The organism is Streptosporangium sp. NPDC000396 (assembly GCF_042898655.1).
GTDB lineage: Bacteria > Actinomycetota > Actinomycetes > Streptosporangiales > Streptosporangiaceae > Streptosporangium.
Genome location: NZ_JBIAZA010000010.1, coordinates 169,785 through 226,419, shown reverse-complemented (window position 1 = coordinate 226,419; position 56,635 = coordinate 169,785). Strand labels below are relative to the sequence as shown.

Sequence of the window (56,635 nt, the reverse complement as noted above, 5' to 3'; positions counted from 1 at the left end):
GCCGGCCGGGCGCTCCATAACATCGCTACCACAACGACACGGAGGAGAAAGATCATGGCGAACGCCGGCGACATCACGACCGCGACGGCGCACCTCGGCGACGCCCGCACCCAGGAGGCCTTCACCACGGTGAAGAAGTGCATCCTGCTCTTCGGTGCCGTCAGCGCCATCGTCCTCGGGGTGGTCGCCGTGATGGCGTTCACCGGCCACGAGGCGACCTCGTTCATGTGGATCCGGGGAGCCATCCTGCTCGCGGTCACCCCGCTGATCTACCGGATGACCGTCCGCGCTTCGGAGGGGTCGTACAAGGCTTTCGACCGCGTGCGCACCCTGTCCACCATCATGCCGATCGCGATCATCGGCGTCGACCTGATCCCCGGCCTCTGCCCAGCGTGGTACGCCGTGCTTCAGGGCCTGTCCGCGCTGGCCCTGATCGGCGTCGCCTTCATTACCCGCGGTTCCGCGCTGAGCGCCGCCTTCCCCGGGAAGAAGTGAAGTCCTGAGGAAGGTCACCGCGTTCAGGGAGCGGAGGAGCCGCGTTCAGCGGAAGGCTGCGGCGTTGCGTTGTGCCCAGACGGCGTAGGCGCGGGGTGCGCGGCCGAGGACGCGCTCGACATCGGGGCTGATGTGTTGTTCGGCGGGGGTGGGCGCGCCGAGGACGGCGAGGGTGGTCTCGGCCACGGGCTCGGGCATGAACTGCAGCATCTGCGCGCGGGCTTGGTCGCGGGTCAGCTCGACGAACCGGATGGGTTCGCCGAGGGCGTCGCCGATCGCTTCGGCCTGTTGCCTGGGCGTGATGAGGGCGGGGCCGGTCAGCTCGTAGATCTGCCCGGCGTGGCCGTCTTCGCGCAGTGTCACTGCGGCGACTTCGGCGATGTCGGCCGGGTCGATGGTCGGCAGGCCGACATCGCCGAAGGGCGCGGCGACGGCCCGCGCCGTACGGACCTGTTCGGCCCAGGCGTAGGTGTTGGAATCGAAGCCGCCGGGCCGCAAGATCGTCCATTCCATGCCCGACTGCCGGACGGCGTCCTCGATGGACCGCATGAGGATCCCGTGAGAGGCCGACTGCGGCCGGGTCACCACCCCCAGAGAGGACAGCAACACCACTCGCTGGACGCCCCCGGCCTTGGCGACGTCGAGGATGTCCTGCGGGTTGAGCGAGTGCGCGCTGGCGCCGCTTTGCAGGAACAGCGCGTCGGCGCCGTCGAAAACGTGCCGCAGGCTCTCGACGTCGGCCAGGTCCGCCTGCCCGTGCCCGACGCCCTCCGGCACGTCCGCCGGCGAGATGTTCCGGGAGGTCGCCATCACCTGCTCGCCGGTCGCCGCGAGTATCTGCACGAGTGAGCGGCCGACGTTGCCGGTTGCTCCAGTCACCACGATCATTTCGTTCTCCATGAGTTAGTTAGTTGGCTGACTGAGAAAGACGGTAGCACAATCCGATGGCTGTCTGTCTATAGTTAGTAAGGTGACCAACTCAGTGAGAGTGTCGGCGCGGGGGGCTGGCAAGCGGCAGCGACTGATGGCCGCAGCCGCCCAGGTTCTGCATCACCAGGGCGTGGAGCGCACCACCATCGCCGACATCGCCGCCGCCGCCGACGTTCCCGTCGGGAACGTGTACTACTACTTCAAGACCAAGGACGAGCTGGTCCAGGCCGCCCTCGCCGAGCATGCCGGGCACCTCGCCGAACTCACCGGCGCGCTCGACAAGCTCCCCGACCCGCTCCAGCGCCTCAAGACCATGGTCGATGCGTGGGTCGGTCAGCGCGACCTCGCGGCCCGCTATGGCTGCCCCGCCGGCACCCTGGCCGTCGAACTCGACAAACGCGCCGAAGGAGGTCTCGATCTGGAAGCGGGCAAGGTCATCCGGCTGCTTCTGGACTGGGCGGAGCAGCAGTTCCGCGAACTGGGCCTGCCTGCCCCCGACGACCTCGCACTCACGTTCGTCGGCGCCTACCAGGGCATGTCACTCCTGGCCAACGCCCTACGCGACCCAGAGATCATGACCCGCCAAGGGGCCTGTCTGACCTGCTGGCTCGACTCCCTCGCCGACCGCGGCGGCAACACCCACGCCGCCATCTGAGCGGCGGCAACACACGCCGCCATCTGGGACGAACCGGGCGTGCCCGCCACAGGCTTCGACCCAGGCCGACTCGGCCGAGACACGTCTCGGCCAAGCGGCAGGTTTCATCAGGCGCCGGACGTTTCGGAGGGTGCCATGGCGGTGGGCGACATACTGCCGGTCGGTCCGTCGTGGTCTCGGCTCTGCCCTTCGGGAAAGCCCTTCGCGATGAGCAGCGCTCCCAGGGCGACCTCGAAGAGGCCGCCCGGGACTGACAGGGCCACGCCGACGCCGTAGCCGAGGACTTCGAGAATCGCCCCGACCAGAAAGACGGCATAGCCGACCAGCCCCCACGCCGCCATGAAGCGGGGCACCAGCCGTGCGCGCAACAGCACACGGCAGAACAACACGCCGACGGCCCCCACCGAGATCATCGCGATCTGGTAGCAGTAGTGGTTCCCTTCCTTCGCGATCCGCCCCAACGCCGGTAGGACCGAGGCGCCGTTGGCGCCGGCGTCGACATACTCCTGAGCGAGCGGTCCCAGAAGCAGCAGGAAGACGATCCCGACGGTCAGCATCACCGCCTCGATCGTCCTGCCGGCCAGGTACGCGTGGGCGGAGATCTCGCCGTGCGGCTTCAGCGCGGGGAACGCCAGCACTCCGATGCCGAGGACGGCGGCGGAGTTGACCAGCATCAGCAGTGCCCCCGCCGACACCCGCATCCGGTTGTCCGCCACGTCGGACAGCATGTTCGTGGTGCCTGACCCGGAGTCGATCAGGGCGCCGCCTGCGATGTACACGACGAACGCCAGCAGGAACAGGGCTCCCACGATTCGTCCGGCAGTTCTCGTCGACATGGCTTCCTTCCATCACGGGCGACGACGGCCGTCGTCGTACTTAGTACGACGACGGTATCGTACAAAGTACGAACGTGTCATCGCCCGGAGGCCAGATGTCGAAGCCGGTCAGCGGCAACCCTCAGGATCGTGTTCCACTCAGCCGGGAACGGGTGTTGCGCGCCGCCGTCGCGGTCGCCGACGCGGGTGGGCTCGGATCGCTGACGATCCGCTCGCTCGCCCATGAGCTCGGCGTCAAGCCCATGTCGGTCTACTACTACGTCTCCAACAAGGACGAGATCTTCGACGGCATCGTCGATCTCGTCTTCAGCGAGATCGAGCTGCCGTCGCCCGACGGCGAGTGGCGCGCGGAGATGCGGCGGCGGGCGGCCTCGATCCGTCGCGTGCTGAGGCGTCACCCCTGGGCGCTCGGGCTCCTGGAGTCACGAACCACCCCCGGCCCCGCGACGCTACGGCACCACGACGCGACCATCGGCACCCTGCGCAGGGCGGGCTTCTCGGTGGAGATGACCGCCCACGCCTACGCCCTGCTCGACAGCTACGTGTACGGATTCGCGCTTCAGGAGGCCGCGCTGCCCTTCCACGGCCCCGACGCCGCCGCCGAAGTCGCCGAGCCGATAATGCGGCAGTTCGCCTCCGGTGAATATCCCCACCTCGTCGAGATGGCGACCGAACACATCCTCCGGCCCGGCTACGACTTCGGCGACGAGTTCGAATTCGGGCTCAACGTGATCCTCGACACCCTCACGACGTGGATCCCCGGCAACGACCGCCGACCCCCGTCCTGACCGCCGGCCGAAGGGGAGCCGACCTGGCCGCCGGCACCACCGCGGCGGTCGAGGCGGGGCGCTCACGGTCGCACCGGCCAGACGGGGAAGGGCCGGTGCCCGCCGGCATCCGGCCCTCCGTCTTCTTCCGGTCTTCCGTCTTTCAGTCTTCGCCGTGATAGGCGCGCAGCTCACGGCGTGCCTGGTGACGGCTGCGGCGGCGCTCTTCCCGTAGGAAGTGGTACCACTCCCGATTCCCGCCCCTGGTGCCGCAACCGAACACGTAGAAGGTGGGGGCACCCCAGTGGCAGCCGCCCTTGCGGTAGCCCAGGGACGCGCTCTCGGCGGTGATCTCGTCCGGCAGCGTGCACGGCCCGAACCGATGATCATGCACGGGCAGGCAGGTCGCCATCGGCGCGTCGGCCATACGCACCCACCAGGGCCGGGTCTTGTCGGTCTTGCTCATACGGTCACCTTTCGGCTCCGTGACACCCCGGGCTGGGGCTGTCATGGGACCGGATGCACCGTGATCACCTCCGACTTCGCACACGATATATCGGGGCCTGAAGCGACGCTGTCACTCAGAAAAACTGATTCCGACATTAGCGCGAGCCACAGGAGCACGCGTTACGCACAACTGATTTGCGGCTGGTGGCACGGACCGAGTGGAGAACCTCATGGTCTGCTTCACAGGGCGTGCAGGTCGACGGCGTCGGCCATCGCCTGGTAGCCCGCGGGGTTGGGGTGCAGGTGGTCACCGCTGTCGAAGGCCGGCCGGATCCGGTCAGGGTCGGCGGAGTCGGCGACGGCGCGCTCGAAATCGACGACCGCGTCGAACTCGCCGCTGGTCCGGATCCATGCGTTGACCGCGTCGCGGATGGCCTCGGGCTCGTCGGTGAAATTGGCGGGCAGGAGGGTGCCGCCGATGATCCGGACGCCTCGCGCGTGGGCGTCGCGGATGAGCTGCCGGTAGCCGGCGATCAGGTCGTTGGCGCTGACCTTGGTCGCGGGCGTGGTGCAGGGCGTGGGCTCCTGCATACCCAGCAGGATGTCGTTGATGCCCTCCAGCACGATCACGGTCTTGACGCGAGGCTGGCCGAGCACGTCCCAGCGGAACCGTGTCAGTCCCCGCTCACCCAGGCATGCCGAGTCGTTGAGCAGCCGGTTGCCGCCGATGCCGAGGTTGAGCACCGGCCGCCGCCCGGCCAGCCTGCGGGCCAGCGCGTCCGGGTAGCGGTTGTCGGCGTCCTGGGTGGCGGCGTATCCGTCGGTCATGGAGTCGCCGAAGGTCGCCACCGCGGCGCCGTCGTCGTGCACGTCCACGCCGGACAGGTAGAACCAGGAGGTGTTGGTCTCGGCGAAGGCGCCCGCGCCGGGGTCGCGGGTGTGATCGCCGGTGGCCCGGTAGGAGGTGGCCAGCGCGAGGTTGTGGTAAGTGGCCGGGCCGGTGGTGCCCTGGAAGTACAGCGTCACCGTCAGCCGGTCGCCTGGCTTGACCGCCAGCCGTACGGGATCGCTGGCGGTCTGCCCGCCAGTGGGGATGTCGACGGAGGCGGAGTGTGCGAAGGCCAGCGGCCGGAGCGTCCCCGCCTGCACGGCGGCGCCCGTGCCGGCCTTGCCCACGCTGGCACCGGTCAGGTGGAGCGGGGTGGTGCCGTAGGCGTTGGACAGCCGGATCCGGATCGTCGAGCCGCCGGCAGTGACGCGGACCGCCTGCCGTACCGAGTGATTGACGAAACCCTTCTCCGCCCAGGTGGGGTACCAGACGTCGGCCGACGGCTGCTGGACAGCGGTCGCCCACATCGCGGTCCAGCAGTCGGCGGACGCCGGTGTCGCCGTCAGGGCGGCGACCAGGGCGGCGGCGGTCGCGATTTTCAACACGTGAGTACGCCTTTCAGTCCAGGACCGGGAAGTTGGCGCGGAACACGCCATAGGGGTCGCGCCGGCGCTTGATCTCGCGCAGCCGGGCCAGCGTGTCGGCGGGGAAGGCTTGGGCGGCGTTGTCCGCCGGCGCGAGGAAGGTGTACGGCTTGCGCCCGCTGACCGCCTGGCCGAGAGCTTCAACGAGGGCGACCTGTTTGGCCTGCACCGCATCGGTCAGGTGGGGCAGCCGCAGGCCGAGAAGATAGAGCATGTACGGCTCGGCCAAGGCGCCACCCGCGCCGCCGACGGGATCGGCCTCGGCCAGCACCCCGCCCAGATGCCGGACCTGTAGGTTCAGCAGTGGCGCGAGGTCGGCACCGGCGAGCGTCTCCAGCGTTGCATCGTCCAGGCCGGTCAGCAGTTCGGTGCGGGCCAGCATCGGGCTGGGCTCGACCGGCTCTGCCGCGATCGTGCCCAGGTCGGCGATCTCCATCAGGCCGCGGCTGTCGGAGAGGCTGCCGCCGATGTCGTCGAAGGCGGCCAGCAGCGCCTTGGCCTCGGCATCGCCGCCGAGGTACGTCACGTCCACGGAGACCATCGGCGGTGCGGGCGGCGGCGGGGCCATGCGGTTGATCCACACCGACAGCTCACGTGGCGCGTTCGCGGTGATCTGGCGGAAGGCGTCGAACACCGCGCCGGCGCGGGCTGCGGGCCATACGATCCGCCCGCCGTACAGGCTGGGCGCCGGATACAGCGCCAGCTCGATCGAGGTGATCAGTGCGTAGTCGCCGCCGCCACCGCGCAGCGCCCAGAACAGCTCACCGTCGGATTCGCCGGTGACCCGAACCTGCTTGCCCTCTGCGTCGACGATCTCGAAGGCGCGCACCGAGTCGGCTGCCCAGCCGTACGTGCGGCCGAACCATGAGATGCCGCCGCCGGCGACGAACCCGGCGACCGTCACGGCCGGGCTGCTGCCGGCCGGCCCGGTGAGGCCGTGCTTGCCGGTCTCGGCCAGCACCCGGCCCCACTGCGCTCCGGCGCCTACCCGGGCGGTGCGCGCCTCCGCGTCGACCTCCACCCGGTCCAGGCGGCCGGTGCGCAGCAGGATCACGCCCTGCACGTCGCCTGAGGCACCATGGCCCGACGGCTGGGCGGTGACCGTCAGCCCGGCTTCGCGGGCGTACCGCACCAGCGCCGCCACATCCGCGGCGTCCTCGGCCTCCACCACGGCGGACACCGGCTGGTGGACACCCACCGCCCACGGGCGGGCCGCCTCGTCGAACCCATCCTCGCCGGGAAGCAGTACACGCCCCCGGACGGTATGACGCAGATCCATAGCTGTTGTCTCCTTCGGGGATTACCAGGGAAGAGGGCCTTCGTGCTGGACGAGGGTGGCGGTGGGGCCGTCGGCGTCCAGGAGGGCCATGGCAACGATCGGCGCGGCGCCCTCTTCGGGGGTCTTGATGCCCGTGCCGTGGTTGATGTCGGTCTTGACCCAGCCCGGGTCGACCGCGTTGACCTTGATCGGGGTGTCCCACAGCTCCTTGGCGTAGGACACGGTGATCATGTTCAGGGCGGCCTTGGAGGAGCAGTAGACCAGGTTGAGCATCGGCCACAGCGGATGGTCCTGGTCCAGGGCGCGCCCGATCGAGCCGCGTTCGCTGGAGACGTTGACGATGCGTCCCGCGGGTGATCGGCGCAGCAACGGCAGCATCGCGTTGGTGACCTCGATGACGCCGAACACGTTCGTCTCGTAGACCTGGCGGGCCTCCGCGGTCGTGCTCTGGCTGGGCAGCCCGTCATCGAAGGTGATCCCGGCATTGTTGACCAGGATGTCGAGCTTGCCGTACTCCTGTTCGATCCATGTCGCCGCGGCTCGGATGCTTGCCGCGTCGGTGACATCGAGCCGCACGTACGGCTGGCCGAGCCGCTCGGCCGCGGCGCGCCCTCGCTCCTCGTCACGGGCGCCGATGACCGCGGTGATGCCCGAGTCACGGAGCAGGCGTGCGATCTCGAAGCCGATGCCCTTGTTCGCGCCCGTGACGAGCGCGACCGCTACCATGCCGCACCCGCGATCTGCCGGGTGGTGGCGTTCAGCCGGTTCCACAGGTTGACGGTGGAGACCGTCATGATCAAAGCGGCGAGCTCGGCCTCGGAGTAGTGGTCGGCGGCCTCGTCCCACACCTCGTCGCTCACCTGGCCGCCGTCGGCGAGCCGGGTGACCGCCTCGGCCAGTGCCAGCGCGGCGCGTTCCGCGTCGGTGAAGTACGGGGCCTCGCGCCAGGCGGCCACGGCGAAGATCCGTTCGTCGCTCTCGCTCTGCTTGCGCAGGTCCTTGGCGTGCATGTCGACGCAGACACTGCACCCGTTGATCTGGCTGGCCCGCAGCAGCACCAGGTCAGACGTGATCTTGGGCAGCCCAGCCTGGTCGGTGGCCTTCTGGAGGTTCATGAGCGCCTGCATGGCGCCGGGGAGGACCATGGCGGGGTTCTTCATGCGTGCCTGCATGGGAATGTCTCCTCATGGGTGGTGATCGCCTGATGTGATCAGCATGGGGAGGGCCGTTAATGCGATCGCGATGCGATGTCTATGCATCGCCGATGGCTCTGTTGTGCCTCCCGCTGGCAAAGGGGCAAATGTAGGATTCGCGGGTGGATGTGGGGTTTGCGATCCTGGGCCCAGTCGAGGTGTCAGCCGGTGACCGATCGCTTCCCGCCCTGGCACCGCGTCACCGCGCGTTCCTGGGCTACCTGCTGCTGCATGCCGGCCTCGTGCTGAGCGCCGAGCGGCTCAGCGACGCGATGTGGGGGCCGACGCCGCCGGACACCGCCCGGGCACAGGTGCACGCCGCGTTGACCGCGATCCGGCGCACGCTGCGCGCCGCGGATGCGGCCCGCCTGGTGCAGACCCGACCGGCAGGTTATGTGATCACCCCGGCGCCCGGGCAGCTGGACCTGAGGGAGTTCACCGCCCTGGTGACCGCTGCCCACGCGGAGGCCGATCCAGAGCTGGCCCGCGGGCATCTGCGCGCCGCTCTGGCGTTGTGGCGCGGACCGGCCTTGGCCGACATTCAGGCCGACTACGCGGAAAGCGCCCGGGCCCGGCTGGAGGATCAGCGGCTGATCGTGATCGAGCGACTGGCGGAGCTCGAACTCGCTGCCGGAAGGCACGCGGAGCTCATCGATCAGCTGACCGCCGAGCTGACCGCGCATCCCTTACGAGAACGGCTGGCCTGGCAGCTGATGCTGGCCCTGCACCGCGCCGGGCGCCAGGCCGATGCGCTGGCCGTCGGCCGTGACTACCGCCGCAGACTGGCCGATGAGCAGGGGCTGGATCCAGGACAGGCCTTCCATGCCGTGGAGACGGCCATCCTGCGCGGTGAGCCACCCACGGCTGCCACGATCCGGCCCGCGGAGGCCGACCTGCCCACCACCGCCAGGCCCGTGGCGGCCTTCCTGCCCTACGACGTCGCCGACTTCGCCGGCCGTTCCGTCCAGGTGGAGGAGCTGTGCGAGCCCGCCTCCCAGGTGGTGACCATCGCAGCGATCGACGGCATGGCCGGCATCGGCAAGACGGCGCTGGCCGTCCATGTCGCGCACCGGCTTGCCGAACGTTACCCCGACGGTCAGCTCTTCATCGACCTGCACGCCCACACGACGGGCCATCGGCCGCTCGAACCCGCGGAAGCGCTGGAGGTGCTGCTGCGGCAGTTCGGCGTACCGACCGAGCGCATCCCCGCGTCCATGGCGGAAAGGGCCGCCCTGTGGCGAGCCGAGCTGGCCGGCCGCAGCGTACTGCTGGTCCTGGACAACGCGACCGACGCCGCCCAGGTCCGGCCCCTCCTGCCAGGCACTTCGAACAGCCTGGTGCTCATCACCAGCCGCCAGCGGCTCACCGACCTGGACGGCGCGCGGGCCCTGTCCATGGACGTGCTGCCCCTGACCGACGCCGTCGCGCTCTTCACCGGCATCGTCGGCGAGCGCGCGGCCACCGAGCCCGAGGCGGTCGCGGAGGTCCTGCTGCTGTGTGGGTTCCTGCCGCTGGCCGTACGCATCGCCGCCACCCGCCTGCGGCACCGCCCCCGCTGGAGCGCGGCCCATCTCGCCGAACGCCTGCGTGACGAGCGCCGCAGGCTCACCGAGCTGGCCAGGTCGGAACGCGGTGTGGCGGCCGCGTTCACCCTGTCGTACAGCCAGCTCACCGCCGACCAGCAGCAGCTCTTCCGCCTGCTCGGGCTGCATCCCGGCCGCGACATCGAATCGTACGCGGCCGCCGCGCTCGCCGATCTCCCCGTAGAGCGCACCGAGGACCTGCTGGAGGACCTGCTGGACGCGCACATGCTCCAGCAGCGCGCCTTCGGCCGCTACGTCTTCCACGACCTGCTCCGCCAGTACGCCGCGCAGCTCGCGGCAGAACAGGAGCCGCCGCACGTGGGACACGCGGCGCTGACCCGGCTGCTCGACCACCAGCTGACCACGGCGTCGGCCGCCATGGACGTGCTCTACCCCGACAGCGCCCACCGGCGACCGCGCATCGAGCGATCCGCGCCGCCGCCGGTCCCCCTCCATGACGCCGCGCAGGCGCTGGCCTGGTTGGACGCCGAACGAGCCAACCTCGTCCTGGCCGCCGATCGCGACCTGGCGCACACCTGCTTGCTGGCCACCACGCTGTACCGCTATCTCTACGACCACGCACACCACGACGATGCTCTGGCTCTGTACGGCAAAGCCCTGCGGGCCGCCCGCTGCCGCCAGGATCCGGCCGGTGAAGGGCGGGCGCTGACCGATCTCGGCTGGGTACATCAGGTGCAGGGAAGCCATGACGTCGCCCGCGAGCACTTCGATCGGGCTCTGACCGCCTGCCGTACCTCTGGAGACCTGCGAGGTCAGGCGCGGGCGCTGGTCGGCTTGGGCAGGGTGGGTACGGACGACGGCGACCACGAGCGGGCCAGGGAGGCGAACCTGCGCGCCCTTGAACTGTTCCGCGAGATCGGCGACCGGTTCGGCGAGGCCGTGACGTTGGACTACCTCGGCATCGTCCATGAACGCCTGGGCCAGTACGCGCAAGCGGCCGACCTGCATCGCCAAGCGCTGGAGCTGTCCAGGGAAGTCGGCAGCCGAGGTGGTGAGGCCGACGCTCTGGACAACCTCGGGGTGGTCTGCACCCGGCTGGGCCGGCTCGAAGAGGCCCGCGACCATCACGAGCAGGCGCTGGAGCTGTATCGACGCTTCGGCTACCGGCGAGGCGAGGCCAAAGCGCTCAACAGTCTGGCGGAGATCGCGGCGACCATGGGCGACCCCGGCCAGGCCGTACACCTGCACAATGCCGCTCTCGATCTGGCCGTGGAACTGAACAACCCGGGCGAGGAGAAGCGCGCCCGTGAGGCCATCGCCCAGTTCCTGTCCGCATCGGAGACCTCCCGCCGAAGGTGATCGGCCTTTGGGAACTCCGGTGCCGTCATCTGCCGGATGAAACCATCGAGGTGGTGGATTTCGGGGTGCAGGTTCGAGGGAACCACGTGGAGATTTCTGGCGAAAGAGGCGAGAGTCGGGTTCCGCCGGGGCCGCAGGTAAAGGGTGGCGAGCGGTTCTGCCTGGTTTGGGTTCCGAAGACGGGAACGAAAGGTGCAGCGGATCTTCGTATAAGCCGAAGATATCTTCGGTTATATCGAATATCAACTCTCTGCTGTGGGTGGTATACGCGAAGAAGGCCTGGTCAAGGGCATGGGCAGGAAGAAGCCCTCCGGGCGGATGGCCGGAGGGCTTCTCGGGTGAACGTGGGTGTCGTGGGGTCAGCCGAGGTCGCCGGTTTTTACGGCGTTCATGAAGGCGGTCCACTCTTCGGAGGTGAAGATGAGGGCGGGGTCGTTGGGGTCTTTGCTGTCGCGTACGGCGCGGCGTCCGCCGGTCAGGTTGGCCACTTCGACGCAATTGCTTCCATCATCACCGGAGAGGGAGGATTTGCGCCATTGGGCATTGGTGAGTTCCTGGGTCACGTCGTCCATCTCTGCACTGTCTCCTTGATCATGCTGAGCGACTCACGCCGGGACAGGGCGTCCACCCGGATCACGTTGTATCTGAATGCTATTAAGGCTCGGTTAGGTGGGGACGGGCCCAGCGTGTCATGTGGTGGCTTTCTCTGATCGTGTGTGGATGTCGGCGGTCAAGTCGACCACAGAGCTGACTCGATCTGCCGGATAAGGGCGTCGGCTTCTGTGTCTCAGCGGCGCATGGAGGCGAGGACGAGGTGACGGGCGTATCGATGCGTTCCTGAGCACAATCCGCGGCGGCGTAGAGGGCCACCCAGTCGACCTTGCCGATGTTCGGCACCAGCGAGATTATCTTCTCGGCGGCCTCGCGGTCGGACGCGGAGTTGTCCTTGCCTTCGAGGTAGTAGTCGTACATTCGCGCCACGCTGGGGACGGGCGGGTTGGTACCCGCTGGCGCGTTCTCATGCTCAGCCATGTCTTCGCCCTCCACTTGAGGGAGACCCTATGGTGAACAACATTGTGGATCACTACGCCTTGTCGTGATGGCAACCAGTCAGCGTGGGAAAGCGCATCGAGGGAGAAGGACAGCCAGAGCCCTGCTTGCCGCTGTATCGACCCGGCGCGGCTGGCTTGCTGTCCTCGTTGGCAGAGGCCAGGCCGCGCAGTTCAGCGGTTTGATCGGGGCGGTGGAGTTAGGGGAATGCCAGGTGTCAGCAGGGTCCGCGCCGTGTTGCTGATCAAACTCTGGCGCCAATCGACATGGTTGCATTTTCGGATCGCCCCTATGTCGAATTAGGGGTTGCTGAAATAATCAAATCAAGTACAGGAGATAGCGATTGCTGTTAAGGTGGCTTAACGAGCTATTTGATCATCGCTTTCCTATGCGTTAACTTTGTCTGGAAAGCGAGAAGGCTGCTGATTTCTCAGTGGTTGAGCACTACCGCGAGGCCCGACGAAGAGGCGCAAAGCGGGCTTTTGTTGGAAAAAGCTTGCCCCGGGTCGCGTGCAGAGCAGTGGCGATACCCGGGGCATACGTGAGCCATCATAACTCACTCCCGGTCACAGCGGGAGGTGTGCGGTGGATCGCAACGAGGCCAAGCGGATCGCGGACCTGATTTCCCAACCCCGCTTGGGGCCTTACCTTGCCGCGTCAGGTGGAGACCTGGAAGCCGGGCTCCGGCTCTACGCGTGGAACCTGGAAGCGAGCTGCGCCTTCGCGGGGGCGCTGCAGTTTCTGGAGGTCGTGCTGCGCAACGCCATGGACAGTCGGCTTGCCACATACTACGGACGACGTGACTGGTGGAACACACCCCACCTCACTCTGGCCGATTACGCGCGTCGTGCTCTTGGCAAGGCTGAAGATGCGACACGGCGCCGCGCGAGGTCCGCGGCGGATGACATCGTGGCGGAGCTTCCATTCGGTTTCTGGGTGTCGCTGCTGTCCCGCCGGAGCGACTACTACACGCAGCTGTGGTGGCCGGCATTGAGACACGAGTTCTCCGGCTACTCCAACCATAGGCCCGCCGTCCTACACAACGACCTCGATCACCTATGTCGGCTGCGTAACCGTGTGGCGCACTGTGAACCCATTCACCATCGGCGTCTGCTGAAGGACTTCGAGACTCTGTTGGGGGTGCTGAACTTCATCTCGCCGGAGGCCTCTCAGTGTCTGAAGAAGTTCAGCCGGATCCCAGAGGTCCTGGACCGTAAGGCGGGGGTCTTGAACGGCAGCTTGCTTCCACGGATCTGAGGAGGCAGAAGCTCAGTATGGCGGTGAAACTCACGATGGGCGACATAGCCGAACTCGCCGGGGTCAAACGACCGGCGGTGAGCAACTGGCGGCGCCGCCATGCCGACTTCCCACAACCCGTAAAAGACGACGGTCGCCGATCGCTGTTCGACTCAGACCAGGTAGGCGAGTGGCTCGAGTCCCGTGAGCTGCCCTTGGGGCAAATCACACTGGACGGACCAGAGACCTACGGTGAGCGGTTCCGAGAACGGCTACGACTCCGCGCGATCTCGGAACTGCGAGGCGTCCTTCCCGGAGACGAGGTCGTGGCACGAGGGGTGGCACTGGCCGCGGTGACTACTGTGTTGGGGGAGACGTTCGGCGTGAATCCCTATCGTCAGATCAATCAGCGGCGCCCCGACCTGGCCCCCTTGTTTAAACCGTTGCTTGACGGGCTGAACGCGGGAACGGACAGGTTGTCCAGGATTGTGATGGAGATGCTGCAGGGTGCCTCTCCTCTTGATGTGGTCGACAGGCTGATTGAGCAGGCGGACCGGGTCGACTCAACCATCCGCGCCACCACCACGCCGGGACAGGTCGGCGAGCTCGTCGCAGCCATCGCGATACGGAGACCATGGGGCTCGGTCTACGACCCGGCCGCCGGCATTGGGACCTTGCTGCGGCGGGTGCTGAAAGACCGCCCTATCGAAACCTTGGACGTTTTCGCGGCCGATATCGATGATTCCGCACTGAGGCTGCTGAAACTCAGCTTCCTGGCAGGCTGCTACGAGCTCACGACGTATCACCAGGACTCCTTTCGGCCACACTGTGACGTCAGGGTGGATTTGGTCGTCATGGATCCCCCGTTCGTTCCCAGTGACCCTGGTAAAAGGAAAAGGTCGAAGAAACCGGATCCGTTCAAGTGGGTGCAGCTGGCACACCGGCATTTGAAGCCGGGAGGCCGTGGTCTCGTTGTGCTACCCGCCTGGGCGTTGAAACAGGCCGGGCTCCACGACCCGACCGCTCGCCTGCGCGCGGAACTGGCCCGGTCAGGGCTGATTCATTCCGTGGTACGGCTCCCGCCACGGTCGCACTCGTTTCGTGTGGGGGCGGAGCTGGCGCTTGTCGTGGTCGATCAGGCGCCCGATCCGGAGCGGTGGGTGCTGCTAGTGGAAGCGGGCGCACTGGAACGTGCGCATGGCGGGCGCTGGATCGACGAGGTCGTGTCCATCCTGCACGGCCGACCGGCGGAGCCCCGAGAGGGTTTTGACAGGGTACGGGCCGCCGACTGCGACGACCGGAGGTCGCTTCTTCCCGAGCCGGGCACGGCGAAGCCTCCTCTGGAGGATGCGGCGGCGAATGACCTGCTCGACGCACAGCGTCGGCTGGCACAGCTGTTCCCCGACGACCCCGAGCTTCTGACGGTGCCGGTCGTCGCCGACCGGACCGGAAGGAGATGCCGTGAGCTCGGGGCGTATCGCAGGTCCAAGCAGCTCGTCTTCCTCCCAGGCCACCGAATCGATCCCATCGACCTGGGACAGGGGGACGTGCCGCTGGTCGGTGCCGAGGAGTTACGGGATGGGCGAGTCGTCGGCAGCCGAACTGTCGACGATCTCAGCCTCGCGGTCGATCTCGGAGACTATGAGGCGGTCCGGCGGACCATGCCGGGTGATGTGGTCGTGTTGTCGACCGGACGGGTTCATGCCTGTGTCGACACCAAGGGCGGAAAGGTGGTGGAGGCACCCGCACAGGTGATCCGGATTGCCCAGGACAAAACCCAGGAGGGCAGGACTCCTTGGATGACCCCTCGGGTCCTCGCCGCGCTCTTGGTGGCGGCGGGTGTTCCGGAACGAGCCTCAGGCCCTCTGGTCAGACGCGTTAACCTTACGAAGCTGGAGCTGCCAGAGCTGACCCCCGAGGAGGTGGCGACGCTGGACGACGTGCTCAGACAGGTCGAGGAGCGTGAGGCCGGGCTCCAGCGCAGGCTTTCGGCGCTGCGGGGTTTCGGCGCCGCTCTCATGGCCGGGATCGCGGGCCGCTCTTTGCGGGTGATGGGAGAGCTGGCGGATGACAGGTGAAAGGGAACACGTGGCACCACCACGCAGGAGCGGTTCGGCCGCTCCCGCCGATATCAAGGACGTCCTCTGGAAGGCTGCAGACAAGCTGCGCGGCAGCATGGATGCCGCCGAATACAAGCACTTCGTGCTCGGGCTGGTCTTCCTGAAATATGTCTCGGACGCGTTCGCTGAGCGCCGTGACGAGATCGCCGCGGAGCTGGCGGCCGACGGCATCGAGGGCAGCGCGGCAGAGCGACTGCTTGATGACCCTGACAGCTACATGAGCGAGGGCGTCTTCTACGTTCCCGAACCTTCCCGCTACGACAAGGTGGCGGCCCGGGCCAAGACGTCGCCGGGCGGCATGACGGTCGGCGAGGTCATCGACAACGCAATGGTCGCGATCGAAAAGAAGAATCCGGATCTCGAAGGCGTCCTTCCGAAGATCTTTAACCGGACCGAGGTGGACCAGCGGCGTCTGGGCGAGCTAATCGACCTCATCGGCCGGATCGGCTTCCGTGAGCAGGCGAAGAAAGCCCGTGACCTGCTCGGTGAGACCTACGAATACTTCCTGGAGAGGTTCGCCAAGGCCGAAGGCAAACGCGGCGGTGAGTTCTACACCCCTGCCAGCGTGGTGAAGCTTCTAGTGGCGGTTCTGGAGCCGCGGCCCGGCGAGCGTGTGTACGACCCCGCCTGCGGCTCCGGCGGCATGTTCGTCCAAGCTGAGAAGTTCATCGAGTCCCATGGCGGGCGAGCTTTCGACATCTCCGTCTTCGGTCAGGAGCTCAACCAGAACACCTGGCGCCTGGCCAAGATGAACCTCGCCATCCACGGCATCGGCGCCAACCTGGGCTCCGAATGGGGCGACACCTTCCACGACGACCGCCACCCTGACCTGAGGGCCGACGTGGTCCTGGCCAACCCGCCGTTCAACATCTCCGACTGGGGCGGCGAACTCCTCGGTATGGACCCCCGGTGGAAGTACGGCGTGCCGCCGGTCGGCAATGCCAACTTCGCCTGGCTACAGCACATGGCATCCAAGCTCTCTCCGCGCGGCCGGGCCGGGATCGTCCTGGCCAACGGGTCGATGTCGTCCAAGCAGTCGGGTGAGGGTGACATCCGCCGTTCCATGGTCGAGGCCGACCTGGTCTCCTGCATGATCGCCCTGCCTCCGCAACTGTTCCGCAGCACGCAGATCCCGGCCTGCCTGTGGTTCCTCGCCCGGGACAAGGGACCGGCGCGCGGTCAGGTGCTGTTCATCGATGCGCGCGACATGGGCGTGATGGAGAACCGCACCGAGCGGATGTTGACCGACGAGGAGATCGCCGAGATCGCCGGGACCTACCATGCCTGGCGGGGTACGTCGAAGGATCTCTACGTCGACGACGCGGGCTTCTGCTATTCGGCAGATCTCGACGACATCAAGCAGAACGACTACATCCTCACCCCGGGCCGCTATGTCGGGGCCGCTGCTTCGGAAGAAGACTCGGAACCTACCGCTCATAAAATTGTCCGCCTCACTCAGGACCTTTTGAGCTATTTTGAAGAGTCGGCAAATTTGGAGGCCATTGTGCGTGAGCAAACGAGGATGGTCAGAGGTGGGTAATCGGCTAATTCTAGAAGATTTGTGTGTGCTTATTGTTGACTGCAAGAATCGAACGCCACCTCAAGTGGAAGGTAGCGATAAGTTCGCACACGTTGTTGGTACGCCAGATATTTTGGATGGACGTATTATTCTCCATTCAACAAAAATGGTAAATCAGGAAACGTTTAATATTTGGACGACTCGCGCAGTTCCTCGGGAAAATGACATCATTCTTACTCGTGAAGCACCCGTTGGGAGAGTCGGTAGAGTTGAATCTAATATGAAAATATGTTTGGGGCAGCGAACAATGCTGCTTCGCCCAGACCCTGATGTTGTGGACTCCCGCTTCCTTCACTACTTTCTATTGGGGCCTCAGGTTCAGGGTGTGTTGCATGCTCGTGCCTCTGGATCGACAGTTCCCCACCTGCGTGTGGCCCAGGTGCGCGAGCTTCCCATTCCTGCGATTCCTTCTCTTTCTGAACAGCGGAAAATAGGTAAGATGCTTGGAGCGTTAGATGACAAGATTGCGCTCAACGGGCGCATCATGCTGACATCTCGGGAACTTGCGCTCGCGTACTGGCAAAGAGCGGGCGAGAGTGGTGATCTTCAGGCGGTTTCCCTAGGCGAGGCTGCCAAGTGGCTGTCAGGGGGAACGCCGAGAACCAGCGAGGAAGCATATTGGAATGGTGAGATCCCATGGATTTCTGCCGCTAGCTTGAAATCTCCCTGGATCGACGACTCCGAGCGAAAGGTGACAGTGCTCGGAGCTGAAAACGGGACCAGGATGGTCCCCGCTAATACAGTGATCTTCGTGGTCCGTGGTATGAGTCTGAAGACTGAGTTCCGCATCGGAATCACTCAGCAGGAGGTCGCCTTCGGGCAGGACTGCAAGGCGCTGATCGCGCGAAATGATATTGACCCGATGCTGCTCTTCTTCGCCATCATTGATCGAACCGATGAGATCCTAGGCATGGTCGATGAGGCTGGTCACGGGACGGGACGGCTAGCGACGGACAGGCTCTCGCGTTTAGAGATTCATTTTCCTGTTGGACGGGCTCGTGAAGAGTTGTCCAAGAAATTGAATGCGCTTGCATCGCTTGCCGCTGCCCGGCAGCGGGAAAATCGAACCCTGGCGGAGCTCCGTAATACTCTGTTGCCGAAGCTGATCTCCGGAGAGATTCATATCAAGGATGCGGAGAAGGAAGTGGAGAACGTCGTCTGACGGCGGGAGCCGTACAGGAAATGTCGGTGTAGGAATATACATTGATCAAAGGGGATATCGGGGGCCGGTAGCGTAGGGAATGAGGGTGCGATGGGGAAGCCAGGCTGGGCTCCGATGGAGGAGGACTGGGAGGCTTACGCTCTCGAATGGCTGGCCGAGTGGGGATGGGAGCCGCTCAGGGGCACCCAGATCGCGCCAGAGACAGGGCAGCGGCCGAGTTGGGATGAGCTGGTCATTGTGCCCCGGCTTCGAGATGCCATCGAGCGCATCAACCCCGACCTTCCCCAGAAGGCCGTGGATGACGCGGTCAACCAGGTGCTCCGCAGGGAGACGCAGCGGGCGTTCAGCGCGAACAAGGCCGTGCACGAGAAACTGACCCGTGGCGTGACCGTCTCCTATCGCGACGAACGTGGCCAGGAGCAGAACCGGACCGCATGGCTGCTGGACTTCGAGAACGTCAACACCAACGAGTTCATCGCGGTCAACCAGGTCACGCTCAAACACGACCGGCGTGAGCGGCGCTTCGACATCGTCTGCTACGTCAATGGCCTGCCGCTGGCAATCTTCGAGCTGAAGCGAGCTGATGACCCTTACGGCACCACCGAAACCGCCTATAACCAGCTCCAGACCTACGTGCGCGAGTTCGGCCCGGTGGGCTTCACCGTACCGGCGATCGTTGTGGCGAGCGACGGGATCTCCGCCCGGTACGGTACGCCGTTTACGCCATGGGAGCACATGGCGCCCTGGAATGTGGACGATCAGGGGGAGCCGGTCCGGATCGCGCACGGGACCGCGCTGGAGGTGCTGATCTCGGGACTGTTCGACCCGCCGCGCTTCATCGATATCCTGGCGAGCTTCATCTCGTTCTCCCGGAAGAACCACGGGATCAAGCGGCTGGCGAAGGCCCACCAGTTCCACGCGGTCAACACGGCGGTGGCCAAGACCCTGGTCGCCGCGGCCAGGGACGGTCGCGCTGGGGTGGTCTGGCACACCCAGGGGTCAGGCAAGAGCCTGGAGATGGAGTTCTATGCCGCGAAGATCCTCCAGCAGCCCGCTCTGGGCAATCCCACGATCGTCGTCCTCACTGACAGGACGGACCTGGACAACCAACTCTTTGAGGAGTTCGCCGCGAGCGAGCTGCTGGGCGAGGCTCCGATCCAGGTGAGCTCGCGTGAGGCGCTGCGAGAGCAGTTGCGGACCCGGCCCACCGGCGGCATCGTTTTCTCCACGTTGCAGAAGTTCAGCCTCACCAAGGATGAGCGTGAGGCGAAGATAAAGGATCACCCGCTTCTCTCGGACCGGCGCAACGTCGTCGTGATCGTCGATGAGGCACATCGGAGCCATTACGAGTTGGTCGGCGAGAACGGTCTCGCCAGGAACCTTCGGCAGGCGCTGCCACACGCCACCTTCATCGCGTTCACCGGAACCCCGATCGCCACGGCAGATGCCAACACCTACGCGGTCTTCGGCGATGTCATCGATGTCTACGATCTGACCAGAGCCGTCGAGGACGGCGCGACGGTGAAGGTGTTCTACGAGAACCGTCACATTCCAGTCCGCTGGCGGACCGAGGTCGACCCTGCCGACCTCGACGAGCGTGTGGACGATCTCACCGCCGATCTGGACGACGACGAGCGTCTCAGGGCACGCCATGCTTTCAGCATCTACGAGGAGATGATCCAGGCCGACGGGCGCCTCGCCAAGGTCGCCGCCGACATCGTCACTCACTGGAAGGACCGCAGTGCCGCGATGCGCAAGACGACGGAGTTCGCGGGCAAGGGGATGATCGTTGGTTTTTCTCGACGTGTCTGTGCGGCCCTCTACGAGGAGATCATCAAGCTTGAGGGCAGCTGGCACCACGATGACGACAACGAGGGAAAGATCAAGGTCGTCTACACCTCCCACCCTTCGGACAAGTGGCCCGTGTCACGCCACGGCCGCAACCCGGGGCAGCTCAAGGAGATCCAGCGCCGGATGGTTGACGAGAAGGATGGACTAGAGCTGGTCATCGTCCGGGACATGTGGCTGACCGGGTTCGACTCGCCGCCGCTCCACACGCTCTACGTGGACAAGCCGATGCGCGGTGCGGCGCTCATGCAGGCCATCGCCCGGGTGAATCGCCGTTTCAAGGAGAAAGACGCCGGGTTGGTCGTCGACTTCCTCGGCATCGCGGAAAGCCTGACCGAGGCATTGGCCGAATACACCCCCGAAGACAGGGAGAGGCGCACGGTCGGAGATCCGACGTCCACGGCCGTCGACTTGGTCATAGAGCGGCACGGGGTGATCTGCGGGATTCTCTCCGGTTACGACTGGAGAGCAGTCCGGGACTCCGGCGCTCCCCGCGCCCACGTCAACGCGGCACTCGGAACGACGGACTATTTGCGCGATCCCGTCCGGGAGGCTCAGGACCTGGAGGCACGCAGGGAGACCCTGCCCAAGCGATTCACCCAAGCCTATCGAACTATGTCGCAGGCGCTTACCCTCTGCCCCACCCACGAGCGTGTCGCACCGCTCATGGCCGACATCCGGTTCTTCGATTCGGTCCGCGTCTACATGGCCAAGTTCGACGAGGATGCACGCCGTTCCCGAGGGCTTGCCACCCCGCAGGAGATCAAGATCGCGCTCCGGGAACTCGCCGCACAGGCATTGGACTTCGGTGACGTGGTGGACATCTACGAGGCCGCCGGCATCGAGAAGCCCGACCTGACGAAGCTGGACGAGGTGTTCGTCGAACGCTTCCGCCAGAGCATGCGCCCGAACCTTGCCATCGAGGCTTTACGACGCCGGATCGAGGAGGAGAACCGGGCGGCCAACCGGCTCAACCTTGTCCGCCGGAATGAGATGACGTCGAAGATCGAGGAAATGTTCTCCGCTCGCATCACCGCGGCGATGAAGCGATACGAGAACCAGGCACTCAGCTCGGCGGAGATCATCACTCGGCTAATCGACCTCGCTCGCGAGCTCGCGGCCGACAGAGGGCGAGCCGATGCGATGGGTCTCGACGAAGCCGAACTCGCCTTCTACGACGCGGTGGCGGCGAACGAGTCGGCCAAAGAGATTTTAGGGGACGCGAAACTGGTGGTGATCGCCCGCGAACTCGTCAAAGCGATCCGAGGCGATGCTGTTGTGGACTGGGAGGAGCGGGCTCAGGTTCAGGCCCGGTTGCGCAGCAAGGTCAAGCGTCTCCTCGCAAAGCATGGATACCCTCCGGACGATGAACCCGAGGCTGTGCGGCTCGTCCTGCAGCAGACGAAGGCCCTCGCCCAGGAGTGGGCTACCACTGCCGCTAATTGATCTTTTGCTTCCCTGTCCGATTCGGTTCGCCGGATCTGAGGACTTCTCTCAGGGACAGGAAGAAGCCCTCCGAGCGGGCGGCTGGAGGGCTTCTCGGGTGAACATTTGTGGAGGGCCGTGAAACTAGTCGAAGTCGCCATTTTTGATGCTGGCCAGGAAGGTGGTCCACTCTTCGGGGGTGAAGATGAGGGCGGGGCCGGTGCGGTTTTTGCTGTCGCGTACGGCGCGGCGTCCGCCGGTCAGGTTGGCCACTTCGACGCAGTTGCTTCCGTCACTTCCTGAAAGGGAAGATTTGCGCCATTGGGCGTTGGTGAGTTCCTGGGTCACGTCGTCCATCTCCGCATTGTCTCCTTGATCATGCTGAGTGACTCGCACCGGGACAGAGCGTCCACTCGGATCACGTCGTATCTGAATGCTAGACCTTTCACCTCTTCGATCCGCTCGCTTACTCGATCTCCTGTTCTCTGGGAGTCGATGTAGGCCACGGGCGGGGCTCCTCCGGGCATGTCCGCGATGACGAAGCCGCCGAGCAGACCAATCACACTGCATGCCTTGTAGGGAAGCACCTGAAGGGAGATCGACGGGCTTTCCCCGATCTCAAGAAGGTGCTCGAACTGGCCTTTCATCACTTCTGCGTCGGCGACGGGTCGGTGGAGGATGCCCTCGTCCAGGACGACCCAGAGCATTGGAGGTGCGGGTCGCCTGAGAATGCCTTGCCGATCCATGCGAGCTGCGATGTGTTCTTCCACTTGCTCGGCGGAGATGCCGGGTTCGCGGCTCAGGATGGCTCGTGCGTAGTCCTCGGTCTGGAGGAGACCGGGCACCATCAGCGGCTCCCACATGCGCAGGGCTTCCGCTTCGCGTTCGAAGTCCAGCCAGGGGCGGAACCAGCGGGGAAGCTGGGCCGCCGTGCGGTTCAGGCGGTCGAGCAAGTCCACGAGCGCTGTCCCCAGGCCGAGGATGCCGTCCACCTTGCGGGCCAGCTCCCTGCTGGGCGCCCGGTGGCCGTTTTCCAGCATGCTCAGCTGGCTGACGGAGAGGGGGATTGCCTTGCCTAGTTTTTTCTGGGTAAATCCAGACATAAGCCGGAATTTGCGTAGCTCAATGCCGAATTGAATGCGTGTCGATCCGTACAGATCCGGTTCCGGGGATGGTTCAGAGAGCGGTTCCGGGGTTGGGTCCGGGGAGACGGTCATTGGGGGCTCCTCTCGCCGCGTTTGGCCCATTGTCCTGGGAATCCGTCCGATCGCGCGAGAGGGTTCACATGATTGTGAACTCATTGCGAACACGATTCCCAACCCCGTTCCCCGATTGTTTGCGACCTTATGAATGCCACGTCAAAGCCGCGACGGTGCCTCGGCCAATGGCCCGAGTGAGGACGGAGAACCAGCCGGATTCGGCTGGGGGAGGCAAATCGATGAACCCGGAGACGCTTAAAGAGATCTGTCTGCCCGGAAATCCCGAATCGGCTTCACGGGCGCGGGACGAAGTTCGTCAATGGCTCGGGGAGAACCACCCCGCCTACGAGCCCGCGCGGCTGGTCGTCTCCGAGTTGGTGACCAACGCCGTCCGGCACGCCCGGCACGGGGTCGCCGGGCTCACCGCCGTCGATCCGCTGGTTCTCCGGCTGATGGCGTACGGCGGGCTGCTGCGCATCGAGGTCGTGGACACGGGTCTGACCACCGAGGACCCCCATGTCCGGACGGACCCGGAGTTCCTCCTCATGGAGAGTGGCCGGGGGCTGGCGATCGTCAGCGCGTTGTCGGGTGGAAACTGGGGCTACCGCTCCCACGGGCGGGAGCCAGGCCGGACCGTCTGGTGTGAACTCCCCGCGAATCCGCCGGTCTTCGAAGCGTCTCTTTCCGTGGCTGAGCCTCTTCCCGAGATGCGCGCCTCCCTGTCCCCGCTCGGGTGAGATGACGCGTGGTTCCCGGCACCCACCGGGAGCCCTCCTGAACCGCCCTCGGCGGGAGCACGGCATGCGAGCACCTTCCCCACGACTCGCGACACATGCCCTTACGCTCCTCATCCCCCGCTGGAGCGCCCGCCGAGGGCTTCGCACGCCGGAGGCTCGATCGCCGCGCTGTACGCGAAGGATTCGAACAGGTTGCCCTTGATGAGGGACGGCCGGAATACGGTGGCAACGGAGCGCGGCGGTCAGCCTCAGTGGGCGGTCCAGCCGCCGTCGACGGGCAGGATCGCGCCGGTGATGTAGGAGGCGGCGGGGCTGGCCAGCAGAAGCGCGGCGGCGGTCAGTTCGGTGGGCTGCGCCCAGCGGCGCGCGGGCACCTGGTGGTCGAGGAAGTCGCGTACGCGGGGATCGTCGTCGGCGCCTTCGTTCAGCGGGGTGCGGAACGGCCCCGGGGCGAGGGCGTTGACGCAGATGCCGGTGCCGGCCAGTTCGACCGCCAGGCTCCGGGTGAGCTGGACGACCGCGCCCTTGCTGGCGGCGTAGCCCGCCCGGCCGGCGGCGCCCACCAGGCCGAGTGCGCTGGCCAGGGTGACGATGCGGCCGTATTCCGCGGCCCGCATGACCGGGACGGCCGCCTGACAGGCCAGGAAGGTCCCGACGACGTTGACCTCCAGGCAGCGCCGGAGCTCGGCCGCGCCCAGCCGGCCGATTTCGCCTCTGGCCTGGATCCCCGCGCTGGTCACCAGGATGTCCAGGCGGCCGAACCGGCCGGCGACCTCGCCCACGGCCCGCCGGACGCCGTCTTCGTCGCTGACGTCGCAGGCCAGCGCCGAAGCCGGTCGCCCGGTGAGGGACGTGATTCGCGCCGCGGCCTGCTCACCGGTCTGCCGCCGTCGGCTGACGAGCGTGACGGCCGACCCGGCCTGGGCCAGGGCGAGGGCGATGGCGTGGCCCAGACCGGAGGAACCGCCGGTGACGATGGCGACGTGTCCGGTCAGGTCGATGCCGGTGCGACTGGCCGGAGTCGTTTCGATCATGGCTTTGCCTTTTCCGCGCCGGGCGATCTACCGGCCGGACCGTTGAGGGTCCTGGCCGAGGTAGGCGGCTCCGTTGACCCAGTTCTGAACGAGCCATCGCGCCGCCTCGTTGAGATCTCCGTCACGGATGGCGGCGAGGATGCGGCGGTGTTCGTCGATGCTGCGCCGGGCCCGGTCCGGGCCGCCGAAATAGAGCACGTCGTACCGCTTGAGCAGCGGCTTGGTCTGGGCGATGAGCCGCATCAGGTGGGCGTTGGCGCAGGCGGACAGCAGCAGTGCGTGCCACTGGTCGTCGATCCCGGCCAGGTCGCCCCCCTCGTCCAGGGTGGCTTGCATGTCGTCGATCTGCCGCTCGAGCCGGTCGGCGAGCCCGAGCAGGTCTTGGGGGGCACTCCACCGCAGTGCGAGGGCCTCCAGCTCGCCGACCAGCGGATACAGCTTGCGGGCCTCGTCGATGTTCAGGGGTGGCACGCGGAAGCCGCGCCGCGGCTCGGCGACCAGCAGGCTGCGGTCGGTGAGCTCCACCAGCGCCTCTCTGAGCGGGGTGCGGCTGACCCCCAGCTCGGCCGCGAGGCGGACCTCGTTGACGCGCGCCTCCGCGGGCAGTCGGCCGTCCAGGATGCGAGCGGTGACCTGCTCGGCGATGTCGCGCCGCAGCGGAGCCGTAGCGTGATCCACTCTCTCCCCCTCTTGCATACAAAAACAAATTTCTGTATTCAGTTTATATGTTCTGCATGCAAGATGTCGAGCGGGCACGGGCCGACACGCCCGGCTGTGCCCGCGTGACCCACCTGGACAACGCGGGAACCGCACTGCCTCCCGCGATCGTGACCGACACGGTGGTCGCCCACCTGCGCGCCGAGGCGCTGCGCGGCGGCTACCGGGCGGCCGCCGAAGCCGCTCCCCGGCTGATGGCGGTCCGCTCCTCCATCGCCGCCCTGCTCAACGCCGGTGCCGACGACATCGCGCTGACCGACAACGCGACCAGGGCGTGGCAGGCGGTGTTCTACGCCCTGCCGTTCGGCCCCGGCGACCGCATCCTGACCTGCCGGGCCGAATACGCCAGCAACGTCATCGCCTTCCTCCAGGTCGCCGAGCGCACCGGGGCGGTCGTCGAGATGGTCGACGACGACGAGTCCGGGCAGATGGACATCGAGGACCTGCGACGCCGCATGGACGAGCGGGTACGGCTGATCGCGATCACCCACGTTCCCACCCAGGGCGGCCTGGTCAACCCCGCGGAGGAGGTAGGGAAGATCGCCGAGGCGGCCGGCGTGCCGTTCCTGCTGGACGCCTGCCAGTCCGCCGGCCAGCTCGACCTGGACGTCGAACGGCTGCGTTGCGACGCCCTCAGCGCCCCGGGCCGCAAATACCTGCGCGGACCTCGCGGCACGGGCTTCCTGTACGTCAGGCCCCGGCTGCGCGAGCGGATCCGGCCCGCCGTACTGGATCTGCACTCCGCCACCTGGACCGGCCCGGACCGCTACGAGATCCACACCACCGCGCGGATGTTCGAGACGTGGGAGCGCGACGTCGCCGCCGCGCTCGGCCTGGGCGCCGCGGTGGACTACGCCCTGTCCCTGGGGATCGACACCATCGAGGAGCGGGTGTGCTCCCTGGCGCGGCGGCTGCGGGAGGACCTGCGGCAGGTGCCCGGCGTGCGGGTCTGCGACCAAGGCCTGCGGCAGTGCGGCATCGTCACCTTCACCGTCGCCGGGATGCCCTCGGCCGAGGTCCATCACCGGCTCACCGAGATGGACATCAACACCTCGGTCTCGCTGCGCGAATACGCCCGATACGACCTGGCCGCCCGCGGCCTGCCCGACCTGGTCCGCGCCTCGGTGCACTACTACAACACCGACGAAGAACTGCGTCGGCTCGTCGAAGCGGTCGACGGGCTCCGGCGGAAAGAACACCGCTGATCGTCGTGCGTTTGCACCCCTGGAGCACGGCACTGGCATACGCCGAGAACGTGCCGGGCTCCCAGGGGCGTTGAACGGTGGATTCCTCAGCGGGGATTCATGATCTCGGTGATCCGGATGAATCCGTCCGTGCCGTGGCCACGTCCGATGGCGCGGCGCGCCAGGCCTTCGGCCGCGCGCATCACCCCCGCGTCGATGCCGTGGGCCTCGGAGGCGTGGACGATATGGGCCATGGACGACACCGCCGAGGTGATCGGATTGCCCTCGCCGGAAAATCTGCCGCTGTCCACTTCCTCCGCGGCCTGCTCGAAGATCGGCGGCAGGATCGCCCCGATGCCTTTGGCGAACGGTGCCAACTCTCGCGCGCTGATGCCTTCCGCCTTCGCCACGGCCAGCGCGTGCGCGTAGCCCGTCATCGCGGTCCAGAAAACATCGAGCAAGGCGATGTCGTGTGCGGCGGCCCGGCCGATCTCCTCACCGAGGTGGGTGTGGGTGCCGCCCAGGGCGTCCAGCACCGGCCGGTGCTCCTGGTAAAGCTGCTCCGGGCCACTGTGGAGGAACACCCCGGCCGGTGTCCCGATGGTCGTGGTCGGCGTCATGATCGCACCGTCCAGGTACCCGATGCCGTGCTCGGCCGCCCAGGCGGCGGTGTCGCGGGCCCGGTCAGGGGTGTCGGCGGTCAGATTCACCACCGCGCGTCCCTTGAGTGCGTCAGTCACCGCGCCGCGCCGCACGATGGCGTCGGCCGCGTCATAGTTCACGACGCAGATCACGGTCAGCGGGCTCGCGGCGACCGCCGCTTCGGGCGATTCCGCGGGGATCGCACCCCGTTCGACCAATTCCTGATCCTTGCCGGGTGTGCGGTTCCACACCGTGATCGGCAGGCCGGCGTCCAGGAAGGCGCCGGCCAGAGCCCGGCCCATCGGCCCCAGACCGAGCACGGTGACAGCAGACTGTCCAGTGTGTGAGGCCATGATTCAACTCCTGAATATTCTGAATACTTCGATGAACAGCAGTGGATGGGATGAAGATGACGCGCAGTCGTGCCCAGGACCTGAATGCCTGCGGAGTAACCGCCGCGGTCGCTGTGATCGACGGGAAGTGGAAGACGATTCTGCTCTGGCTCCTGGAAGCCGGTCCTCGCCGCCCCGGTGAGCTGCGCCGACGGCTGCCGGGCCTCACCGAGAAGGTGCTGACTCAGACTCTCCGGGAAATGGAGGGTGATGGGCTGGTCCACCGGGAGGTGCATGACGTGCGGCCGCTGAAGACCGAGTACTCCCTGACGGAGTTCGGCCGGGAACTCTCCGAAGCGCTGGCGCCTCTTTCCGACTGGGGCCACCGCCGCCTGGAGAAGCTGGCCGAGGCCAACAGGTCTCTTGATGCATCGCCAACCTCCCCGGCTCACTCGAATCTGACGGTCCTTCAATCGTCCCCGATCAAGCTTCAGGCCACCCCGGTCCGGCCGACAAGTACCCACAAAAAGGTGGCTATCTCGTCCAGATGAGATGACACGTGGTTCGCCGGAGGCTTGGTCGCCCGCACGATGGCCGAATGCAGTCCTGATGGGGGGTCAGGGGCGGTCCGGGGTTGGGCCGGGGTGATCCCCGTAGAACCGGGCGGGCCGCACCGACAGACTCGAAGGGACTTGATCACCGCCTTCCAAGTGGAGTTTCCCTATGCTGCGCCGTTTCTCGGCCCTGTCCCTGGCCGCCGTCGCCGTGACCTTCGGCGTCGTCGCCTCCGCGCAGGCCGCCATCGCCGGGCCCGCCACGGGTCTGGACCGTGCCGCCCTGCGCGAGGCGATCACCGTGCGCCCGGCCGACGGTGTCGCCGGTGTCGTGGCCGAGGTGCACAAGAACGGAGAGACGTGGCGGGGTACGTCCGGGGACATCGTCACCGGTAAGCGCATCAGCCGCGACGCGCACTTCCGGATCGGCAGCATCAGCAAGCCCATCCAGGCGGTGATCCTGCTCCAACTGTCCGCCGAGGGCCGGGTCGACCTGGACCAGAGCGTCCAGCACTACCTGCCGGGGCTGCTGCCGGAGGAGCGGTTCACGGAGCCGATCAGCGTACGGCAGCTGCTCAACCACACCAGCGGCCTGCCCCAGGAACTCGAGGGCGCCCCGGCCACCTCCCCGGACGAGGAGATCGAGCGCCGTCTTGACTACCTCACCTTCGACGAGGTGATTCAGCAGACGCTCCGCCCCGAGGGCAGGCCGGCTCCCGGCCCGCGCTTTCGCCCCGGCACCAAGCAGGAGTACAACTCCTTCGGCTACCGCGTCGCCGGCAAGCTCATCGAAGAGATCACTGGGCACTCGTACCAGTACGAGGTGACCGCCCGCATCCTGAAGCCGCTGAAGATGCACCAGACCAGGGCCGCCGTGCCGGGCCGCAGCACGCCCGTGCCCCGGCCGTACCTGCCCGGCTATCTGACCATGAGCAATGGCGAGCGGGTCGACGTCAACGTGCAGGGCGGGCTACCCGCCAGCATGACCTCCACCACGGGTGACCTGGACCGCTTCATCTCCGGCCTGTTCGACGGCCGGCTGCTGAGCCCGGCGCAGGCCGCGGAGTTGTTCGCCGTGCCGAAGGGCGCCGACGGCAAGCCGCTGCCGTATGCCGACGACTCCTACTGCAACGCCGGTCCCGGCAAGGGCACGGCCTGCTTCAGCGTCGGCCTGATGTCCGTGCCGCTGCCCGACGGCTCGGTGATATGGGGCAAGACGGGCTCCGACCCGGGGTACCGCAGCGGCATCTTCGCCTCCCGCGACCTCAACCGGCGCATGGTCTACTCGATGGGCACCTCGTCCTCCCTCAGCACCGGCGCCCCGGCAGTGGCCCAGCGCCTGGCCCTCGCCGCCCTCGGCAGCTGAAGGCCGGACCGACCGGAACGGGCGTCAGCGACTTCGTCGGCGGTTCACGGGGCGCCGCCGGGAAGGGCCGCCGCGGTGGTCCGGAGCGCGTCCATCAGGGGGAGGAGGAGCGGGTGCCGCTCCGCGCCGCGCCGTACGGCCGCGAAGACCCGTCGCTCGGGGCCCGCGACGGGGCGGATCACCACACCCGACAGGTCGGCCGCGCGCAGTGCCAGGCGGGGCACCATCGCCACGCCCGCTCCGGCCGCGGCCAGCGCGACCACCGCGCTGAAGTCGTCGGAAGAGTGGGCGAACTCGGGGGTGAACCCCGCGTGTTCGCAGGCCAGGGCGATCACGTCGTGGCAGGGGTTGCCGGGATAGGGGCCGATCCAGGTCTCACCCGCCAGGTCCGCGACCGAAAGACCGAGGTCGTTCTCCGGGTTCGTCTCCGCATGGTTCGTGGTCCGGAGGCCGGGGTTGTTCTCCGGGGTCGCCTCCGTACGGTTCGTGGTCCGGAGGCCGGAGTTGTTCTCCGGGGTCGCCCCTGCGAGGTTCGTGGTCGGAAGGGTGGTGCCGGAGCGGCTCGTGTGTGCCAGGGGATGGTCGCTGGGCAGCACCACGTCGAACGGTTCGGAGTAGAGGGGGAACCGGGACAGCCGCCGGTCGTCTTCGGCGGGGGCTCCGCGGTATTCGACGGCGACGGCGATGTCCACCGCGCCGTCCAGGACCATCGTGAGGCTCTGGTCGCCCTCGGCGTCCAGCACCCGCACCTGGATGCCCGGCTCCTTGTCCCGGAGCGTGCTCACCGCCGGTGCCACGACCAGCCCGATCGCGGTGGCGAAGGAGGCCACCTTCACCTCGCCCGCCGTACCGGCCGTGTAGGCGGCGATGTCGGCACCGGCCCGTTCGAGCTGGGCGAGCACCTCGTTGGCGTGGTTGAGCAGGATCCGGCCGACGGACGTCAGGCGCACGCCCCGGCCGTCGCGTTCCAGCAGCCGGTGGCCCACCTCGTTTTCGAGGGCGACCAGCTGCTGGGAGACCGCGGAGGGGGTCAGGTGCAGCGCGGCGGCCGCGGCGGTGACCGTCCGATGGTCGGCCACCGCGCGCAGGGTTCTGAGCCGCCGCGTGTCAATCACTCGTACATTCTCGCGGAGGTCACATCCTGACCGAGCCGGAGATCACCCCGGCCGAGGTCAGGCGCGGGCCGTGACGAACGCATCCACCGCCCGGTCCACGTCTTCGGTGGAGTGCGCCGCCGACAGCTGGACCCGGATCCGGGCCTTGCCGTGCGGGACCACGGGATAGGAGAAGCCGATCACGTAGATGCCCTGCTCAAGCAGGCGCTCGGCCATCGCGGCGGCTTCGGCGGCGTCGCCGATCATCACCGGGACGATGGGGTGGTCCCCGGACAGGATGTCGAACCCGGCCTCGGTCATCCTGGTGCGGAACCGTGCAGTGTTGGCGCGCAGCCGCTCGCGGGCCTCGCTGGAGCCGCTGATCAGGTCGAGGACGCGCAGGGAGGCGGCGGCGATCACCGGGGCGAGCGAGTTGGAGAACAGGTAGGGGCGGGAACGCTGGCGGAGCAGCTCGCAGATCTCCTTGCGGGCCGCCACGTAGCCGCCGCTGGCTCCGCCGAGCGCCTTGCCCAGGGTGCCGGTGATGATGTCGACCCGGTCCATCACGCCGTGCAGCTCGGGGGTGCCCCGGCCGCCTTCGCCGACGAAGCCCACCGCGTGGGAGTCGTCCACCATGACCATCGCGTCGTAGCGCTCCGCCAGGTCGCAGATCTCGTCCAGCGGCGCGACGTAGCCGTCCATGGAGAAGACGCCGTCGGTGACGATCAGCCTGCGGCGGGCGTCGGCGGACTCCTTGAGCCTGGCCTCCAGCTCGGCCATGTCACGGTTGGCGTAGCGGAGGCGGCGCGCCTTGCAGAGGCGGATCCCGTCGATGATGCTCGCGTGGTTGAGCGCGTCGGAGATCACCGCGTCGCGGTCGTCGAGCAGCGTCTCGAAGACCCCGCCGTTGGCGTCGAAGCAGGAGCTGTAGAGGACCGTGTCCTCCTGGCCGAGGAAGTCCGACAGCCGCGCCTCCAGTTCCTTGTGCACCTCCTGGGTGCCGCAGATGAAGCGGACCGACGCCATGCCGTAGCCCCAGCGGTCCAGGGCCTCCTTGGCGGCGGCCACCACCTCGGGGTGGTCGGCCAGGCCCAGGTAGTTGTTGGCGCAGAAGTTCAGCACCTCGCCGCCGCCGGTGACGGCGATGCCGGCGCTCTGGGGGGTGGTGATGACGCGCTCGGGCTTGAGCAGCCCGGCGGCTGTGATCTCGTCGAGGGTGGCACGCAGGTCGTTGCGGACGTTGTCGAACATCAGGCGGTCCAATCCAGGATGATCTTGCCGGTTTTGCCGCTCGCGGCGGTGTCGAAGGCCGCGTCGAAGTCGCGGTAGGAGAAACGGTCGGTGATGACGGGGGACAGGTCGAGGCCCTTCTCCAGGAGCACGGACATGGCGTACCACGTCTCGTACATCTCCCGGCCGTAGATGCCCTTGATGGTGATCATCGAGGTGACGACCGTCGCGAAGTCGACCGCGAACTGCTCGGCGGGCAGCCCGAGCATGGCGATCTTCCCGCCGTGGGTCATGTTGACGATCATGTCGCGGAGCGCCTGCGGGTGCCCGGACATCTCCAGGCCCACGTCGAAGCCCTCGCGCATGCCCAGCTGCCGCATGCCCTCCGAGATCGGTGTCTCGGCGACGTTCAGCGCCAGGGTCACTCCGAGCTTGCGGGCCAGCTCCAGCCGCTCGGGGCTGACGTCGGTGATGACCACGTTGCGGGCGCCCACGTGGGTGGCCACCGCGGCGGCCATGAGACCGATCGGCCCGGCCCCGGTGATCAGCACGTCCTCGCCGACCATCGGAAACGTCAGGGCGGTGTGTACGGCGTTGCCGAACGGGTCGAAGATGGCCGCGACGTCGGGGTCGACCGGCACCCGGTGGACCCAGACGTTGGAGGCCGGGAGCGTCACGTATTCGGCGAAGGCGCCGTCCCGGTGCACGCCCAGCCCGATCGTGTTGCGGCACAGGTGCCGCCGCCCGGCCATGCAGTTGCGGCATTTTCCGCAGACCAGATGGCCCTCGCCGCTGACCAGGTCGCCGACCGCGATGTCCTCCACACCGGGCGCCACCTCCACGACCTCGCCGGAGAACTCGTGCCCGACGATGAGCGGTGTCCGCAGGGTCTGCTGCGCCCACGCGTCGAAACTCCGGATATGCAGGTCCGTGCCGCAGATCCCGGTGCGCAGCACCTTGATCAGGACCTCTCCCGGCCCGACCGCCGGCATCGGCACGTCCATCAACCACAGGCCTGGCTCGGCCTTCTCCTTGACCAGCGCTTTCATCCCAGATCCCCCCTCAGTTACGACCTTACGCACTGTGCCCGGTCGTCTTCGGGAGTGTCCATCGCGGTTTTCTTAATCCCGCCCACAGCGTTGCTTCACGCCCGGGCCGGGACCGCTCGGGCCGGGACGGCACCCCCCTCTGGGGCCGTTACTTCGTTTGGCCGAGCCGATCTCAGGTCGGAGTATGACAAGGCGCGCTGGGGTGCCTCCCATGGACGGGGATCAGGAGATCTTCTGCCATGTCGTCCACCTGATGGACTGCGACGCCGAAGTCGAAAACCTTCCCCTGAACCTGGGCGAACCGTCGCCCGGGCTGCTGGTGCTCGCGGAGCCTTGCCTGATGGTCGGATCGTGGTTTTTGGATGCGAGCGCGCTGGACAGCGTGGGGTGGATCGTGAGGCTGCGGTCCAGGCCGGTGATGCGCAGCAGTCTGGCCGTGCTGGGTCGGGGCGAGGCCACGCGGAGCGTGACACCGAGTCGGCTGGCGCGGCGGCGGATGCCGACGAGTACGGCCAGCCCGGAGGCATCACAGAACGAGACCTCAGACAGGTCGAGAATGAGCAGGTCCATACAGCGCTGGAGCGTGTTGCGCAGGCGTTTGCGCAGCACGGCGCTGGAGGCGATGTCGATGTCGCCGTGCAGTCTGACGATGGTGTGGGCGTGGCGGCAGCGAGACAGAAGCCTTGCTTCGGTACAAGCGGCGGCTTGGATGGGGATCATGAGATCTCCGATCGGAAAAGATGGAAACGTGCGCGGTCCGTTGGGTGCCGCCACGCGATGGTGTAGGTGCTGTCCTGCCCGAGCACGGCACGGAACCCCTGCCCGAGCACGGAGTGGGATCGGCTGTGCGGTCAGGTTGCGAGCAGGCGATTCCCGATTCGTTCGCCCTCGTTCTCCCGGATGGCGTGTTCACCGCTCTGTGTTGTCCGGGAGCCGGTCAACATCGGTTCGTGGGAGGTGGCGAGGGCGTCGGTCGACCGGATGCGGTTCTCATCCGCCGAGGTCATTCTGAAGGCGCCGCTCGTCGGGGCGCCCGCAACGCCTGGCGCCATCACCAGCAGATTGATGTTCCTGATGCCCGCCACGGTCAGGCTGATCAGGTGAGGATCGATGCCTCGCAGCCACCTCACCTCGACGAGGCGGCCCCTGGCCTGGACACGGTGAGGGCGGGTCTCCCAGCTGTCGGAATTCAGGGTCACCCGAAGGGTGATCCGGCCTAGCCGCTGGTCAACGGCCGCAATGAGGCCGGACAGTTCGGTGGCCGTGTCCGATGAGCTCGGCCACCAGGCCCCGTCGACGACGCCTCGGCGGCCAAGCGCGGGATCCAGGTTCAGCCGCACCACGAAAGAACTGACAGAGGCAGCGGCAGAACGGGCTATCACCGGCGGGATGCGTGAAAGAAGCTTCGGCGTCATGGTCGGCCGACCTGTCTCGATCTCGGAGAGACCAGTGTGGTGAATCGCCTTGGGCGACGCCGACCTTGGTGTCAACGCACGAAGTGTCCTAGGTAAACCTCATTGTACTCCCCGAACACGCAAACGATGGATCGGCGGACGGCGGTGACGACGGTCCCGGCCCGGCCGTGCTGATCGGACACCTTTATCTCAGAAGGTTATGTAAATCGAGCCGAGCTCACGTTTCGGCTCGCCGACCTCCCGTGCCAGACAAGACGTGCCAAATAGACCGTTTGTCGTACATAACGGTCTCGTAGCGGGCTGATCGCCGGCCGGTATCGAATCGGCGATCCTGCTCAATCCTGCACTGTTTAAGCTAGTTTATTTCATAAATGAGCGCTAGCCTCCCAGGCACTCGGAAGGGAGGTTGGAACGTGGCGTCATCCACGGCGTCCCCGGCGCTCGAAACTCCAGCGGAGTCACGCCCCGCGCAGGGGCCTCGTCACATGAGCCTGTGGGCCCGCCTATGGCGGGATCGCACCCTGCTGCTGCTCTGCCTGCCAGGCGTGCTCTACTTCGTGCTCTTCTTCTACGTGCCGCTGGTCGGCAACGTGATCGCGTTCAAGGACTACGCGCCGTTCCTCGGCGTCGGCGACAGCCCGTGGGTGGGCCTGGACAACTTCACCGTGCTGCTGTCGGAGCCGGAGTTCTGGACGGCGGTCGGCAACACCCTGCAGATCACCGCGCTCCAGCTGCTGCTCTACTTCCCGGCCCCGATCGCGCTGGCACTCCTGCTCAACTCGATCGTCGGCCGTCACCTCAGGCGGTTCGTGCAGACCGTCGTCTATCTGCCGCACTTCCTGTCCTGGGTCGTCGTGGTCGCGATGTTCCAGCAGGTCATCGGTGGCGCGGGTACGGTCACCAGCTTCCTGGTCGAGCACAACGTGAACATCGGCAACCTGATGTCCAACCCGGACACCTTCAAGCTGCTGGTGACGGCCCAGGCCATCTGGAAGGACACGGGCTGGGGCACGATCATCTTCCTGGCCGCGATCACCTCGATCGACGCCTCGCACTACGAGGCGGCCGCGATCGACGGGGCCGACTGGAAACGCCGCCTCTGGCACGTCACGCTGCCCGGCATCCGCCCGGTGATCCTCATGCTGCTGATCCTGCGCCTGGGCGACATCCTCTCGGTCGGCTTCGAGCAGATGATCCTGCAACGGCAGGCCGTCGGCGTCGACGCGTCCGAGGTGATCGACACCTACGTCTACTACCACGGCGTCATCGACGGGAAGTGGGGCGTCAGCACCGCCGCCGGGCTGATGAAGGGCGTGATCGGCGCGGGGCTGATCTACGCGGCGAACAAGCTCGCCCATCGCTTCGGAGAGCAGGGGATCTACCGATGAGCATGCTCAGCGCGGGAATCCGCCCGCCGTGGATGGAACGGCCGACGCCGCTGGGCCGTACGGCGAAGTTCGTCGTGCTGGCCATCGTCGTGCTGGTCGTGCTCTACCCGTTCGGACTGGCCGTCGGGACCAGCCTGACCGGGCACGAGGAGAGCATCGCCAACGGCGGCTCCTACGTGCTCTTCCCTAGCCATCCGACCCTGGACGCCTACCGGGCCGTGCTCTCGGGCGGCGCCGTCTCGCACGCCGTACTCGTCAGCGTCGCCATCACGCTCGCGGGGACCCTGCTGAGCCTGATCTGCACGGTCTTCCTCGGCTACGGCCTGTCCCGTAAGGACCTGGTCGGCGGCAAGCCGATCCTGTTCATGGTGCTCGGCACCTTCCTCTTCGCACCCGGCATGATTCCCAGCTACCTGACGGTCAAGGAACTCGGGCTGCTGGACACCTACGCCGCGCTGATCGTGCCCGTCCTGGTCAACACGTTCAACGTGATCGTGGTGCGGGCGTTCTTCCAGGGGCTGCCGGACGAGCTGTTCGACGCGGCCAAGATCGACGGTGCGAGCGAGTGGCGCGTCCTGTTCAGGATCGCGATCCCGCTGTCCAAGGCGGTCATCGCCGTGATCGGGCTCTTCTACGCGGTCAGCTACTGGAACACCTTCTTCAACGCGATCCTCTATCTCAACGACTCCTCGATGTACCCCATCCAGGTGATCCTTCGGCAGTACATCTTCATGGGCGGCGGACCGGCCGCCAGCGAACAGCTCATCACCCACAACGTGCCCGCGTCGTCCATCCAGATGGCCGTCCTGCTGATCGCGATGATCCCGATTCTCGCCGTCTACCCGTTCCTGCAGAAGTACTTCGTCAAGGGCGTCCTCACCGGCGCCATCAAGGGCTGAACCCCTCACCCCCCAGGAGGACCGATCATGTCTGCAAGCATGTCCCGCCGTGGTTTCCTCGGCCTCGCGATCGCCGGTGTCACGGCCGCCGGTCTCGCCGCCTGCTCGGGGCAGGGCGGCGGCGCGGCCGGGGTGAAGAAGGGCGGCGCGGAGCTGTCGGCCAAGCTCAAGCTGCCGACCTACGTCCCGGCCAAGGTGCCGACCCCCGACCTGCCGGGCAGCGCCCAGGGCATCGACCCCGCCTACCTGAAGTACCCGAAGGAGCTGGTCAAGTCCGTCGCCGCGGCTCCCGGCGACGGGAGCAAGATCACTGCGCTGACCGAGACCTTCAACACCCCGGCCCCGCCGATGGCGCAGAACGCCTACTGGCAGGAGCTCAACAAGCGTCTCGGCTCCGAGTTCGCCATGACGATCGTCGTGGACGACTACCCGGCCAAGTTCAACGCCGTGATCGCCAGCGACGACATTCCCGACCTGGTCTGGTTCCCGCCGAACCAGGGCCTGCAGCGTGTCCCGGAGCTGCTGGAGGCCAAGTTCCACGACCTCACGCCCCACCTGTCGGGCGACGCCGTGAAGAAGTATCCGAACCTGGCCAACATCCCGGAATACGCCTGGAAGACGGCCGTGGTGAACGGCAAGATCGTCGGTGTCGCGGTCGCCTACGGCATCTTCGGCCAGGTCTTCCTGACCAACGACGACTTCTGGGCGCCGGTCGGCGGCACCACCTTCACCAGCGCGGACGACTTCCTGGAGAAGGCCAAGACGCTGCTGGACGCCAAGAGGAAGAAGTACGTCCTGGAGCCCGCGTACACGAACATGCTGCACATGTTCAGCCACTGGTACGGCGCGCCCAACACCTGGAAGCTGGAGGGCGGCAAGCTCGTCCACCAGATGGAGACGCCCGAGTACCAGGCCGCGATCGAGTTCACCAAGAAGGTCTACGACGCCGGGCTGTTCTGGCCCGACCCGAAGCTCACCACCACCCCCGAGAAGGTGGCCAACGGCAGCATCGGCGCCTACGTCCAGTCCTTCCCCGGGTTCCTCCTCGACGCCAAGACCGTGAAGTTCCCGCTCGGCGTCATCAAGCCGTTCGCGGCCACCTCGAGCTCCAAGCCGGTCTTCAACGCCGGGTACGGCTCGGTGGGCTTCACCGCGATCAACAAGAAGGCCGATCCGAAGCGCGTGGAGATGCTGCTCAACGTGATGAACTACCTCGCCGCGCCGTTCGGCACCGAGGAGGCCCAGTTCATCAACTTCGGCGTCGAGGGCACCCACTTCACCAAGACCGCCGACGGTGACATCGCCTTCACCGCCAAGGGCGAGGCCGAAGCCCCCACCACCTGGCAGCCGGTCTCCTTCCTGGTCAACTCGCCCGAGTACATCTACATCCCGAGCAAGCCCGACGCCGCGAAGCTCATCCACGACTTCGAGACGACCGTCATGCCGATCATGCAGCCCCGGATCACCGTCGGCCACTTCTCCGACACCTTCACCGCCAAGGGCGCCGAGCTGAGCACCATGCTCAGCGACGGGCTCGACGACGTCATCACCGGGCGCAAGCCGATGTCCTTCGTGAAGACCCTGACGGAGGATTGGAAGAAGAAGGGCGGCGACGCGATGCGCGCCGAGTACGAGGCGTCCCTGGCCAAGGGCTGACCCCGGGCCTGTTCCGTGGATCTGGGCGACCGCAGCGGGCGGGAAGATCCACAGAATGGGCCTTAGCATCCGGCACCGCCGTACCACACGAAAGGACACCACGTGGAAGACCTGCGCATCGGAGTCATCGGCCTCGGCCTCCGGCTCAACCTCGCCCTGGCGGCCCACCGGCCGGGCAAGGGGTCGGTCGTGACCGCGGTCTGCGACTCCGACCCGGCGGTCCTCGACAGGCAGGCGAAGAGGTTCGAGGCGAAACTCGTGACCGAGGACTACCGGGAGCTGCTCGACTCTCCGGATGTCGACGCGGTCATCGTGATGACGCCCGACGACACCCACGAGCGCATCGCGATCGACTGTCTCCAGGCCGGCAAGGCCGTCTACCTGGAGAAGCCCATGCACATCACCGTGGAGGGCTGCGACAACATCCTGCGCGCCGCGTACGAGACCGGGACCCGGCTCTACGTGGGGCACAACATGCGCCACATGGGCGTCGTCAGGTTGATGCGCGACATCATCGTCAAGGGCGTCATCGGCGAGCCGAAGACCGTCTGGGTCCGCCACTTCGTGTCGTACGGCGGTGACTACTACTTCAAGGACTGGCACGCCGAGCGCGCCCGCACCACCGGGCTGCTGCTGCAGAAGGCGGCCCACGACATCGACGTCGTGCACTGGCTCGCCGGAGGCTACACCACCCGGGTCAACGCCCTGGGCGACCTGATGCTCTACGGCGACCTGCCGCGCCGCGAGCCGGGCACGCCGCGCCCCGACGGCTGGCTGCACGAGTTCGAGTGGCCGCCCACGACCAGGAAGAACCTCAACCACCACATCGACGTCGAGGACGTTTCGGTGATGAACATGCGCCTGGACAACGGGGTCATCGCCGCCTACCAGCAGTGCCACTTCTCGCCCGACTACGTCCGCAACTACACGGTCATCGGCACCGAGGGACGCCTGGAGAACTTCGGTGACGGTCCCGGCGACACGGTCAAGGTGTGGAACACCGGGCCGACCGGCTACCGGAACGACTGCGACATCGCCTACAAGGTCCCGGACGCCGATGGCGGTCACGGCGGCGCCGACCCGGGAATCCTCGGCGAGTTCTGCCGGTTCGCCCGCGAAGGCGGTGTCACCGACACCTCGCCGGTGGCGGCCCGGATGAGCGTGGCGGCCGGATACATGGCGACGATGTCGCTGCGCGACGGCGGCATGCCGTACGACATCCCGCCGCTCGACCCCGAGCTGATCGCCTACTTCGACCGCGGCCAGAAGTGACCGTCCAGACGTACGGCCCGGCCGGGGCGTCCGGGCGGCCCCGGGGGAGGGAAACCGCCCGCCGCACCCGAGGAGCAGGACATTGACCAGGTACCACCTCCGCTACCAGCTCGCCCCCGGGCAGGACCCGGGCGCCCTGGCGGACTTCTGCGCCGGGCACGGCGTCGAGGAGGTCGTGCTGATGTACAACTCCGAGGAACTGCACACCGGGCACCCGGTCGGCGCCGACGAGGACCTGTGGTTCGAGACCGTGCGCGCGGCCCGTGACCTGCTGGCCGGCCGCGGCGTGTCGGTCAGCCTCAACCCGTGGGTGACGGTCGGGCACGTCGACAGGGGCAGGACCCAGGACGTGGGCTTCGCGCCGCTCGTGTCGCCGTACGGCGAGACCGCCACCGCGGCGGCCTCGCCCGCCTGCCCGGTCTGGCGGAAGTGGCTGGCCGCGCACTACGGCAGGTTCGCCGAGATCGGCTTCCGGGTGATGTGGCTGGAAGACGACTTCCGCTACCACAACCACCGCCCGCTGACCTGGGGCGGCGGCTTCGAACCCGAGGTTCTGGAGCGGCTGGGACTGGACGTGACCCGCGAGGAGCTTCTCGCCGCGATCACCGCCCCCGGCGAGCCGCACCCGTGGCGCGCCCTGCTGCAGCGCACGTGGCGGGAGATCCAGCTCGAAGTGGTGGACCTGGTGCGGCGGGCCGTCGGGGGAAGGGCCAAGCTCGGGCTGATGAGCTCCGGGCTCGGCGTCGCCTCGGTCGAGGGACGTGACTGGGACCGCATGTTCGAGCGGGTCGAGGCGCACCGCCCGCACTTCGCCCCCTACGGCGACACGGCCGCCGCCGACCTGTCATATTCGCTGGCGATGCTCGAACTCCAGCGTCCCCTGCGGCCCGCGGGCGTGGAGGTGGCGCCCGAGATCGAGAACTGGCCGCACACCGAGTGGACGAAGTCCGACACCCAGACCTGGTCGGAGATGGTCGCCGCCCACCTGTCGGGCGCCGACGCGCTGCTCCTCGACGTGTTCCCCTTCGTCACCGGCGCCCCCTCGCGCTACCCCAGGGTCGGGCGGATGCTCGCGGCGTCCAGGCCCGCGCTGGACGCCACGGTCACCCCCGACCTCACGACGTACGGCGTGGGCGTGCCGTGGTGGCAGGACACGGCCGCCCTGGTCGAAGGTGACGGGAGCCTGCGCGGGCTGGAGGCGAACCCGCTGCGGGCCGCGAGCTTCCTGCTCCCGTACGGCGTGCCGATCCAGGCGGGCGCCGCCCCGGTGACCGCGCTGTTCGGCGAGGTCGCCTGGGGCGTGCCCGACCCGCTCGCGCTGCTGCGCGGCGGGCTGCTGCTGGACGGCACCGCGGCGGCCATCCTGACCAGGCGCGGCTTCGGCGACCTGCTCGGCGTGCGGGTCGAGACGGTCGTGGACCGCATGACCCCCTCGGCCGTGCCGTACAGCATGGAGCGGATCGTCGACGGCGGCGCGCTGCTGAGCGTCAACGAGCAGCGGCGGGTGGCCCGGCTGGTCGCCGAGCCGGGCGCCGACGTGTGGACCGAGATCGTCACGGCGCGCGGTGAGCACTGGGGCGCGGGCAGGGTCGCGGCCGTCAACGCGCTCGGCGGGCGGGTCGTCACCATGGCGGCCTGCGAGCCCGAGCGCCTGGGCCGCTGCGACGACGGGCGGCGCCTGGCGCAAGCCGCCGTCGCCTTCGCCGGTGCCGACTTTCCCCTGGTCACCGGGGGGCCGCACCTGATGGCGCAGTACGCGCGGGTGGGCGGCCGGTGGCGGCTGGCCGTCGTCAACGGCTCAGCCGACCCCGCCCGACCCGAGATCCTGCTCGACGGCGCCCGACCCGAGGTCCTGCTCGACGGCGCCCGGCCCGAGGTGCTGCTCGACCGCGACCCGGCGGCCGTGCTGCTGGCTCCGCTGGCCGAGCCGCGGCCGGTCCCGGTGACGCGCGGCGCGGACGGCCGCGTCACCGTGGAGGCCGACGTGCCGCACCGCGGCTACGTCCTGTTCGAGTGGGACTGATCCCGTTCGGTGAAGGCGGTGAGACCGTCGGGGACGGCGGTGGCCGGGCCGAGCTGGCGGGGGCCGGAGTCGGCGCTGGCCGCCTCGGCCACCGCCTCCGCGGCGGCCCGCTCCGCCAGGGCGGTCTCCCTGGCGGTCGCCTCGCTGATCTGGGGCGCCTCGCGGGTGGCGGCCGAGCGGGGCAGGGATTCGGTGAAGGCCTTGGAGACGTTCTGAAGGGCGGAGGTGACCTCGCCGGGGATCACCCAGAACGTGTTGCCCTGGCCCCTGGCGAGTTCCGGAAGCACCTGCAAGTACTGGTAGGCCAGTAGCTGGGGGTCCGGGTCGTTGCGGTGGACCGCCTGGAAGACCTCGTCGATGGCCTGGGCCTGGCCCTGGGCCTTGAGGATCGCGGCGCTCCGGTCACCCTCGGCACGCAGGATCGCGCTCTGCTTGTCGCCTTCGGCGGTGAGGATCTGCGACTGCCGCTGGCCTTCGGCGTTGAGGATCGCGGCGCGCTTGTCCCGCTCGGCGCGCATCTGCTTCTCCATCGCCTCCTTGATGGTCTTGGGCGGGTCGATCGCCTTGATCTCCACGCGGTTGACCCGGATGCCCCACTTGCCGGTCGCCTCGTCCAGCACGCCCCTGAGCTGGCTGTTGATCGTGTCGCGGGAGGTGAGGGTCATCTCCAGATCCAGTGAGCCGACGACGTTGCGCAGGGTGGTGACCGTGAGCTGCTCGACGGCCTGGATGTAGTTGGCGATCTCGTAGGCGGCCGCGCGCGGGTCGGTGACCTGGAAGTAGAGCACGGTGTCGATCTCGACGACCAGGTTGTCCTCGGTGATCACCGGCTGCGGGCGGAAGGAGACCACCTGCTCGCGAAGGTCGATCATCGGGTAGACCCGGTCGATGTAGGGGATCACGAAGTTCAGGCCCGGCTTGAGCGTGCTGTGATAGCGGCCGAGCCGTTCCACGTTGCGGGCTCGGGCCTGGGGAACGATGCGCACCGAGCGCAACACGGTGAACACGGCGAACAAGACGATGAGCAGTCCGGCGATCAGCACTGCGTCCATGGTCACTCCCGTGGATATACGAGCGCGGTCGCGCCCTCGATCTCGATGACGTCGACGATTGCTCCCGCTGGGATCACCAGCGTCTCGTCGTAGGCCCTGGCCGACCATTCCTCGCCGCCGATCCGCACCCGGCCGTCCTGGCCGGTCACCTCACGCAGGACATAGGCGGGTTTGCCGACGAGGGCCTGAACCCCGAACCGCTGGTGTGAGGGCGTCTGCTTGAGATAGCGCATGGCGATGGGCCGGACGCCGACCACCCCTGCGGTCAGGGCGGCGGTGAACACCACGAGCTGGAGAGGGAGCGGCAGCCCGAGACCGGCGGCGATGGCGGCGAACAGGGCGGCGCCGCCGAGCAGTCCGAGGGCGGTGGTCAGGGTGAAGATCTCGGCGATGCCCAGCACTACCGCGAGGATCAACCAAACAACCCAGTCTTCCATGCTCCGGCCCTCCCCTTATAGGTAAACGGCTCGGATGTCGAGATTCCTTCCCCCACGGTATGTCCTCATCTGAAGGATCGTGCGGGACTGTCAGTGCCCGCGTTAAGGCCACTCAAGGCTTACCCGGCCGGGGTGTTCATGTCGGGGTGCCGATCGTGGGGTCGCGGAAGCGGAGGTCACGGAAGTGGGAACGGAGGCCGTGGAAGCGGAGGTGGCTCTCGGTGTGAGAGGTGGCTCTCGAGGTGAATGGGAGAGACCGGGCGGATACTCGAATGCCCGGATCGACGATGAGCGATCCGGGCATTCGAGTGATCGGGCGAGCCGGGCCCGGTGAACCTACCTGGCGGGCTGGACGGTTCCCGACACCTCACCCAGGGTGATCACGGTTCCATTGGGACCGGGAGCGGACGCGGTGATCGTGACGGTGTCGCCGTCTTCCAGGAAGGCCTTGACCGAGCCGTCGGACAGCTTGAGCGGCTCGGCGCCGTTCCAGGTCAGCTCGATCAGCGACCCCCGCTCGCCCGGCTCCGTGCCAGAGATCGTGCCGCTGGCGTAGAGGTCTCCGGTGCGGAGCCGGGCGCCGTTGACGGTCATGTGGGCGAGCATCTGGTCGGGCGTCCAGTACAGATCGCGGTACGGCGGACGGGAGACGACCTCGCCGTTCAGCGCGACCTCCAGGGTCACGTCGAGCCCCCACGGCTCCTCACGGCGCAGGTAGTCCAGCGGCTCGGGGGTCTGCTCCCGGCCGGGGACACGGGCCTCGGACAGGGCGGCGAGCGGGGTGATCCACGGCGATATCGAGGTGGCGAAGGACTTGCCGAGGAACGGGCCCAGCGGGACGTACTCCCACGCCTGGATGTCGCGGGCGCTCCAGTCGTTGACCAGCGTCACGCCGAACACGTGGTCCTCGAACCGTCCGGCCCGCTCGCCGAGGGCGGTCGGCGTGCCGACGACGAACCCGAGCTCCGCCTCGATGTCCAGCTTGGCGGAGGGGCCGAAGATCCCGGCGCCACGCTGCCCGGACGGCCGGACGATCGGGGTGCCGGAGGTGACGACGGTTCCGGCCCGCCCGTGATAGCCGACCGGCAGGTGGCGCCAGTTCGGCTTCAGCGGCTCATCGTCGGGGCGGAACATCCGGCCGAGGTTGGAGGCGTGCTCCAGGGAGCAGTAGAAGTCGACGTAGTCGGCCACCTCTATCGGCATGTGCATGGTCACCCGGTCCAGCGGGATCAGGTGCGGCTCGACCGCGGCCCGGTCGGTGGCCAGCTTGTTCTGGATCAGCGCCCGGGTGTCCCGCCAGGCGGCCGCACCCCTGGCCATGAAGGCGTTGAGCGACCCGGTGGCGAACACCTCGTCGTGCAGGGCGCCGGTGAGGTCGACCACGTGCTCGCCGTACCGCACGCCGACGCGCGGGGTCTCACCCTCCTGCCGGGAGAAGACTCCGTAGGGCAGGTTTTCCAGGCCCCAAGACATCACACGTTCTCCTCTGCGTCGATGGTCGCTGCGTTGCCGGTCGCTGTTCCGGTGGTCGTGCCCTCGCGCGTGTCTCCCCGCCCGGTGACCAGGCCCAGGGCCGTCAGGTCCTCGATCGGGGTGCTCGTGCTGCACGAGCCGTACGACACCAGCAGCGCCCTGGCGCGCTTCACGGTGTCATCCGATACGGCCTGCGCCAGCCGTACCAGCTCGCCCACGTCCGTCGATCCCAGCACCGGAGCCGGATCGCGGTCCTCGACGGCCGCGCAGACCGCGAGGACGAGGTTGAGGAAGCCGTGCCGGTCCACGCCCAGCGCCGGATCGAAGTGACGGACCGCGTGGTGCAGTCCCGCGGTCGCCTTGAACGGTATGCCGTGGACGGCGCAGTGCCGGATGAAGGACCCCAGCTCCTGGGCCGTCGGAAAGGCGTCGGCGGTGAGCCCGCCGCAGCGGATCTTCAGGCCCGCCCCGTGGAGGTCGTGGGGGACGGCCGTGCGGCCGGCCGGGGAGACCTCCACGAACAGCCGGGCTCCGGCGGGAAGCTGGGAGGCCAGCCGTCCGGCCACGGCGTCGGGTGACTCGTCGGCGGGCTGGCGTACTTCGACCAGTTCGACGCTGAGATCCCCGAGCGGAGGGATCTCCGGGGTGTCGAGGATGAGCCCGAGCCGGATCGGGAAGCCCAGCTGGGCGCGGAGCTCCGGCAGGCGGCTGGTCGGACAGAGGAAGCGGTGGGTGAGCACCGGGCTGCCTTCGTCCAGGTCGGCCCGGTGCCTCCGGAGGGCCTCGGCCATCGGCAGCGCGGTCGGCGGGAACAGCCCCGCGTCGTCGACGAGGCTGTGGAAGAGCGTCACCGCGCCCAGGTCCACGCGTAGGCGGGGTCCTCGACCGACAGCCCGACGGAGCCCAGGTCGAGCGGGCGGAAGGTGTCGACCATCACGGCCAGCTCGCTCGTCTCCGTGTGCCCCTGCCGTACCGCCTCGATGACGGCCTCGACGGCGCCCGGCTGCGGGCCGTGCGTGAACCCGGCCGGATGCAGCGAGATCGAGCCGATGTCGATGCCCGACCCCTTGCGGGCGCTGTAGTCGCCGCCCGCGTAGAACATCAGCTCGTCGGAGTCGACGTTGTGGTGGTTGTAGGGGATCGGGATGGCGTCGGGGTGGAAGTCCAGCGGCCGGGGGCAGAACGAGCAGATCACGAAGTTCGGGCCCTCGAAGGTCTGGTGCACCGGCGGCGGGGCGTGGGTGCGCTTCACGACGGGCTCGAAGTCGTTGATGTTGAACGCGTAGGGATAGAGGCAGCCGTCCCAGCCGACCACGTCGAAGGGGTGGTTGCGGTAGACGAGCCGGGTCAGCCCGCCGCGCGTGCGGACCAGCACCGGCACCTCCTCGCCCTCGACGATCAGCGTCTCCTGCGGGGTGCGCAGGTCGCGCTCGCTGTAGGGAGCGTGCTCCAGGAACTGGCCATATTTGGACAGGTAGCGCTTGGGCGGCCGGATGTGTCCCGCGGCCTCGATGGTGAAGGCCGTGACGCGGCCCTGGGGGACCCAGCGGTGGATCGTCCCGGTCGGAATCACGACGTAGTCGCCCTCACCGGCCTCGATCACGCCGTAGGTGGACTCGAACCTGACCCGGCCGCCGGCGATGTAGACGCACTCGTCGCCCATGGAGTTGCGGTAGAGCTCGCTCGGGGTCTCGGTCGCGACGTACGACATGCGGACGTCGGCGTTGCCCGCCAGCAACCCGCGACCGGTGACCAGGTCACCGCCCACCGGCAGGTCCTGGGTGCGGAAGTGGCGGGGAGACAGGGGCAGGTTGGGCGTCAGGGTCGAGGCCGACACGGGCTCGACCGCCTCGGCCTTGATGATCGCTGTGGGGAGATAGCGGTGATAGAGCAGAGATGAGTCGCTGGAGAACCCCTCTTCACCCATCAGTTCCTCGGCGTACAGCCCGCCGTCGGGCCGCCGGAACTGCACGTGGCGCTTGCGGGGGATCTCGCCCACCGCGCGGTAGTACGGCATCCGCCCCTCCCAAGTTTGTCCGATTATCGGACACTAGTGTCCTTTATACGAACAACCATCTGTCATGAGGGGAGGGATGTCAAACATGAACCGGCATCCGCCGCCGGTTCCCCGTGCATCTCCTCCATTCCGCGTGTTCGATCCGCGGGGTATGGCGTGGTGTTGACACCACTCCATGCGTAGTACTACAGTTTAACCACTCCGAACAGAGTACTACGCCGATCGGGTCGGCGGAAAGGAAACCCAGATGCGCGTTCAGCTCCCCGCCACCACCCCCTCCACCACCCCGGCCCGCCGAGCCTTCCCGGCCGCCCCGGCCCACCGCCGCCAGGCCCCCAAGCCCCGCTCGGTGCCCCGCCCCCGCCCGCTGCCCAAGCCCGGCGCCGCCCGCTGACCCCCGGCCCGACCCGCCCGGTCACCCCGGCCCGGCATGGCCGCCCCCGACCCCGGCCCGGGATCGCGGACCGGCCACCCTCACCTCACCCCGACCGATCACGCGAACAGGACCCCTGCATGCGCAAGCTCGTCTACTACGTCGGCATGACCATCGACGGCTTCATTGCCGCCCCCGACGGCAGCTATGACTTCTTCCCGGTCACTCAGGACGTCATGGACTTCCTGGTCACCGACTACCCCGACGCCCTGTTCACCCCCGCCCGGGCCCAGCTCGGCGTCGAGGCGCCCAACCGCACCTTCGACACCTGCATTCAGGGCCGTACCAGCTACGAGCCCGCCCTGGCCCTCGGGGTCACCAGCCCATACGCCCACCTGCGCCAGTACGTGGTCTCCGACACCATGGACGCCTCCCCCGACCCGGCCGTGGAGCTCATCTCCGGCGACGTGACCGGCGCGGTGCGCCGGCTCAAGGCCGAAGACGGCAAGGACATCTACCTGATCGGCGGCGCCCGGCTGGCCGGCAGCCTGCTGCCGGAGATCGACCGGCTCGTCATCAAGCTCTATCCGGTGGTGATCGGCACCGGGGTCCCGCTGTTCAGCGCGGAGTTCTCCCCGACCCACTTCACGCTCGCCGGCACCCGTGCCCTGGAGGGCGGCACGGTCATCCTCACCTACGACAAGAAATGATCGCCGCGGTGACCTATGGTCCTGGCGCGGATCCGCGCCAGGACCGCTCGCCGTCGCCTGGGTGCACAACCCTGTACCGGAGGCCATCGTCGTAGATCCGGTCACTGGTGAGCACCTCAGTCGCGCCGCGGGATGACATCCCGTGGTCTGATCGGCCGGTTCCAGGTTCAGGCCGTGGTCCGATGTGCGGAGCGTGCGAGGTGAGGACCATGATCCGCATGCTGAAGACACTCGCCGTCGCCGCCCTGCTCCTGGCGGGGGCGCCCGCCCAGGCGACAACGACGCTGGACTGGAGCCCCTGCCCCGACGACAAGATCGGGATGGAGTGCGCTGACCTCCAGGTCCCGGTGAACTGGCAGAAGCCGGAGGGCCGAAAGATCACGCTCAAGCTCGGCCGGCTGAAGGCCACGGGCACCGCGGAGGGTTCCGTCCTGGTGGCCTACGGCGGTCCCGGCGGTCCCGGGGTCGGTCTCACCAAGACCCTCACCCAGCAGTGGGCCGACCTGCGGAAGCGGATGAACATCGTCACCTGGGACACCCGAGGCTATGGGGAGCAGTTCGGTGGCACCGGCACCGGGCTGCCGTGCGTCTGGACGCGCCTGCCCGTGCCCGGCTTCCCGAAGAACGACGCCGACTTCGGCAGGCTCGCCGACACCAACCGGGGCTACGCCGAGGCCTGTCGGTACCGGGACCAGGAGTTCTTCGCCAACATGAGCTCGGCCGACCATGCCAGGGACATGGAGGCGATCAGGAAGGCGCTGGGCGAGCCCAAGCTCAACGTCTACAGTGCCTCGTACGCGGGTTTCTACGCACAGGCGTACGCCCGCCTCTTCCCCGGCCAGGTGCGCACGATGGTGCTGGACGGCACCTGGAACCACAGCGCCGCCGACTGGAACCGGGAGCTCGATGAGCTCGCCCGGAGCAACGAGGCGTTCATGGAACGGTTCTTCACCTGGTGCGCGTCCAACGACTGCCGCGACGTGCCCCGCATCTGGAGGGCGCTGATCGCCAGGGCCGATCGCGCGCCCATCCCCGCCAAACGGGCAGGCGTGGCCTACAACGGCCGTGACCTGCAAGCCTTCGGGCTGGGTCTCGCCCGGCAGGGCCCGGAGCGATGGGTGGCACTGGCGAAGGCGATCCGGCAGGCCGATCGCGGTGACGCGTCCGGATTCGTCCCCGAGCGAGGCTTGCGCTACCCGGATCAGTCGACCGGCGTCACCGAGTGTGTGGACTGGCCGCGCTTCGCCAACCGTGCCGAGATGGACGCCACGGTGGCCAGACTGCGCAGGATCGCGCCGAACACCGGGGCCGCCTCGACCATCGCGACCGAGACCCTCGGGTGCGTGGGCTGGCCCGTGCCGGTGACCAACCCGCCGAGCCCGCTCCCGAAGGGCCTGCCCCCGCTGCTCGGCGCGGGCACCTGGGGTGAGTCGGATGCCGTCCAGCGAGTGCTGGACCAGGTGCCGGGCAGCGGTCTGGTCCGTCACGACGGTCCCGGCCACACCTTGTATCTCCTCAATGCCTGCGCCCGCGAGCACATCGACCGCTACTTCACCGACCGGGTGCTTCCCCCGAACGGCACGAAGTGCTGACCCACCCCGCAAGTTGAAGGAGGTCCGGGCGCGCAACCTCATGCCGGAGCCACGTGGCGCCGATCGGGTGCGCAAGCCTCTCGGAGCCTGAACTCCACGGGGCCAGGGGCCGCCGTCCGGTGAAACCGGATGGCGGCCTTTCCCGTGTGAAGGGACCGTGTCGTCATTTATAGGTCAACTGACCTATATTGTTCTCGTGAACGATGCCCTGCGATACGACGCCCAAGGTCCGGTGCTCCTCGTCGGTGGATACGGCACGGTGGGAAGCGAGCTGGCGCGCCTGGCGGCGTCCCACTGGCCGCTGCTGCTGACAGGTCGTTCCCCCGAGCGCGCGGCGGATCTCTCCACCGATCTGGGCGCGGAGGCACGACGCTGGGACCTGGCCGACCCCGCTGCTTTCCACGCCGACGTCCGCGCCGTGGTCAGCGTGGTCAACGACCCCGACGATCGCGTCCTGGCGGCGGCCCTGCGCGGCGGAATTCCCTACGTCGACGTGACACGCTGGACCGCTCGGCTGCAACGAGCCGTCACGCTGGCCGCGGTGCTGTCACCCATTGCGCCGGTCCTGCTGTCCTCCGGCTGGATGGGCGGGGTGGTCCCGCTTGTCGCCGGTGCGCTGGCCGACCGCCTCGGCGGGGCCCACCGGGTTGAGACCGCCGTCCGCTACGACCTGAACGATCGGGCGGGTGCCGACTCGGTGGACTTCATGGACCGGCTGGACATCCCCTTCGAAGTCATCGAGAACGGGCGGCGGCGCATGATCGACCCGCTCTCCGGCTCCCACACGGTCGAGATCGGGGCGGATGCCACCCGAGTGGCGCGGATCGACACGCCCGAACAGTTCACCCTGCCGCTCACCTTGGGGACCACCACCGCGATCACCCGAATCGGCTTCAGCTCCTCCGTCTCCACCGGCGCGCTGATCGGACTCGGACGCGCCGGTTTCTTCCGCCGCGCCCGTGGGGATCGCTGGCGCTCGATGCGCCGATCCCTGCTGTACTCGCCCGGTACCGGCGGGATCGCCCGGATGCGGCTGGACGTCACGGGGCCGCTCGGTACGGCGACCGCCACCGTGACCGACCGAGCGGGGCAGGCCCATCTGACGGCGGTGGGTGCGCTCCTGGGACTGCGCCGGGTCCTTGGCGAGGACGGGGCCGTGGCTCCCGTGGGGGTGGTGTTCCCGGAACAGACGCCGTTGCCCTCGGCGGTGCTGCCTGCGCTGGCCGAGGCCGGGGTCGAGGTCACCGTCGAGCCGGTGACCGGCAGGGCCGCCGCGTGAACGGCCCCGCCACGCCGTCGGGCGGCACGAATCGCGGAACCGCCCCGGCGACCCCGAAGGGAAGCGCCCGCCGGGCCGCCGTCCTGGACGCGGCCGAACAGGTGCTGGCGGAGTCGGGGCACGCGGCGCTGTCACTGCGCGCGGTCGCCGACGCGGTGGGGATCCGGCTGGGAAACCTGCAGTACTACTTCCCCACCCGAGCCGATCTGATCGGCGCGCTCCTGGACCGCGTGCTGAAACGCTCCCTGGAGAAGATCGAGAGCCTGGCAGGTCCCGCCGGCGAGAGGACGTCACCCGCGCCCTCCGAGGTGATACGGGCACTGCTCGCCGAACACGCGGATCGGCGGCTCGTGCGGCTGTTCGTCGAGGTCTGGGCACTGGCGGCGGCGGACGAGGCCGTCGCGGAGGCGGTGCGGGGTTTCTACCGCGCCTACGCGGAGCTGGTCGCGGGGATGATCGGGCAGGCGCGGCCGGAACTGCCCGAGCAGACGCGCCGAGCACGGGCGGAGGCGTTCGTCGCGCTGATGGAAGGGGCATCCCTGCTCCGGTCGGGCATAGCGGGAGGCCCGTCCACGGCGCTGGACGCGGAGCTGAAACGGCTCGCCCGGACACTGCTGGACGGCGACTGAGGTTCCCCTCTCCGAGGCCGCCGCGCATGGAACATCCGGTGCCGTTAAGAGTGGCGAGTTTGAATGGCCCGGGAATCGGCTCGGCGTGGCCGGTGGCCAATGATCACTTGCTGTTCGTGGGGAATTCGAAGGCCGGTTCCCTGGCATTGTCTTCCGCGCTTGTGCGATGTGAGGAATTGGCGGATGAGTCAGGCCGGGGAACCGGTTGATTCGGCGACGGTCACGGGTGGATTCACAACCCGTGACCGTTGTTCATCCCTTGATCACGAGGGGAAATCCTTCGGGTCGACGCTGCTCGTGCGGGCGTTGCCGCCGATGACGGGGTTGAGGGTCAGCGTCCAGATGGTGGAATTGGTCGAGGTCGTGGTGAACCTCAGACGGTCGTCGAAACGCTGGTAGACGGCGTTCTGGGTGAACCTGCCCTTCGAGGTGCTGAACTTGTATCCGGTGGTGAAGTAGATTCGGTAGGTGCCGTCCGCGACCGCGTTGACGCTCGCGCTCGACTTCGCGCGGACATAGAGGCTGATCGCCTTGGACCTGCCTCGGACAAGGGTGACGACGGCGTCCTGCCTGGTCCCGTTCTTGATTTTGAGAGTTCCCTGCCCGCCGCTGATTCCGTCATAGAGGATCGTGCCGTTGCCCGGTCGTGCCGCCGCCTCGGCCGGGGCGGCCGCGACGGAATCCGGGGCGGAGGCGGCAGCCGGTCCGGCGGCATAACCGGTCAAGAGAACGGATGCGAGGATCGCTCCCGCGAGGGGACGTAGAAGGATCATTGCGCCAATATGGCGAATTCCTTTTAAGCGGTCAATGTGATTCTCCTTGTAAGGATCTCTTGTGAAAATCCTATTCGTGTGTCAGGGAGAGGTGGGACAACCGGGCGAAGACATGCGCGAAGGAATTTCGGTATAAGGACGGACCGATTCTCCTTCGGGCGGCCTGCCGACGGCTGAAGGCGCTGACGGGCCAAGGGCTTTACGGTCATGCCTTCGGCTCATCGGCGCGATACGGGGTCCTGGCCGATCGGGATCAACGCGGCCTTGGGCGAGATCAGGCCAGGGAGGCGGCCAGTTCGGCGGCGGCGACGGCCACCCGGGGGCCGACGGTCCCGGGGTCGAGAGGGGTGAAGGCGATCACGCCCACGGATGCTTCGAGCCAGGGGAGACCGGCGACGGGGGCGGCTATGCCGCGAGCGCCTTCCTGGAGCTGGCCCTCGGTGATCACATAGTCCGTACGGCCCTGGCGCAGGGCGAGAATGGCCAGCCCGGCGGCGCCCCGGGTGAGCGGGTGCCGGGAGCCCTCCCGGTAGGCGACGTGCATGTTCGTCCAGGAGGGTTCGACCACCGCCACCGCCAGGCCGTCGTCCCCTTCGGCCACCGTGAGGTGCGCGGTAGCGCCGACCTCTTCGGCGAGCCTGCGCAGGCTGGGCAGGGCGCCCTCGCGAAGCAGCGGCTGGACGGCGCGGGCCAGGACGAGGACGCCGAAGCCGAGATGGACGCGGCCGACGCCGTCGCGGCGGACGAAGCCCTCGCTCTGCAGGGTGGTGAGCAGCCGGTAGACCGCCGGGCGGCTCAGCTCGAGCTCGGTCGCGAGTTCGGTGGGGGTGCGGCCGCGGCGGCCTTCGGCGAGCAGACGGAGCATGCGCAGGCCCCGTTCGAGGGTCTGTGAGGATTCGGCCGGCATCAGGACACCCGCTGTGCTGTGAGCATGTCCCCGATTATCGGTGGTGCCGGTGGCGGGGCGCGGAGCGCCCACGAGGTCGGGGAACGGGGTGTGGTGCGCTCCGCGGCGGCAGGCGGTCTCGCGAGCGGGAAGTAGGGGGTCTCGTGAGCGGGAAGAGGGGCCTCGTGAACGGGAAGAAGGCGGTTGCGGCTCTGATCGGTGGCCTTGCGATGGGGGCGCGCCGCGGTCCACGGTGAAGGAAGATCCGAAAGAAGAGGGGTGGCCTTGCCATGAAGTCCGTCATCGTGGTCGGAGCGGGGATATGGGGCACATCGCTGGCGCTGCGGCTGGCGGAGTCGGGGTGGCGGGTCACGCTGGTCGAGCAGTATCAGGCCGGGCACCTGCGGCAGGCGAGCGCCGGGGAGACGCGGCTGCTGCGTGCCTCGCACGGGACCGACGACTGGTATGCCCGGATGGCCCGGCGGTCCCGCGAGCTGTGGCGAGGGTTCGGCGAGCGGATCGGCGAGGAGCTGTACGCCGAGACGGGAATGCTCTGGTTCGCCCGGCGGGCGGAGGGATGGGAATGGGCGAGCGCCTCGGTCCTGGAGCGGCTCGACATCCCGCATGAGCTCTGGGATCCGGCCAGGGCGGGGGCCGTCTTCCCCGACTTCCGCGGGGACGACCTGGAGTTCGCACTGTGGGAGCCGCAGGCCGGAGTGATCAGGGCGCGGCGGGCCACGCAGGTGACGGCCCGGCTCGCGCGGGAGGCCGGGGTCGCGGTGGTCCGGGGGCGAGCGGAGCCGTACGGCTCGGCGGAGAGCGCGGGTGGGGCGCAGAACGTGAGAAACGCGGGCAGGGCGGGGGCCGCAGATGGAGCGGGAAGTGCGGATGGAGCGGGAAGCGCGGGCGGGGTGGGGAGTACGGATGGAGCGGGAAGTGCGGGCGGGGTGGGGAGTGCGGGGGGAGCCGGCGTGTTCGGTGGGCCCGCGGTGCGGATCGGGGACGAGGTGCTGCGGGCCGACCGGGTGGTGTGGGCGTGCGGGGCGTGGCTGCCCCGGCTGTTCCCCGGGGTGGTGGATCTCCAGGTGACCAAGCAGGACACGACGCACTTCGCGGTGGCGCCCGGGTGGGACACACCCGCATGGGTCGACTACGACGGGTCGGTCTACGGGCACGGGGACATCGACGGGCTTGGGATGAAGACCACCTCGGACGCCGAGGGCGAGCCGTACGACCCCGAGAGCGGGGACCGCAGGATCTCACCGTCGAGCGAGGAGGCGGCGCGGGTCTACCTTCGCCGCAGGTTCCCGAGCCTGGCCGGGGCGCCCGTGCTGTTCAGCCAGGTGTGCCAGTACGCCCTCACACCCGACGGTGAGTGGATCATCGCTCAGCCGGAGGACGGCGTCTGGTTGCTCGGCGGCGACTCCGGCCACGGCTTCAAGCACGCCCCGGCTCTGGCGGAGTATGTCGCGGAGATCCTCGACGGCAAGCGCGAGCCCGAGCCGCGCTTCGGCCTCCACGAACGGATCCATGCTCGGGGCCTGCGTACGAGTGGCCAGATCGACCGGTGATCGGTTGTCATGCCGGTAATAACCGGCAGCCGGGAATGTGCTGGTCTTTGGCAAGAACTGCTGGAGTCGCCTGACGTAAGTTGCTAGCTCCCTGTATGTCGGCGAGGGGGTCGGGACCATGAGCGACGCGCTGATCGCCCGTGTCGAGCGGTGGGCCAGGGAGATTCCGGACGCCCCCGCGTACACCTTCGTGGACTACTCCGCCGAACGCGACGGGGTGAAGCGCACGCTCTCCTGGGCGAAGGTGGATCTCAAGGCACGGGCGCTCGCCGTACGACTGCGGGAGGTGGCGCTTCCCGGTGAGCGAGCGGCGATCCTGGCGCCACAGGGGCTGGAATATGTGGTCGCCATGCTCGGGGCGATGTATGCCCGGGTGGTCGCGGTGCCGCTGTTCGCGCCCGACCTGCCCGGCCACGCCGACCGGTTGATCCGGGCCTACGCCGACGCCGACCCGGTCTGCGTGCTCACCACGACCTCCGCGCTGGACAGCGTCCACGCCTTCCTGGACGGCGACCCCGCGCCCCGGCCCAAGCAGATCATCACGCTGGACACGGTCTCCGACCTGCTCGCCGACGAGTGGGAGCCCGAACCGATCGGGGCCGACGACCTGGCCTACCTGCAGTACACCTCCGGCTCGACCCGCGCCCCCGCCGGTGTGGAGATCAGCCACGGCAACGTCACCGCCAACGCCGAGCAGCTCTGGGAGGCCTTCCGGGCCACCCCCCGGGTGTCCACGGCGGCTTTCTGGCTGCCGCTCTTCCACGACATGGGCCTGATCGCCACGGTCGCCGCGCCGATGGTGGGCGGCAACCACGCGGTGTTCATGGACCCGGTGGCCTTCGTCATGCATCCGGTGCGGTGGCTGCGGATGCTCGCCGAGTACGACGACGTGTTCACCGGCGGGCCCAACTTCGCCTACGAGTACACGGCCACCCGCGTCACCGACGCGGAGAAGGCCACGCTCGACTTGTCCGGAGTCACGATCATGCTCAACGGCGCCGAGCCGCTGCGGGGCAGCACGATCGAACGGTTCTCCGAGACGTTCGCCGCGTGCGGGCTGCGGCCCGAGGCGCACACCCCCGGATACGGCCTGGCCGAGGCGACGGTGTTCGTCACGGCGATGGACCGGGACCTGCCCGCCCGGGTGACCCGGTTCGACCGGGACGAGCTGACCGCGGGCCGGGCCGTGCCGTACTCGGGGGAGGGCAGGGCCAGCGACCTGGTCTCCTGCGGGGTGCCGACGGGCCAGCGGGTGGCCATCGCCACGGAGTCCGGTACGGCGAAGCCCGACGGCGAGGTCGGCGAAGTCTGGGTGCGGGGACCGAACGTGTCGCGGGCCTACTGGCGGGACGAGGAGCGCAGCGCCGAGGTCTTCGGCAACGTGCTCGACGGTGAGGACGGGGCCTGGCTGCGGACCGGGGATCTGGGCGTCATGTACGAGGGCGAGCTCTACATCACCGGGCGGATCAAGGATCTGATCATCGTCGACGGGCGCAACCACTATCCACAGGATGTGGAGGTGACCGTTCAGGAGGCCGACCCGGCCATCCGCCGGGACCACGTGGCGGCCTTCGCGGTGCCGGGGGAGGAGACCGAACGGCTGGTGGTGGTGGCCGAGCGGTCGCGTAAGGCCGATGGCCGGGACCCGGCCGACGTCATGGCCAACATCCGCACCGCTGTCGCGAAAAATCATGACCTGCGGCTGCACGACTTCGTGCTGACCGAGGCGGGAGCCGTACCGCGCACGTCGAGCGGGAAGATCGCCCGCAGGGCGTGCGCCCGAGCCTACCTGGACGGCGCGTTCGGGACCGGCCCGCAGGACCCCGACGCCTGATGTTCGAGACGCTCGGGCGGGCCGTCTATCGCGGGCGCTGGTCCCTGCTGGTCCTGGGGGTGGTGCTCGGGATCCTCGCCGGATATTTCGGGCTCGGGCTGTTCGGCCGGATGGCCGACGGGGGGTTCGAGGATCCGGGTGCCGAGTCGACCGCGGTCGCCGAGTGGAGCCGGGAGTGGTTCGGCGGCAGCTCGCCCGACGTGGTGGCCCTCTACACGCACCCGACGTTCGAGGCCGACGACGAGCAGTTCAAGAAGGACGTGCGCGCCGTGCTCCGCGCGCTGCCGACCGAGCAGGTCACGAGGACGACCACCTACTGGACGACCAAGGCCAAGGAGCTCGTCTCCGACGACAGGCACTCCACTTACGCGCTGATCACCCTCCGGGGCGGGCAGCTGTCGAAGCAGAGCGGCTACGAGAAGATCAGGGACCAGCTCAGGAGGGCCCCCGCCGGATACACCGTCAAGGTCGGCGGCTCGATCCCGCTGCTGGCGGACCTCAACACGCAGACCGGTGCCGACCTGCAGCAGGCCGAGGCGATCTCAATGCCGGTACTGCTCGTCCTGCTCGCCCTGGTCTTCGGCAGCCTGGTGGCGGCCGGGCTGCCGCTGATCGTCGGGCTGCTGTCGGTGGCGGGCGCGCTCTTCCTGCTGCGGCTGCTGACCGAGGTGACCGACGTCTCGGTGTTCTCGCTGAACGTCGTGACGATGCTCGGGCTCGGTCTGGCCATCGACTACTCGCTGTTCGTGCTGAACGCCTTCCGCGAGGAGATCCGCCGGGGCTCGTCCACGGAAACGGCCGTCGTGCGGACCCTGGCGAC

52 protein-coding genes (1 of these 52 running past the window's edge) are annotated in these 56,635 nt (G+C 67.9%); 26 read left to right on the top strand and 26 right to left on the bottom strand.

Features of this window, described 5'->3' with window-relative positions; genetic code table 11:
* The first annotated feature begins 54 nt into the window (after positions 1-54).
* The gene (locus ACFY2X_RS18425; RefSeq protein WP_389939595.1) at positions 55-495 is read left to right on the top strand and encodes a hypothetical protein; all 441 of its coding nucleotides are present in this window, start codon (positions 55-57) and stop codon (positions 493-495) included.
* A 45-nt stretch (positions 496-540) separates the two neighbouring features.
* On the opposite strand, the gene ACFY2X_RS18420 is transcribed toward ACFY2X_RS18425, so the two are convergent.
* Positions 541-1,383 carry an NAD(P)H-binding protein gene (locus tag ACFY2X_RS18420; protein ID WP_389939593.1) on the bottom strand — a complete coding sequence of 281 codons (843 nt, stop codon included), beginning with the start codon at positions 1,381-1,383 and terminating at the stop codon, positions 541-543.
* Between the two features lie 82 nt (positions 1,384-1,465).
* Here ACFY2X_RS18420 and ACFY2X_RS18415 point away from each other — a divergent pair, with 82 nt between their 5' ends.
* Entirely contained in the window at positions 1,466-2,080 is a 615-nt protein-coding gene (locus ACFY2X_RS18415; protein WP_389939591.1) for a TetR/AcrR family transcriptional regulator, read from the top strand.
* A 107-nt stretch (positions 2,081-2,187) separates the two neighbouring features.
* Here ACFY2X_RS18415 and ACFY2X_RS18410 read toward each other — a convergent pair whose 3' ends face one another.
* Positions 2,188-2,916, bottom strand: a complete 729-nt coding sequence (locus ACFY2X_RS18410; RefSeq protein WP_389939589.1) for a DUF4386 domain-containing protein — start codon at positions 2,914-2,916, stop codon at positions 2,188-2,190.
* Positions 2,917-3,011: 95 nt separating this feature from the next.
* Between ACFY2X_RS18410 and ACFY2X_RS18405 the strand changes: the two genes are divergently transcribed.
* Positions 3,012-3,704 (top strand): TetR/AcrR family transcriptional regulator, encoded by a 693-nt coding sequence (locus ACFY2X_RS18405; protein ID WP_389939587.1) that lies wholly within the window; start codon positions 3,012-3,014, stop codon positions 3,702-3,704.
* A 142-nt stretch (positions 3,705-3,846) separates the two neighbouring features.
* On the opposite strand, the gene ACFY2X_RS18400 is transcribed toward ACFY2X_RS18405, so the two are convergent.
* The 5 genes from ACFY2X_RS18400 to ACFY2X_RS18380 all read right to left on the bottom strand — a co-directional run bounded on the left by ACFY2X_RS18400 (position 3,847) and on the right by ACFY2X_RS18380 (position 8,054).
* Positions 3,847-4,149: a hypothetical protein gene (locus ACFY2X_RS18400; RefSeq protein ID WP_389939585.1), complete on the bottom strand. Its 303-nt coding sequence runs from the start codon at positions 4,147-4,149 to the stop codon at positions 3,847-3,849.
* 221 nt (positions 4,150-4,370) lie between these two features.
* Positions 4,371-5,564: an SGNH/GDSL hydrolase family protein gene (locus ACFY2X_RS18395; RefSeq protein WP_389939583.1), complete on the bottom strand. Its 1,194-nt coding sequence runs from the start codon at positions 5,562-5,564 to the stop codon at positions 4,371-4,373.
* 13 nt (positions 5,565-5,577) lie between these two features.
* On the bottom strand, positions 5,578-6,882 hold the full coding sequence (locus ACFY2X_RS18390; RefSeq protein ID WP_389939581.1) for an FAD-binding oxidoreductase: 1,305 nt from the start codon (positions 6,880-6,882) through the stop codon (positions 5,578-5,580).
* A 21-nt stretch (positions 6,883-6,903) separates the two neighbouring features.
* A complete protein-coding gene (locus ACFY2X_RS18385) occupies positions 6,904-7,608 on the bottom strand; it encodes an SDR family oxidoreductase (RefSeq protein WP_389939579.1) in 705 nt (234 codons plus the stop codon).
* Complete coding sequence (locus ACFY2X_RS18380; protein ID WP_389939577.1) at positions 7,602-8,054, bottom strand: carboxymuconolactone decarboxylase family protein; 453 nt, start codon at positions 8,052-8,054, stop codon at positions 7,602-7,604. The genes ACFY2X_RS18385 and ACFY2X_RS18380 overlap by 7 nt, the downstream gene beginning before the upstream one ends.
* 143 nt (positions 8,055-8,197) lie before the next feature.
* On the opposite strand from ACFY2X_RS18380, the gene ACFY2X_RS18375 reads away from it, so the two are divergent.
* On the top strand, positions 8,198-10,978 hold the full coding sequence (locus ACFY2X_RS18375) for a tetratricopeptide repeat protein (protein WP_389939575.1): 2,781 nt from the start codon (positions 8,198-8,200) through the stop codon (positions 10,976-10,978).
* Between the two features lie 359 nt (positions 10,979-11,337).
* On the opposite strand, the gene ACFY2X_RS18370 is transcribed toward ACFY2X_RS18375, so the two are convergent.
* The gene (locus ACFY2X_RS18370; RefSeq protein WP_389939573.1) at positions 11,338-11,550 is read right to left on the bottom strand and encodes a DUF397 domain-containing protein; all 213 of its coding nucleotides are present in this window, start codon (positions 11,548-11,550) and stop codon (positions 11,338-11,340) included.
* Between the two features lie 82 nt (positions 11,551-11,632).
* Complete coding sequence (locus tag ACFY2X_RS18365; RefSeq protein WP_389939571.1) at positions 11,633-12,010, bottom strand: SAM-dependent methyltransferase; 378 nt, start codon at positions 12,008-12,010, stop codon at positions 11,633-11,635.
* 603 nt (positions 12,011-12,613) lie between these two features.
* On the opposite strand from ACFY2X_RS18365, the gene ACFY2X_RS18360 reads away from it, so the two are divergent.
* The 5 genes from ACFY2X_RS18360 (at position 12,614) to ACFY2X_RS18340 (ending at position 21,419) form a co-directional block, all read left to right on the top strand.
* Positions 12,614-13,285 carry a hypothetical protein gene (locus ACFY2X_RS18360; RefSeq protein WP_389939570.1) on the top strand — a complete coding sequence of 224 codons (672 nt, stop codon included), beginning with the start codon at positions 12,614-12,616 and terminating at the stop codon, positions 13,283-13,285.
* Between the two features lie 17 nt (positions 13,286-13,302).
* Positions 13,303-15,342, top strand: a complete 2,040-nt coding sequence (locus ACFY2X_RS18355; protein WP_389939568.1) for an N-6 DNA methylase — start codon at positions 13,303-13,305, stop codon at positions 15,340-15,342.
* Positions 15,332-16,924: a type I restriction-modification system subunit M gene (locus ACFY2X_RS18350; protein WP_389939566.1), complete on the top strand. Its 1,593-nt coding sequence runs from the start codon at positions 15,332-15,334 to the stop codon at positions 16,922-16,924. The genes ACFY2X_RS18355 and ACFY2X_RS18350 overlap by 11 nt, the downstream gene beginning before the upstream one ends.
* A 25-nt stretch (positions 16,925-16,949) precedes the next feature.
* Entirely contained in the window at positions 16,950-18,125 is a 1,176-nt protein-coding gene (locus ACFY2X_RS18345) for a restriction endonuclease subunit S (protein WP_389939564.1), read from the top strand.
* A 90-nt stretch (positions 18,126-18,215) separates the two neighbouring features.
* Positions 18,216-21,419, top strand: a complete 3,204-nt coding sequence (locus ACFY2X_RS18340) for a type I restriction endonuclease subunit R (RefSeq protein ID WP_389939562.1) — start codon at positions 18,216-18,218, stop codon at positions 21,417-21,419.
* Between the two features lie 123 nt (positions 21,420-21,542).
* Here the strand turns inward: ACFY2X_RS18340 and ACFY2X_RS18335 are convergent, their stop codons facing one another.
* Positions 21,543-21,755: a DUF397 domain-containing protein gene (locus tag ACFY2X_RS18335; RefSeq protein ID WP_389939560.1), complete on the bottom strand. Its 213-nt coding sequence runs from the start codon at positions 21,753-21,755 to the stop codon at positions 21,543-21,545.
* Positions 21,743-22,615, bottom strand: a complete 873-nt coding sequence (locus ACFY2X_RS18330) for a helix-turn-helix transcriptional regulator (protein ID WP_389939558.1) — start codon at positions 22,613-22,615, stop codon at positions 21,743-21,745. The genes ACFY2X_RS18335 and ACFY2X_RS18330 overlap by 13 nt, the downstream gene beginning before the upstream one ends.
* A 221-nt stretch (positions 22,616-22,836) precedes the next feature.
* On the opposite strand from ACFY2X_RS18330, the gene ACFY2X_RS18325 reads away from it, so the two are divergent.
* Complete coding sequence (locus ACFY2X_RS18325; protein ID WP_389939556.1) at positions 22,837-23,334, top strand: ATP-binding protein; 498 nt, start codon at positions 22,837-22,839, stop codon at positions 23,332-23,334.
* 248 nt (positions 23,335-23,582) lie between these two features.
* Here ACFY2X_RS18325 and ACFY2X_RS18320 read toward each other — a convergent pair whose 3' ends face one another.
* Both ACFY2X_RS18320 and ACFY2X_RS18315 read right to left on the bottom strand, forming a co-directional pair.
* On the bottom strand, positions 23,583-24,368 hold the full coding sequence (locus ACFY2X_RS18320) for an SDR family NAD(P)-dependent oxidoreductase (RefSeq protein ID WP_389939554.1): 786 nt from the start codon (positions 24,366-24,368) through the stop codon (positions 23,583-23,585).
* Positions 24,369-24,395: 27 nt separating this feature from the next.
* A complete protein-coding gene (locus ACFY2X_RS18315) occupies positions 24,396-25,046 on the bottom strand; it encodes a GntR family transcriptional regulator (RefSeq protein WP_389939552.1) in 651 nt (216 codons plus the stop codon).
* A 56-nt stretch (positions 25,047-25,102) separates the two neighbouring features.
* On the opposite strand from ACFY2X_RS18315, the gene ACFY2X_RS18310 reads away from it, so the two are divergent.
* Positions 25,103-26,290 carry an aminotransferase class V-fold PLP-dependent enzyme gene (locus ACFY2X_RS18310; RefSeq protein WP_389939550.1) on the top strand — a complete coding sequence of 396 codons (1,188 nt, stop codon included), beginning with the start codon at positions 25,103-25,105 and terminating at the stop codon, positions 26,288-26,290.
* Between the two features lie 86 nt (positions 26,291-26,376).
* On the opposite strand, the gene ACFY2X_RS18305 is transcribed toward ACFY2X_RS18310, so the two are convergent.
* Positions 26,377-27,264: an NAD(P)-dependent oxidoreductase gene (locus tag ACFY2X_RS18305; RefSeq protein ID WP_389939548.1), complete on the bottom strand. Its 888-nt coding sequence runs from the start codon at positions 27,262-27,264 to the stop codon at positions 26,377-26,379.
* 50 nt (positions 27,265-27,314) lie between these two features.
* On the opposite strand from ACFY2X_RS18305, the gene ACFY2X_RS18300 reads away from it, so the two are divergent.
* On the top strand, positions 27,315-27,794 hold the full coding sequence (locus ACFY2X_RS18300) for a winged helix-turn-helix transcriptional regulator (protein WP_389939546.1): 480 nt from the start codon (positions 27,315-27,317) through the stop codon (positions 27,792-27,794).
* Positions 27,795-27,966: 172 nt separating this feature from the next.
* Positions 27,967-29,163 carry a serine hydrolase domain-containing protein gene (locus ACFY2X_RS18295; protein ID WP_389939544.1) on the top strand — a complete coding sequence of 399 codons (1,197 nt, stop codon included), beginning with the start codon at positions 27,967-27,969 and terminating at the stop codon, positions 29,161-29,163.
* 44 nt (positions 29,164-29,207) lie between these two features.
* On the opposite strand, the gene ACFY2X_RS18290 is transcribed toward ACFY2X_RS18295, so the two are convergent.
* The 5 genes from ACFY2X_RS18290 to ACFY2X_RS18270 all read right to left on the bottom strand — a co-directional run bounded on the left by ACFY2X_RS18290 (position 29,208) and on the right by ACFY2X_RS18270 (position 33,951).
* Entirely contained in the window at positions 29,208-30,278 is a 1,071-nt protein-coding gene (locus tag ACFY2X_RS18290; protein WP_389939542.1) for a LysR family transcriptional regulator, read from the bottom strand.
* Between the two features lie 57 nt (positions 30,279-30,335).
* The gene (locus ACFY2X_RS18285; RefSeq protein WP_389939736.1) at positions 30,336-31,508 is read right to left on the bottom strand and encodes a glycine C-acetyltransferase; all 1,173 of its coding nucleotides are present in this window, start codon (positions 31,506-31,508) and stop codon (positions 30,336-30,338) included.
* Positions 31,508-32,536 carry an L-threonine 3-dehydrogenase gene (gene tdh, locus ACFY2X_RS18280; protein WP_389939540.1) on the bottom strand — a complete coding sequence of 343 codons (1,029 nt, stop codon included), beginning with the start codon at positions 32,534-32,536 and terminating at the stop codon, positions 31,508-31,510. Before tdh ends, ACFY2X_RS18285 begins: the two co-directional genes overlap by 1 nt.
* A 222-nt stretch (positions 32,537-32,758) precedes the next feature.
* Entirely contained in the window at positions 32,759-33,256 is a 498-nt protein-coding gene (locus ACFY2X_RS18275) for an STAS domain-containing protein (RefSeq protein WP_389939538.1), read from the bottom strand.
* A 131-nt stretch (positions 33,257-33,387) separates the two neighbouring features.
* On the bottom strand, positions 33,388-33,951 hold the full coding sequence (locus ACFY2X_RS18270; protein WP_389939536.1) for a DUF5994 family protein: 564 nt from the start codon (positions 33,949-33,951) through the stop codon (positions 33,388-33,390).
* 485 nt (positions 33,952-34,436) lie between these two features.
* Here ACFY2X_RS18270 and ACFY2X_RS18265 point away from each other — a divergent pair, with 485 nt between their 5' ends.
* From ACFY2X_RS18265 to ACFY2X_RS18245, 5 genes are all read left to right on the top strand, one after another.
* On the top strand, positions 34,437-35,339 hold the full coding sequence (locus tag ACFY2X_RS18265; protein ID WP_389939534.1) for an ABC transporter permease: 903 nt from the start codon (positions 34,437-34,439) through the stop codon (positions 35,337-35,339).
* Complete coding sequence (locus ACFY2X_RS18260) at positions 35,336-36,238, top strand: carbohydrate ABC transporter permease (RefSeq protein WP_389939532.1); 903 nt, start codon at positions 35,336-35,338, stop codon at positions 36,236-36,238. Before ACFY2X_RS18265 ends, ACFY2X_RS18260 begins: the two co-directional genes overlap by 4 nt.
* 27 nt (positions 36,239-36,265) lie before the next feature.
* Positions 36,266-37,894 (top strand): hypothetical protein, encoded by a 1,629-nt coding sequence (locus ACFY2X_RS18255; protein ID WP_389939531.1) that lies wholly within the window; start codon positions 36,266-36,268, stop codon positions 37,892-37,894.
* A 102-nt stretch (positions 37,895-37,996) separates the two neighbouring features.
* Complete coding sequence (locus ACFY2X_RS18250) at positions 37,997-39,166, top strand: Gfo/Idh/MocA family protein (protein WP_389939529.1); 1,170 nt, start codon at positions 37,997-37,999, stop codon at positions 39,164-39,166.
* 82 nt (positions 39,167-39,248) lie between these two features.
* Positions 39,249-41,189, top strand: a complete 1,941-nt coding sequence (locus ACFY2X_RS18245) for a hypothetical protein (RefSeq protein WP_389939527.1) — start codon at positions 39,249-39,251, stop codon at positions 41,187-41,189.
* On the opposite strand, the gene ACFY2X_RS18240 is transcribed toward ACFY2X_RS18245, so the two are convergent.
* The 5 genes from ACFY2X_RS18240 to ACFY2X_RS18220 form a co-directional block, all read right to left on the bottom strand.
* Positions 41,165-42,241, bottom strand: a complete 1,077-nt coding sequence (locus ACFY2X_RS18240) for an SPFH domain-containing protein (protein ID WP_389939525.1) — start codon at positions 42,239-42,241, stop codon at positions 41,165-41,167. The two genes, ACFY2X_RS18245 and ACFY2X_RS18240, sit on opposite strands and share 25 nt — an antisense overlap.
* A gap of 2 nt (positions 42,242-42,243) precedes the next feature.
* A complete protein-coding gene (locus ACFY2X_RS18235) occupies positions 42,244-42,678 on the bottom strand; it encodes an NfeD family protein (RefSeq protein ID WP_389939523.1) in 435 nt (144 codons plus the stop codon).
* Positions 42,679-43,014: 336 nt separating this feature from the next.
* Positions 43,015-44,151 (bottom strand): fumarylacetoacetase, encoded by a 1,137-nt coding sequence (gene fahA, locus ACFY2X_RS18230; protein ID WP_389939522.1) that lies wholly within the window; start codon positions 44,149-44,151, stop codon positions 43,015-43,017.
* The gene (locus ACFY2X_RS18225) at positions 44,151-45,017 is read right to left on the bottom strand and encodes a hypothetical protein (protein ID WP_389939520.1); all 867 of its coding nucleotides are present in this window, start codon (positions 45,015-45,017) and stop codon (positions 44,151-44,153) included. Before ACFY2X_RS18225 ends, fahA begins: the two co-directional genes overlap by 1 nt.
* Complete coding sequence (locus ACFY2X_RS18220) at positions 44,999-46,168, bottom strand: homogentisate 1,2-dioxygenase (RefSeq protein WP_389939518.1); 1,170 nt, start codon at positions 46,166-46,168, stop codon at positions 44,999-45,001. Before ACFY2X_RS18220 ends, ACFY2X_RS18225 begins: the two co-directional genes overlap by 19 nt.
* A 247-nt stretch (positions 46,169-46,415) precedes the next feature.
* Here ACFY2X_RS18220 and ACFY2X_RS18215 point away from each other — a divergent pair, with 247 nt between their 5' ends.
* From ACFY2X_RS18215 to ACFY2X_RS18195, 5 genes are all read left to right on the top strand, one after another.
* On the top strand, positions 46,416-46,562 hold the full coding sequence (locus tag ACFY2X_RS18215; RefSeq protein WP_389939516.1) for a hypothetical protein: 147 nt from the start codon (positions 46,416-46,418) through the stop codon (positions 46,560-46,562).
* 119 nt (positions 46,563-46,681) lie between these two features.
* Complete coding sequence (locus ACFY2X_RS18210; protein WP_389939514.1) at positions 46,682-47,251, top strand: dihydrofolate reductase family protein; 570 nt, start codon at positions 46,682-46,684, stop codon at positions 47,249-47,251.
* Positions 47,252-47,460: 209 nt separating this feature from the next.
* Positions 47,461-48,843, top strand: coding sequence for an alpha/beta fold hydrolase (locus ACFY2X_RS18205; protein WP_389939512.1), 1,383 nt, complete (start codon positions 47,461-47,463; stop codon positions 48,841-48,843).
* A 196-nt stretch (positions 48,844-49,039) separates the two neighbouring features.
* Complete coding sequence (locus ACFY2X_RS18200) at positions 49,040-50,122, top strand: saccharopine dehydrogenase (RefSeq protein WP_389939510.1); 1,083 nt, start codon at positions 49,040-49,042, stop codon at positions 50,120-50,122.
* Entirely contained in the window at positions 50,119-50,751 is a 633-nt protein-coding gene (locus ACFY2X_RS18195; protein WP_389939508.1) for a TetR/AcrR family transcriptional regulator, read from the top strand. The genes ACFY2X_RS18200 and ACFY2X_RS18195 overlap by 4 nt, the downstream gene beginning before the upstream one ends.
* A 263-nt stretch (positions 50,752-51,014) precedes the next feature.
* Here ACFY2X_RS18195 and ACFY2X_RS18190 read toward each other — a convergent pair whose 3' ends face one another.
* Both ACFY2X_RS18190 and ACFY2X_RS18185 read right to left on the bottom strand, forming a co-directional pair.
* Positions 51,015-51,524 (bottom strand): hypothetical protein, encoded by a 510-nt coding sequence (locus ACFY2X_RS18190; protein WP_389939506.1) that lies wholly within the window; start codon positions 51,522-51,524, stop codon positions 51,015-51,017.
* Positions 51,525-51,798: 274 nt separating this feature from the next.
* Positions 51,799-52,431, bottom strand: a complete 633-nt coding sequence (locus ACFY2X_RS18185; RefSeq protein WP_389939504.1) for an IclR family transcriptional regulator — start codon at positions 52,429-52,431, stop codon at positions 51,799-51,801.
* Between the two features lie 269 nt (positions 52,432-52,700).
* Between ACFY2X_RS18185 and ACFY2X_RS18180 the strand changes: the two genes are divergently transcribed.
* The 3 genes from ACFY2X_RS18180 to ACFY2X_RS18170 form a co-directional block, all read left to right on the top strand.
* Positions 52,701-53,981, top strand: a complete 1,281-nt coding sequence (locus ACFY2X_RS18180) for an NAD(P)/FAD-dependent oxidoreductase (RefSeq protein WP_389939503.1) — start codon at positions 52,701-52,703, stop codon at positions 53,979-53,981.
* A 118-nt stretch (positions 53,982-54,099) separates the two neighbouring features.
* On the top strand, positions 54,100-55,815 hold the full coding sequence (locus tag ACFY2X_RS18175) for a fatty acyl-AMP ligase (RefSeq protein WP_389939501.1): 1,716 nt from the start codon (positions 54,100-54,102) through the stop codon (positions 55,813-55,815).
* Positions 55,815-56,635: the beginning of an MMPL family transporter gene (locus ACFY2X_RS18170; protein ID WP_389939499.1), read on the top strand. It continues 2,848 nt past the right edge of the window; 821 of the gene's 3,669 nt are visible here — the first part of the coding sequence; the start codon lies at positions 55,815-55,817; its stop codon lies beyond the right edge, outside the window. The genes ACFY2X_RS18175 and ACFY2X_RS18170 overlap by 1 nt, the downstream gene beginning before the upstream one ends.

Coding starts and splice junctions, on each gene's coding strand:
- ACFY2X_RS18350 (WP_389939566.1), top strand. CDS start 15,332: ATGACAGGTGAAAGGGAACACGTGGCACCACCACGCAGGAGCGGTTCG.
- ACFY2X_RS18330 (WP_389939558.1), bottom strand. CDS start 22,615: ATGACCGTCTCCCCGGACCCAACCCCGGAACCGCTCTCTGAACCATCC.
- ACFY2X_RS18355 (WP_389939568.1), top strand. CDS start 13,303: ATGGCGGTGAAACTCACGATGGGCGACATAGCCGAACTCGCCGGGGTC.
- ACFY2X_RS18335 (WP_389939560.1), bottom strand. CDS start 21,755: ATGGACGACGTGACCCAGGAACTCACCAACGCCCAATGGCGCAAATCT.
- ACFY2X_RS18240 (WP_389939525.1), bottom strand. CDS start 42,241: ATGGACGCAGTGCTGATCGCCGGACTGCTCATCGTCTTGTTCGCCGTG.
- ACFY2X_RS18405 (WP_389939587.1), top strand. CDS start 3,012: ATGTCGAAGCCGGTCAGCGGCAACCCTCAGGATCGTGTTCCACTCAGC.
- fahA (WP_389939522.1), bottom strand. CDS start 44,151: ATGTCTTGGGGCCTGGAAAACCTGCCCTACGGAGTCTTCTCCCGGCAG.
- ACFY2X_RS18175 (WP_389939501.1), top strand. CDS start 54,100: ATGAGCGACGCGCTGATCGCCCGTGTCGAGCGGTGGGCCAGGGAGATT.
- ACFY2X_RS18410 (WP_389939589.1), bottom strand. CDS start 2,916: ATGTCGACGAGAACTGCCGGACGAATCGTGGGAGCCCTGTTCCTGCTG.
- ACFY2X_RS18270 (WP_389939536.1), bottom strand. CDS start 33,951: ATGACGCCGAAGCTTCTTTCACGCATCCCGCCGGTGATAGCCCGTTCT.
- ACFY2X_RS18255 (WP_389939531.1), top strand. CDS start 36,266: ATGTCTGCAAGCATGTCCCGCCGTGGTTTCCTCGGCCTCGCGATCGCC.
- ACFY2X_RS18215 (WP_389939516.1), top strand. CDS start 46,416: ATGCGCGTTCAGCTCCCCGCCACCACCCCCTCCACCACCCCGGCCCGC.
- ACFY2X_RS18180 (WP_389939503.1), top strand. CDS start 52,701: ATGAAGTCCGTCATCGTGGTCGGAGCGGGGATATGGGGCACATCGCTG.
- ACFY2X_RS18325 (WP_389939556.1), top strand. CDS start 22,837: ATGAACCCGGAGACGCTTAAAGAGATCTGTCTGCCCGGAAATCCCGAA.
- ACFY2X_RS18185 (WP_389939504.1), bottom strand. CDS start 52,431: ATGCCGGCCGAATCCTCACAGACCCTCGAACGGGGCCTGCGCATGCTC.
- ACFY2X_RS18420 (WP_389939593.1), bottom strand. CDS start 1,383: ATGATCGTGGTGACTGGAGCAACCGGCAACGTCGGCCGCTCACTCGTG.
- ACFY2X_RS18425 (WP_389939595.1), top strand. CDS start 55: ATGGCGAACGCCGGCGACATCACGACCGCGACGGCGCACCTCGGCGAC.
- ACFY2X_RS18220 (WP_389939518.1), bottom strand. CDS start 46,168: ATGCCGTACTACCGCGCGGTGGGCGAGATCCCCCGCAAGCGCCACGTG.
- ACFY2X_RS18300 (WP_389939546.1), top strand. CDS start 27,315: ATGAAGATGACGCGCAGTCGTGCCCAGGACCTGAATGCCTGCGGAGTA.
- ACFY2X_RS18320 (WP_389939554.1), bottom strand. CDS start 24,368: ATGATCGAAACGACTCCGGCCAGTCGCACCGGCATCGACCTGACCGGA.
- ACFY2X_RS18310 (WP_389939550.1), top strand. CDS start 25,103: ATGCAAGATGTCGAGCGGGCACGGGCCGACACGCCCGGCTGTGCCCGC.
- ACFY2X_RS18340 (WP_389939562.1), top strand. CDS start 18,216: ATGGGGAAGCCAGGCTGGGCTCCGATGGAGGAGGACTGGGAGGCTTAC.
- ACFY2X_RS18385 (WP_389939579.1), bottom strand. CDS start 7,608: ATGGTAGCGGTCGCGCTCGTCACGGGCGCGAACAAGGGCATCGGCTTC.
- ACFY2X_RS18390 (WP_389939581.1), bottom strand. CDS start 6,882: ATGGATCTGCGTCATACCGTCCGGGGGCGTGTACTGCTTCCCGGCGAG.
- tdh (WP_389939540.1), bottom strand. CDS start 32,536: ATGAAAGCGCTGGTCAAGGAGAAGGCCGAGCCAGGCCTGTGGTTGATG.
- ACFY2X_RS18285 (WP_389939736.1), bottom strand. CDS start 31,508: ATGTTCGACAACGTCCGCAACGACCTGCGTGCCACCCTCGACGAGATC.
- ACFY2X_RS18305 (WP_389939548.1), bottom strand. CDS start 27,264: ATGGCCTCACACACTGGACAGTCTGCTGTCACCGTGCTCGGTCTGGGG.
- ACFY2X_RS18205 (WP_389939512.1), top strand. CDS start 47,461: ATGATCCGCATGCTGAAGACACTCGCCGTCGCCGCCCTGCTCCTGGCG.
- ACFY2X_RS18260 (WP_389939532.1), top strand. CDS start 35,336: ATGAGCATGCTCAGCGCGGGAATCCGCCCGCCGTGGATGGAACGGCCG.
- ACFY2X_RS18380 (WP_389939577.1), bottom strand. CDS start 8,054: ATGCAGGCACGCATGAAGAACCCCGCCATGGTCCTCCCCGGCGCCATG.
- ACFY2X_RS18210 (WP_389939514.1), top strand. CDS start 46,682: ATGCGCAAGCTCGTCTACTACGTCGGCATGACCATCGACGGCTTCATT.
- ACFY2X_RS18265 (WP_389939534.1), top strand. CDS start 34,437: ATGAGCCTGTGGGCCCGCCTATGGCGGGATCGCACCCTGCTGCTGCTC.
- ACFY2X_RS18365 (WP_389939571.1), bottom strand. CDS start 12,010: ATGGCTGAGCATGAGAACGCGCCAGCGGGTACCAACCCGCCCGTCCCC.
- ACFY2X_RS18235 (WP_389939523.1), bottom strand. CDS start 42,678: ATGGAAGACTGGGTTGTTTGGTTGATCCTCGCGGTAGTGCTGGGCATC.
- ACFY2X_RS18275 (WP_389939538.1), bottom strand. CDS start 33,256: ATGATCCCCATCCAAGCCGCCGCTTGTACCGAAGCAAGGCTTCTGTCT.
- ACFY2X_RS18400 (WP_389939585.1), bottom strand. CDS start 4,149: ATGAGCAAGACCGACAAGACCCGGCCCTGGTGGGTGCGTATGGCCGAC.
- ACFY2X_RS18370 (WP_389939573.1), bottom strand. CDS start 11,550: ATGGACGACGTGACCCAGGAACTCACCAATGCCCAATGGCGCAAATCC.
- ACFY2X_RS18190 (WP_389939506.1), bottom strand. CDS start 51,524: ATGATCCTTCTACGTCCCCTCGCGGGAGCGATCCTCGCATCCGTTCTC.
- ACFY2X_RS18295 (WP_389939544.1), top strand. CDS start 27,967: ATGCTGCGCCGTTTCTCGGCCCTGTCCCTGGCCGCCGTCGCCGTGACC.